Source organism: Streptomyces orinoci (genome assembly GCF_003121295.1).
In the GTDB taxonomy this organism is placed as follows: domain Bacteria; phylum Actinomycetota; class Actinomycetes; order Streptomycetales; family Streptomycetaceae; genus Streptomyces; species Streptomyces orinoci.
In genome coordinates, this window is sequence record NZ_PHNC01000008.1 from 1 (window position 1) to 57671 (window position 57671).

35 protein-coding genes and 1 pseudogene (1 of these 36 running past the window's edge) are annotated in these 57671 nt (G+C 70.2%); 14 read left to right on the top strand and 22 right to left on the bottom strand.

What is annotated here, in order from left to right:
* The 3 genes from CV755_RS05540 to fabG form a co-directional block, all read left to right on the top strand.
* A partial coding sequence (locus tag CV755_RS05540; RefSeq protein WP_109279033.1) for a glycoside hydrolase family 9 protein occupies window positions 1–1782 on the top strand: 1782 nt, incomplete at its 5' end.
* Window positions 1783–2214: 432 nt separating this feature from the next.
* Entirely contained in the window at window positions 2215–2616 is a 402-nt protein-coding gene (locus CV755_RS05545) for a GerW family sporulation protein (RefSeq protein WP_161968595.1), read from the top strand.
* A gap of 616 nt (window positions 2617–3232) precedes the next feature.
* Window positions 3233–3997 carry a 3-oxoacyl-ACP reductase FabG gene (gene fabG / locus CV755_RS05555; protein ID WP_109279035.1) on the top strand — a complete coding sequence of 255 codons (765 nt, stop codon included), beginning with the start codon at window positions 3233–3235 and terminating at the stop codon, window positions 3995–3997.
* Between the two features lie 227 nt (window positions 3998–4224).
* Here fabG and CV755_RS35275 read toward each other — a convergent pair.
* The 10 genes and pseudogenes from CV755_RS35275 to CV755_RS05605 form a co-directional block, all read right to left on the bottom strand.
* A pseudogene (locus tag CV755_RS35275) lies at window positions 4225–4413 on the bottom strand (IS701 family transposase); the annotation flags it as partial.
* A 122-nt stretch (window positions 4414–4535) separates the two neighbouring features.
* A complete protein-coding gene (locus CV755_RS05565; protein WP_109279037.1) occupies window positions 4536–4808 on the bottom strand; it encodes an acyl carrier protein in 273 nt (90 codons plus the stop codon).
* A 46-nt stretch (window positions 4809–4854) separates the two neighbouring features.
* Window positions 4855–5292 (bottom strand): 3-hydroxyacyl-ACP dehydratase FabZ family protein, encoded by a 438-nt coding sequence (locus CV755_RS05570; protein WP_153068580.1) that lies wholly within the window; start codon window positions 5290–5292, stop codon window positions 4855–4857.
* A gap of 10 nt (window positions 5293–5302) precedes the next feature.
* Window positions 5303–5704: an ApeI family dehydratase gene (locus CV755_RS05575; RefSeq protein ID WP_109279039.1), complete on the bottom strand. Its 402-nt coding sequence runs from the start codon at window positions 5702–5704 to the stop codon at window positions 5303–5305.
* A gap of 35 nt (window positions 5705–5739) precedes the next feature.
* Window positions 5740–7296, bottom strand: coding sequence for a phenylalanine aminomutase (D-beta-phenylalanine forming) (locus CV755_RS05580; protein WP_109279040.1), 1557 nt, complete (start codon window positions 7294–7296; stop codon window positions 5740–5742).
* Window positions 7293–8909: an AMP-binding protein gene (locus tag CV755_RS05585; protein WP_109279041.1), complete on the bottom strand. Its 1617-nt coding sequence runs from the start codon at window positions 8907–8909 to the stop codon at window positions 7293–7295. The genes CV755_RS05580 and CV755_RS05585 overlap by 4 nt, the downstream gene beginning before the upstream one ends.
* 39 nt (window positions 8910–8948) lie before the next feature.
* Window positions 8949–9938, bottom strand: coding sequence for a beta-ketoacyl synthase N-terminal-like domain-containing protein (locus tag CV755_RS05590; RefSeq protein WP_109279042.1), 990 nt, complete (start codon window positions 9936–9938; stop codon window positions 8949–8951).
* Window positions 9926–11131 carry a beta-ketoacyl-[acyl-carrier-protein] synthase family protein gene (locus tag CV755_RS05595; protein WP_109279242.1) on the bottom strand — a complete coding sequence of 402 codons (1206 nt, stop codon included), beginning with the start codon at window positions 11129–11131 and terminating at the stop codon, window positions 9926–9928. Before CV755_RS05595 ends, CV755_RS05590 begins: the two co-directional genes overlap by 13 nt.
* Window positions 11132–11136: 5 nt before the next feature.
* Window positions 11137–11379: an acyl carrier protein gene (locus CV755_RS05600; RefSeq protein ID WP_109279043.1), complete on the bottom strand. Its 243-nt coding sequence runs from the start codon at window positions 11377–11379 to the stop codon at window positions 11137–11139.
* 41 nt (window positions 11380–11420) lie between these two features.
* Window positions 11421–12722: an activator-dependent family glycosyltransferase gene (locus CV755_RS05605; protein WP_109279044.1), complete on the bottom strand. Its 1302-nt coding sequence runs from the start codon at window positions 12720–12722 to the stop codon at window positions 11421–11423.
* Between the two features lie 265 nt (window positions 12723–12987).
* Between CV755_RS05605 and CV755_RS05610 the strand changes: the two genes are divergently transcribed.
* Window positions 12988–14352 carry an NDP-hexose 2,3-dehydratase family protein gene (locus CV755_RS05610; protein WP_109279045.1) on the top strand — a complete coding sequence of 455 codons (1365 nt, stop codon included), beginning with the start codon at window positions 12988–12990 and terminating at the stop codon, window positions 14350–14352.
* Here CV755_RS05610 and CV755_RS05615 read toward each other — a convergent pair.
* On the bottom strand, window positions 14333–14770 hold the full coding sequence (locus tag CV755_RS05615) for a YidB family protein (protein WP_153068581.1): 438 nt from the start codon (window positions 14768–14770) through the stop codon (window positions 14333–14335). The two genes, CV755_RS05610 and CV755_RS05615, sit on opposite strands and share 20 nt — an antisense overlap.
* A 315-nt stretch (window positions 14771–15085) precedes the next feature.
* Here CV755_RS05615 and CV755_RS05620 point away from each other — a divergent pair, with 315 nt between their 5' ends.
* The 4 genes from CV755_RS05620 (at window position 15086) to CV755_RS05635 (ending at window position 25919) form a co-directional block, all read left to right on the top strand.
* Window positions 15086–16306: a cytochrome P450 gene (locus tag CV755_RS05620; protein WP_241560993.1), complete on the top strand. Its 1221-nt coding sequence runs from the start codon at window positions 15086–15088 to the stop codon at window positions 16304–16306.
* A 65-nt stretch (window positions 16307–16371) separates the two neighbouring features.
* Window positions 16372–24435, top strand: coding sequence for a non-ribosomal peptide synthetase (locus tag CV755_RS05625; protein ID WP_109279047.1), 8064 nt, complete (start codon window positions 16372–16374; stop codon window positions 24433–24435).
* A 126-nt stretch (window positions 24436–24561) separates the two neighbouring features.
* Window positions 24562–25107, top strand: coding sequence for a DUF1707 SHOCT-like domain-containing protein (locus tag CV755_RS05630; protein ID WP_109279048.1), 546 nt, complete (start codon window positions 24562–24564; stop codon window positions 25105–25107).
* A 38-nt stretch (window positions 25108–25145) separates the two neighbouring features.
* Complete coding sequence (locus CV755_RS05635) at window positions 25146–25919, top strand: NAD-dependent epimerase/dehydratase family protein (protein ID WP_109279049.1); 774 nt, start codon at window positions 25146–25148, stop codon at window positions 25917–25919.
* A gap of 88 nt (window positions 25920–26007) precedes the next feature.
* Here CV755_RS05635 and CV755_RS05640 read toward each other — a convergent pair whose 3' ends face one another.
* The 5 genes from CV755_RS05640 to CV755_RS05665 form a co-directional block, all read right to left on the bottom strand.
* Complete coding sequence (locus CV755_RS05640) at window positions 26008–26820, bottom strand: ABC transporter permease (protein WP_109279244.1); 813 nt, start codon at window positions 26818–26820, stop codon at window positions 26008–26010.
* Window positions 26821–26855: 35 nt separating this feature from the next.
* Window positions 26856–27842, bottom strand: coding sequence for an ATP-binding cassette domain-containing protein (locus CV755_RS05645; RefSeq protein ID WP_109279050.1), 987 nt, complete (start codon window positions 27840–27842; stop codon window positions 26856–26858).
* A gap of 116 nt (window positions 27843–27958) precedes the next feature.
* Window positions 27959–28087: a hypothetical protein gene (locus CV755_RS36630; RefSeq protein ID WP_277751782.1), complete on the bottom strand. Its 129-nt coding sequence runs from the start codon at window positions 28085–28087 to the stop codon at window positions 27959–27961.
* A 304-nt stretch (window positions 28088–28391) separates the two neighbouring features.
* Window positions 28392–29192 carry a thioesterase II family protein gene (locus tag CV755_RS05655; protein ID WP_109279052.1) on the bottom strand — a complete coding sequence of 267 codons (801 nt, stop codon included), beginning with the start codon at window positions 29190–29192 and terminating at the stop codon, window positions 28392–28394.
* Window positions 29193–30079: 887 nt separating this feature from the next.
* A complete protein-coding gene (locus tag CV755_RS05665) occupies window positions 30080–30340 on the bottom strand; it encodes a hypothetical protein (protein WP_153068582.1) in 261 nt (86 codons plus the stop codon).
* Between the two features lie 599 nt (window positions 30341–30939).
* Between CV755_RS05665 and CV755_RS05670 the strand changes: the two genes are divergently transcribed.
* Window positions 30940–31596, top strand: coding sequence for an LmbU family transcriptional regulator (locus CV755_RS05670; protein ID WP_193553357.1), 657 nt, complete (start codon window positions 30940–30942; stop codon window positions 31594–31596).
* A 98-nt stretch (window positions 31597–31694) separates the two neighbouring features.
* On the opposite strand, the gene rfbB is transcribed toward CV755_RS05670, so the two are convergent.
* A complete protein-coding gene (gene rfbB, locus CV755_RS05675; RefSeq protein WP_109279055.1) occupies window positions 31695–32675 on the bottom strand; it encodes a dTDP-glucose 4,6-dehydratase in 981 nt (326 codons plus the stop codon).
* A complete protein-coding gene (gene rfbA, locus CV755_RS05680; RefSeq protein WP_109279056.1) occupies window positions 32672–33580 on the bottom strand; it encodes a glucose-1-phosphate thymidylyltransferase RfbA in 909 nt (302 codons plus the stop codon). Before rfbA ends, rfbB begins: the two co-directional genes overlap by 4 nt.
* A 208-nt stretch (window positions 33581–33788) precedes the next feature.
* Between rfbA and CV755_RS05685 the strand changes: the two genes are divergently transcribed.
* Window positions 33789–35147, top strand: a complete 1359-nt coding sequence (locus tag CV755_RS05685) for an activator-dependent family glycosyltransferase (RefSeq protein WP_161968596.1) — start codon at window positions 33789–33791, stop codon at window positions 35145–35147.
* Window positions 35148–35211: 64 nt separating this feature from the next.
* On the opposite strand, the gene CV755_RS05690 is transcribed toward CV755_RS05685, so the two are convergent.
* Complete coding sequence (locus CV755_RS05690) at window positions 35212–35430, bottom strand: hypothetical protein (RefSeq protein WP_153068583.1); 219 nt, start codon at window positions 35428–35430, stop codon at window positions 35212–35214.
* A gap of 50 nt (window positions 35431–35480) precedes the next feature.
* The gene (locus CV755_RS05695) at window positions 35481–36227 is read right to left on the bottom strand and encodes an AfsR/SARP family transcriptional regulator (RefSeq protein ID WP_109279059.1); all 747 of its coding nucleotides are present in this window, start codon (window positions 36225–36227) and stop codon (window positions 35481–35483) included.
* A gap of 487 nt (window positions 36228–36714) precedes the next feature.
* Between CV755_RS05695 and CV755_RS05700 the strand changes: the two genes are divergently transcribed.
* Genes CV755_RS05700 through CV755_RS05715 form a run of 4 tightly spaced genes read left to right on the top strand, consistent with a single transcriptional unit; the run spans window position 36715 to window position 55866 of the window.
* On the top strand, window positions 36715–53031 hold the full coding sequence (locus CV755_RS05700) for a non-ribosomal peptide synthetase (protein WP_109279060.1): 16317 nt from the start codon (window positions 36715–36717) through the stop codon (window positions 53029–53031).
* Window positions 53032–53040: 9 nt separating this feature from the next.
* Window positions 53041–53253, top strand: a complete 213-nt coding sequence (locus CV755_RS05705; protein ID WP_109279061.1) for an MbtH family protein — start codon at window positions 53041–53043, stop codon at window positions 53251–53253.
* A gap of 40 nt (window positions 53254–53293) precedes the next feature.
* Window positions 53294–54505 (top strand): cytochrome P450, encoded by a 1212-nt coding sequence (locus CV755_RS05710; RefSeq protein ID WP_109279245.1) that lies wholly within the window; start codon window positions 53294–53296, stop codon window positions 54503–54505.
* Between the two features lie 59 nt (window positions 54506–54564).
* Window positions 54565–55866: an activator-dependent family glycosyltransferase gene (locus tag CV755_RS05715; RefSeq protein ID WP_161968597.1), complete on the top strand. Its 1302-nt coding sequence runs from the start codon at window positions 54565–54567 to the stop codon at window positions 55864–55866.
* Window positions 55867–55999: 133 nt separating this feature from the next.
* On the opposite strand, the gene CV755_RS05720 is transcribed toward CV755_RS05715, so the two are convergent.
* Entirely contained in the window at window positions 56000–57208 is a 1209-nt protein-coding gene (locus CV755_RS05720) for an alpha-hydroxy-acid oxidizing protein (protein WP_109279063.1), read from the bottom strand.
* Window positions 57205–57671, bottom strand: partial view of a type I polyketide synthase gene (locus CV755_RS05725; protein ID WP_109279064.1) — the 3' end only. 4588 nt of this gene lie beyond the right edge of the window; 467 of the gene's 5055 nt are visible here — the last part of the coding sequence; its start codon lies off the right edge, out of view; its stop codon occupies window positions 57205–57207. The genes CV755_RS05720 and CV755_RS05725 overlap by 4 nt, the downstream gene beginning before the upstream one ends.

A 57671-nucleotide genomic window follows, 5' to 3' on the forward strand; every position in this document is an offset into this window, starting at 1 on the left:
GTGGGCGAGGCCAAGCACGCCTTTGTGATGGGATCCGAGGACGCCCTGGACGGGGCCGGCTTCCGGCTGGTGGACGACCGAGGACACACCGTGCGCAGCGGAAGACTCGGCCCGTCGGCCGGACGCTGGAACAAGGCCTACCCCACGGTGCGCACCGTGGACATCTCGGATGTCAATGCCCCGGGCAGCTACCGCCTGGAGCTGACCGGCGCCGCCTCCGCCGCTTCGCCCCCCTTCCGGATCGCCCCGGCCCGGGAGCTGATGACCCCGCTGGTCGAGGACAATGTGCGGTTCTTCCAGGCCCAGCGCGACGGCTCCCGGGTGCTGCCCGGCACGCCGGCCCGTAAGCCGTCCCATCTGACCGACCGCACCGCGACCGTGTACGCCGCGCCGCGCTACGACGCCGACGGCAAAGAGCTCCTGGACGACCGGCTGACCCCGCTCGGCGGCCCGGTGGACGTCTCCGGCGGCTGGTTCGACGCGGGCGACTATCTGAAGTTCACCCACACCACCTCCTACTCGGTGGCCCAGCTCCTGCTGGCCCAGCGGAGCCTGCCCGCCGCCAAGGGACTGGACGCGGAGGCCCGGCATGGGCTGGAGTGGCTGGACAGGATGTGGGACGGCACCACCAAAACCCTCTATGCCCAGGTGGGCATCGGCCAGGGCAACGCCGAGACCACCGGCACCATCCGCTCCGACCATGACGTCTGGCGGCTGCCCGAGGCGGACGACGCCCTGGACGCGCCGCCCGGCCACCGCGACCACGCCATCAAATACCGGCCGGTCTTCAGGGCCAACGCCCCCGGCGCCCGGATCAGCCCCAACCTGGCCGGGCGGATGGCGGCGGTGTTCGCCCTCGCCGCCCAGCGGGAGGCCGGGCATGACCCCGCCGCGGCCAGGCAATGGCTGGCCAAGGCGGCTGCCGTCTATGACCGGGCCGACACCGGCGGGCCCGGCCGGCTGGTGACCGTCTTCCCCGCCGCCTTCTACCCGGAGGACGTCTGGCAGGACGACATGGAGTTCGGCGCCGCCGAACTCGCCCTGGCCGCCCGTGACTTGGGCGACGGCCGCGCCGGGGACTGGCGCGGACAGGCCGCCCGCTGGGCCCGCGCCTATCTGGACGAGGACGCCAAGGGCACGCTGGGCGTGGCCGATGTCAGCGCCCTGGCCCACGCCGATCTGCTGCGGCCGGCCGACGGCGGTTTCGGCGCGGCCGTCACCCGGGACGAGCTGCTGGGCGATCTGCGCCGCCAGCTGGACGAGGGCGTGGCCCGCGCCGCCAAGGACCCGTTCCGGGCCGGCGCCGTCTACACCGAGAGCGACTCCGCACCGCACACCTTCGGCCTGGTCGCCACCGCCCTGCTCTATGCCAGGTCCTCCGGCGACCACCGCTATGACGCCTTCGCCGCCGAACAGCGCGGCTGGGCCCTGGGTGCCAACTCCTGGGGCACCTCCTTCGTGATCGGGGCGGGCCGGACCTTCCCGCACTGCCCCTCGCACCAGGTCGCCAACCTCGCGGGCAGCCGCGACGGCAAGGGCGCCATCCTGCGCGGGGCCGTGGTCAACGGCCCCAATTCCGCCAGGGAACTGACACCGGGCAACCTCAACACCTTTGACACCATGCGGACTTGTGCCGCCCGGCCGCCCGGCGGCGGTTCCTGGCAGGACTTCGACGGCCATGGCGGCGGCTATCTGGACCATGCGGGCGCCTGGCAGACCTCCGAACCCGCCCTGGACTACACCGCGACGGCCCTGCTCGCCTTCGCCCTGACGGCGGGCTGAGACGGCCCGGTTGAGCGCTCCGAGCCCCCGGCCGCCGGTCAGATGTCGGGGGAGAGACCAGGGGCCCCGTGACAGGCCCCGTACGGTTTGTGCCGCTGTGGTCTGGGCTTGGGGACTGGCTGGCGCGTTTCGCTGCTGTGCGAGCCGCGCACAACGGTCGTCTGCGGCGGAAAGGCTTCCTCGTACTCGGTCGGCGGTACGTAGCCGAGCCCGGAGTGCAGACGTTCTTCGTTGTGCCACATGACCCACTGGAAGATCGCCCGCTCGCCCTGGTCCCGCACAGCTTGCGGGTGCCCGGACCTCGTCCCCGCCCCAAGCCGCGTGTATCGTCACCGCAGTGGACTGCTTCGCCTTAGCCAAGATTCAAGTGTCCTTTCCGCTCGCCGTCGGCCTGCTGAGCCCGGCCGGGCGGTCGGCCGAGAGCGGTGCCCGGTGACCGGCCCGGAGAACGCGCCGCTGGAAGCGGCGACGGCAGACGACGCCGCTGCCTTTCTGCTGGAAAAGTTGGCCGACAAGCTCGGCAGCCGGGCTCCGGGCACCCTCGTGTTCGGTGAGCCCGTCGTGAGCCGGGACGTCACCGTGATCCCCGTGGGGCGCATCGGGTTAGGTTTCGGCGGCAACGCCGCCGGTCAGGAGGCCGGTGAGGACGGGCTGGCCGGCGGCGGGGTCGAGGCGAAGCCGCTCGGCTTCATCGAGATCAAAGAGGGCAGGACCACATACAAGCCCATCCGCGATCCCTGGGTGAACGCCCTCGTACCACTGGCGGGTGGTCTCCTGGCCGGGGCGACCGGGACGGTGATCCTGCGTCACCTGGCGCGACGCAGGAGGCGCTGAAGCGCGGTCCCAGGTGGGCCCGGCCGTGGGCAGGGTGGCGAGGGCGGTGATCCGATGGGCGTGGGATCGACTCGATCATGCGGCGACGCCCCTGCCCGTCTCCTGAGGCCGCGGCAGGATCTGCCGGACCAAGTCGGGGCGCGGACCGAAGCGTTTCCCACCCGTGGATAGCCGAGGGCCACCTCCTCGAAGGGCACGCCGTCGTGGACGGTGCTACGCGGGATGTGTAGATGCCCGTACACGACGGCCCGTCCGTCGAAGCGGGTGTGCCAGTCGGTGGTGCGCACGTACCGCACCACTGCGCGGACTTCTGATGGGTCATCACTTCGGTGGGCCGCTGCACCAACGGCCAGTGGTTGATCAGGACAAGCGTCTGCTGCCCTGGCCCGGTGACCTCGGTCGGCCGCCGCTCGGTCTCCTCGACGCGCGCCGCGCACGCTTGGCGGTCCACAGTCCGAGATGTGCAGGTCACTGATTGCTCGAAGCGCGCCCTCGACCTCGGCCATACGATCAGCACAGGCGGCGCCACAGGCTCAATGTGCTCTTAAGTTCTCCGCTAGGTGCCGTATAGGAAAGCAGGCGACGCTCGTTCCTTCTCCCCCGGAGAGGAGCGGGCATGTCCAACGATTCGAGCGAGGCCGGCGCGGCGGCGAAGGCCAGCCCGGTGGCCCTGGTGACCGGCGGGTCACGGGGGATAGGACGGGCGGTCGCGATACGGCTGGCGCGCGATGGGTTCGACGTGGCGCTGTGCTACCACTCCGACGCGGCCGCGGCCGAAGTGACCGCCAAGGAGGTGCGCGATGCCGGGCGGCGGGTGCTGGCCCGGCGCGTCGACGTCGCCGACCGCGACGGGGTCCGCGGCTTCGTCGCCGATGTCGAGGCCGGGTTCGGGCCCGTCGCGGCGGCCGTGGCATCCGCCGGGATCACCCGGGACCGACCGCTCATGCTGATGTCCGACGACGAGTGGGACACGGTGCTGCGGACCAACCTCGACGGCACCGCCAACCTGCTGCGCGCGGTGGCCCGCCCGATGGCCCGGCGCAGAGCCGGGGCGATCGTCACCCTGTCGTCGGCCGCGGGCGTGGTCGGCAATGCCGGGCAGGCCAACTACTCGGCGTCCAAGGCCGGGATCATCGCGCTCACCCAGGCGATGGCGAAGGAGTTTGCGCGGCTCGGTGTGCGTGCCAATGCCGTGGCCCCCGGCTTCATCGACACCGACATGGTCGCCTCGGTGTCCAACAGCGCTGTCGTCGACCGCATACCGCTGCGCCGCTTCGGCACACCCGAGGAGGTGGCCGGGATGGTCTCCTATCTGCTCTCGCCCCAGGCCGGATATGTCACCGGCCAGGTGTTCCGCATCGACGGCGGCGTGGCACTGTGAGCGGAGCCTCCACCCTTACGACGGGTGGAGGCCGGACGGAGAGCCGCACGGCGGCCAATATTCCAGTTGCAGTTCGCAATTCCTGCTGGTCAGAGGATGCATGGGCCAGGTAGTAGGCGGTCTCGCCGGGCCGGGCGATGCTGTGGCGGGCCATCACCCACCGGCGGTGGGAGGGCTCGTCACCGTCGAAAAACGGGACAGGCGACAGCATCGCGGCCGCCCAGTCGTCCCTTCTTGAGGAAGCCCGTCTCGTCGATCACAAGGACGCCGCCGTCCTCGCCGAGCCGTTCGGCGAGTCCCTGCACATACGCGCGCATCCGCCGCCGCAGGTCGGCCCTGCCGAACCGGTGACCGACCCGCAGCAGCACCTCCTCCAGTTCCCTCGTCCAGACATCGGGCCGGACACCGTCTTGCATGGTCAGCACGACAGCGATCACGCACCGCCAGTCACGAACTCCGGCCACATGACGGAACGTCAGCTCGCTCCACCCGGAAACAGGCTCCTGGCCAGTAGGAACAGCGAACTGCAACTGGAGTTTCAGACGGCCGAGTCCGGGATCCGGGTTCCGTCCAGGAGCCTGACGAGCAGGCCCCGAAGGGCGTTGACGGAGCGTGCCTGTTGCAGCTCGTCCAAGGGCAGTTCCACCTGGTAGTGCTTCTCGAGCTGGGCGACGATCTCGATCAGGTTGAGGGAATCCGCCCGGTAGAAGTCGATGAAGTCCTGGTCGTCGTCGATCTCGTCCGGAGCCAGGTCCAAGGTGTCGGCGACGATCGATCGGATGCGTATGACCGGGTGGTCGACGTCCTGCATGATCCGTCCTTCGTTCGAGGTTGGTCGTGGGGCGCGAGGTGCGGTCTCACGTGGGGGAGGGGCCGGGCAGTGAAGCGACCAGCAGGGAGCCGACGTCGAGCACGGTGTCGCCGTTCACGTGGGACCGGCCCGTGAACTCGCAAGCCGTGCTGGAGCTGTGCACGAGCCGGACCTGGTGTTCCAGGACGTCCCCCGGAAAGGGCGACGAGTGGAACGCCAGGTCGCTCACTCCGACCAGCAAGGGGATGCGGTCCGGCGGACCGAGACCGGCCAGCGTCCACAGAAGTGAACACGCCTGACCGAACGACTCCACCAAGAGCGCCTGCGGGTATGCGAAGCCCGCGAGGGGCGTGCCGTCCGCGAGGTCCCGGTAACAGCCTTCGGAGCCGCTGATCGCCTTCGTGGCGACGAGCGAGGTCGGCGAGAACTCCCCGACGGTGTCGAGCAGGATCATCGGAGGGCGCTGCCGCAGCAGGCCGCGCACCTGGGCATGGTCAAGCATGAGCCCCCACCGGTCCGAAAGTGGCGTCGAGTTCGACGGCCGGCCGGCGATCCGAGCGCACTATCCGGGCGTTGGCGAAGACTCCCTCACCGTCCATGGCCTGATCGTCGGGTTCGCCGGGGCGCACGCGGATGGTGAGTTCCAGTACGTCTCCCGGGAACAGGGGCCGCACGAAGCGCGCTCGGTCGAGGCGGCGCATCCGCAGGCCGGCGCCGTGCAGGCTGTCGACAGCCTGCTGCACCCAGTCCATGATGACCACTCCCGGCAGAATCGGGTAGCCCGGGTAGTGGCCGGCCATGTGATCGGCGGCGAGATCCACGGGAAGTCGCAGGACGGCATGTGTGCCGTCGGGCGCCCGCTCGCTCCACGCCAGGGGCACGGGCAGGGCGGACATGGTCGCTTTCGGCGCTGAGGCGGGCACGGTGGTCCTCAGCCCAGGCTCGGTTGTGTCAGCAGCCGTTGGGCGAGCTCCTCCACGTACTCGGTGGTCGTGATGTCGTGGTCGAGGTACGGAATCACTTCCCGGGTCCGCTCGTACAGAGCGCGGGTGGCCGAGGACAGGCCGTCGGTACCGCGGATGTCGGCCGCCTGGCAGGCGCACAGGAGCTCGAACGCCACCACGTGGGCCACGTTGTCCAGCACCTCCCGGGCACGGCGTGCCGCGACGAAGCCGAACGAGACGATGTCCTGGAAGTCCGCGGTGGTGGTCAGGGACTGGATGGACATGGGCATCGCCATCGCCCGCGTCTCCGCGGTCAGCGACGCGGTCATGAACTGCCCGCCCATCAGGCCCAGCCGCAGGCCCGGGTCCTCCCGGCACAGGAAGGGAGGCAGTCCGTTGCTGTTGCTCTTGTCCAGGTACCGGTCGATCCGGCGGTTGGAGAGGTTCATCAGGGTCGTCAGGGCGATCACCAGGTGGTCCATCGCCATGGACACGTACTGCCCGTGGAAGTGACCGTTGTGGAAGACCTCCGCCTCATCGGGGTTGATGAGCGGATTGTCGTTGGAGGAGTTCAGCTCGTCCTCGACGGTCCGCTCGATCGTGCCCAGGCTGTCCAGAACCGGTCCGAGGATCTGCGGGGTGCACCGCACGGAGTAGGCGTCCTCGATCGGCTGGGACCCGGCCTTCGCGGTGTCCGCGATCTCGTCCGCGAGCAGCTGCTCGATGTCGAGTTCGTCGACCGCGAGTTTGGAGTCGCTCAGCGTCCGCCACAAGAAGTCCGCGACCTCCCGCTGTCCGCGGTGCGGCTTGAGCTCGTGTACCCGCGGGTCGAACGGCTTGGTCTTGCCCCCCAGCGCTTCCACGGAGAGCGCCGACACCAGCAGGTACGACTGCACGAGCCGACGGGCCCGCTGCACATTGAGGGAGCCCAGGCCGACCATCCCCGATGTGCCGTTGATGAGGGCGAGGCCCTCCTTGAAGCTGAGCTCCATCGGAGCGATGCCGGCCCGGCGCAGCGCCTCGGCGCCCGGCAGGACCTCGCCGTTGAACCGGGCCTTCCACTGGCCTATGCAGACCAGCGCGATGGCGGCGAGCGGGCCGAGGTCGCCACTGGTGCCGAGGGAGCCCTTCTCCGGTACCAGGGGCACGATCCCCGCGTTCACCACCGCGATGAACTTGTCCAGGTTGGCCGGGGAGATGGCCGAGTTGCCGCGGGAGAGCGACGCGATGCGGGACACCATGATCGCGCGGACGGTGACGTCGTCCAGGCGCTCCCCCACGTTGGTCGCCACCGCGTTGAGCAGGTTCTCCTGCAACTGGCGTGCCATGGAAGCAGGGACGAGCCAGTCGACGAACCCGCCCATGCTGGTGGTGACGCCGTAGATGATCCGGCCGTCCGCCACGAACTTCTCCAGTGTGCGCCGTGAGGCGTCGACCCGCTCGCGCACGGCACCGTCCACAGCCAGCCCAGAGCCCTGTGCGGCGGCGATCGACTCGATGTCCGCCAGCCGTACGCGGCGGTCCAGGGACAGGGTGTACGTCATGCGGGGCTCCTCGGTGTCGGATCGATGTCAGTGGGCCCGTCGCGAACAGCGGTGGTCACAAGGCGTGCGAGCAGCACCCGGTCGACCTTGCCGTTCTCGGTCAGGGGAAGGTCGGCCAAGGGCCGGATCCGGCGCGGCCTCATATAGGCGGACAACTCCTGGGCGCAGAAGTCGAGCGCCGCGTCCTCGTCGAACGGCGCCGCCGCGTCGTCCAGCACGACGCCCGCCATCAGTACGTGATCGCCGCCGCGCGGCACGATGGTGGCCGCGGCCGACGTCACAGCGGGCAGTTGGGCCAGAACGCTCTCCACATCGCCCAGTTCGACCCTGTTGCCCCGGATCTGCACCTGGGAGTCGGCGCGGCCGACGAAATACAGTTCGTTCCGCTCGTCCAGGTAGGCCAGATCGCCGGTGCGGAGGACCACCTGCCCGTGCCGCGGGTCGAGCGGGTCGGGGACCAGCACCTGGGCGGTGGCCTGGGGGTCGTCCCAGTAGCCGCTGAACAGCGAGGGGCTGCGCAGGTGGATCTCCCCGACCACCCCCGGCCGCGTCACCACGCGTCCGGACGTGTCCACCAGAGTCATCTCTGCGCCGGAGTGGGCGCGCCCGATCGACAGCGACCGCTGCTCCGCGGACAGCGGGTCGGGCACGTCGGTGAATGAGGCGGCCATCGACTCGGTCGCGCCGTAGCCGTTCACCAGGCGGGCGCCGGCCAGCATCTCCTGGAGCCGACGCAGTTCGGCGAGGGGGAAGCTCTCGCCGGCGAAGACCACCGAGCGCACCTTGTCAAGCCGCTTCAGCAGTTCCGGATCGTGGCGCAGCACCGGACGCCACAGCGAGGGCACCCCATGGACCTGGGTAACGCCGGCGTCACGAAGAAAGTTGACCATGCGCCGGGGCGAGTCGAGGTTCTCGCGTCCGACCGGCACCAGCGTCGCACCGCTCCCGAGAGCGACACCGATCCCGAAGAGCGCGAAGTCGAACTGGAGCGGGGAGGTACTGGCGACCCGGTCGGTGTCGCCGACCAGTCCGTCCGCGATCACTGCGCGCAGGAACGTGACGATCGCCCGATGGCTCATCACCACGCCCTTGGGGCGCCCGGTCGACCCGGAGGTGAAGATGATGTAGGCCGTGTCGACGGCGAGGACACGCCGACGCCGCCGCGTCCGGGGCGCCGGCGGGTGTTCCGTCGTCAACCCGCTCCGCCCAAAGCGCGCGGTATCACCGGCCCACGGCAGGTCACGCCGGTCGGCGCCGTCCGCCCGGGCGTGCAGCGCCGGCTCGACCGACCGCAGAATCGCAAGGAGACGGTTGTCGGGGGTCTGCGGACTGACCGGGACGAACGGCAGCCCCAGCTTCGAGCAGGCGAGCAGCATCGCCACCGCCGCCGCGGAACTGTGTGCTTCGACAACGACCCGGTCGCCGACATCGAGGCCGAGTGGTTCCAGGGCCCGGGTGTACTCGTCCACGAGCGCGGCGAGTTGCCGGTACGAGACCTCGGTGAGCGTCCCGGTCTCGTCGGGCTCCACCACGGCGGCCTTGTCCGGTGTACGAGCGGCGGGAGCCAGGAGGTACTGGCAGAGGTTGTCCGCCGTGGGGTCATGAAGTTCCACAGTGTCTCCCCGACCGGTGCCGTCCGTGCGATGTGCGGTTCACTCCGGGACGCCGTTCAGTACCGCGACCGACAGCAGGCCGTCCGGGTCCGCCGCGACGACGACGGCAGGCAGCGCCGCCTCGTCCAGGAGCCCTGCGAGCTGAAGCAGCGCGTGGGCGCTGTAGCAGTCCCCGATCCGCTTCTCGTCGGTGACCTGTGCCGCCCCGGGCAGCGCTCTGGCCAGTCCGCTGTGCTGAGCCTCGTCCACCTCGGCGACCCCCGTGTGGCGGAAGGCCACCGCCGACACGTCCGGCGCGGACACGCCCGCCCGTCCCAGCGTCCGGGCGACCGACTCGGCGAACTGCCCGGCGGAGAAGCCGGGCACCGCCCGCACGTCCACGGCGGCGACGGCCGCCAGCGCCTTTCGGCCGGCGGCCCGGGCCGACTCCCTGCCCTCCAGCACAAAAGCGGCCGCGCCCTCGCCCTGGACCTGCTCGCCGCGGGCCGTCCGGGCGAGCCATGAGGTCGGTCCGGTGAACTCCTCCGAGGCGCCTGCGAGCACCGCGTCGGCGTGCCCGGCCCGCAGTATGACCACGGCATGGCGCAGCACGGCAAGGCCGGTCGCCGGCCCGGAGGCGACCGTCGCGTTGGCGCCCCGTAGGCCGTATGTGATGGCCGCTGCCCCCGCCGGTGAACTGAGCACGCAATGGGAGGACTTGGCGGCGGCCACCATGTGCGGACGCGGCTGGGAGAAGGTGTCCATGCCGAACTCGACCATGCCGGTGACGCTGCCCGCCGCCGTGCCCAGCGTGACGCCGATCCGGTCACGGTTCTCGTCCGTCACCTCCAGGCCCGCGTCGTCGAGCGCCCTGCCGCAGGCGACCATGGCCAGTTGGGCACTCCGGTGGTTGTACTGGGCGGTTCTGCGGCCGAGCAGCGCCTCGCCGTCGAAGGAGCCGACGGTGAAGGCCGGTCCGGACGGCGGGGTGTGCGCCTGGGGGACGGGATCCGGCCAGACGGTTCCCCGGCCCGAGATCACGATGTGCATGGAGCACTCCCGAAAAGGACGATGGCGTTGTTGCCGCCGAAACCGAAGGCGTTGTTCTGGGCGACGCGAACGGTCGCCTCCCGCGTGGTGCCGGCGACGGGATCGATGCCGTCCAGTTCCGGATCCGGGTGGCGATGGTTGATGGTGGGCGGGATGAAGCCCCTGCTCACCGCCAGCGCGCAGGCGATGCTGCCGAAGCCGCTGGCTGCCCCCATGGTGTGCCCCAGCATGGACTTGAGGGAGCTGACCGATGGCGCCGCCTCCCCGTACACACTGCGGATGGCCTGTGCCTCCACCCGGTCGTTGAGCCGGGTGCCCGTGCCGTGCGCGCAGATGTAGTCCACCTCGTCCGGCGTCACACCGGAGCGCCGCAGTGCGGTGTCCATGGTCCGGGCGATGCTCTTCGGCTCCGGCGCCGAGGGATGGTAGGCGTCGCAGCTGACCGCGTATCCGAGAATCTCGGCGTAGATGCGGGCACCTCGTCCGACCGCGCTCTCCAGGGTTTCCAGGACCAGCGCCGCACCGCCCTCCGCCGTCAGCATGCCATCGCGGTCCCGGTCGAAGGGCCGGCAGGTGTCCTTCGCGAGGGCGCCGAGCCGGTTGAACGCGGCATGGGTGAACCGGCTCACCGCGTCGGCGCCGCCGGCCACGGCGACGGGGACCTCTCCGGAGCTGACGAGGTCGTACGCGTAGCCGATGGCGCAGTTGGCCGCCGCGCACGCAGCGGAGAAGGTCATCGTCTCGCCCGTGGCACCGATCTCCTGAGCGGCCGCCAGGGCCAGGCGTCCGGCGGGCAGTTGTGCGGCGAGCGCCGGATCGGGGGCCGCCGGACCGTTCAGGTGCCAGGACTCGGTCATCGCCACGACGTTGGGAATCTCGCCCGATGTCGTCCCCATGAGGACGGCGGTGTCGTCGCCGAAGTCCTGGAGGCCGGCGTCGTCCGCCGCCAGGCGGGCGGCGGACGCGGCGAAGAGCGAGGCCCGTCCCCAGTCGGCGACGTTCAGCCGGGTGACCAGTTCCGCGGCGTCGAAGTCCGCCACCTCGCCCGCCATCTGGTGCTCGAACCCTGACACATCAAAAGAGGAGATCCGCGAGATCCCGCTCTTGCCCATCCGCACGGCGTGGGAGAAGCCGTCCGCTCCGATGCCGATGCTCGATACCGGACCGAGGCCGGTGATGACCACTCGGTGCACCGCGACTACCATCCCGCCGCGTCGGCCACGACCTTGTACGTGGAACGGAGATCTGTCATCTTCTCCAGGTCGCTCGCCTCGATCATGACGCCGTACCGCTGCTCGATCCGGCTCAGCAGTTCGACGGCCAGCAGCGAGTCGGCGCCCAGGTCTTCGGCGAAGCTGCCGGCCCGCTCTACTTCTTCGGGTTCCACGGTGAAGATGTCCGCTGCCATGTCCCGCAGCTCCGCCATTCGATCTGACAGCATGGTGTGTTCCTCCTTGGTGCCGAGAGCAGGACGCATCCGGTTCAGCGGGAGCGATAGCGGGCCGCGAGCTTCTCCAGTTCGGGGACCAGTTCGCTGGGCGTCGGCTGCGTGGCCTGTTCCCTGCGCAGCCTGTCGGCGCCCTCCCGGAACGCCGGCTCCTCCAGCAGCCGCACCAGGCACTCCCGGACCCGCTCCCCGGTCAGGTGCGGCCTTGATATGTAGAGGCCGCCCTGGGCCTTTTCCAGGAGCGGGGCACGCAGATCGATGTCACCGACAACCCGGCCGACCATCAACTGCGGAACGCCGTTGGCGATCGAATCCAGGAATGCGGGAATCCCGCCGTGATGGATCACAGCTGAGCACGTGGGGATCACCGCGTGCAAGGGGACGAACTCCGTCAGCAGCGTATTCGAGGGAACCCGCTTCAGATTTCTCCGGACCTTTTCCGGCGCTGTCACCACCAGTTCGATATCCAGATCGGCCACGGAGTCGAGTATCTGCTGCAACTGCCTGACGGAAACGGCCTGGTATTCCCGTCCCCTGTTCTGGCTGACCCCGAAGGTGGCCAGAACGCGCCGCTTCTTCGGGGTGTGGCGGGCCCATTGGGGAACGACGGCGGGCCCGTGGTAGGAGACATAGCGCAGGGGTATGTGCGGCACATCCGATTCAAGCCGCATGGAACCCAGCATGTGCTCGATGGCGAAGTGCCCGGTCACCATCTCCTCGGAGTACGACTTCCCGAACTTCTCCGCCCAACGCCCCAGCCAGTCCGCCAGCGCGTCCTCCCGCTCCTCGGGTGGCTGCTGTTCGCGCAGCTTGAGGAAGGCGCGCCGGGACCAGAGGTCGACGTCGATCTCGGAGCGAATGCGCGCGCTGGCCGCGCCGGTCGCGCGGGCCGCGATCGCGCCCGCGTGGCTCATCCACTCCCATACCACCAGGTCCGGCTTCCACCAGCGGCAGTAGTCGACCAACTCCTCGACCATCGTGTCATTCACGCCCTTGAGGATCTCCGTGAAGTACCGCGTTCTCAGGCGCAGCCGGTCCCAGGTCAGCGCCTCCTCGGTGTTCAAGGCGAAATCGAAGAAGAAATCGTCCCGTGAGCCGAGCTGCTCCAGGGTCCGCACGAGCTCTATCTGTTCCTCGGTGAACTGCTCGCGCATCGTCTTCACGACATCGGGGCGCCCGACCGGAACTGTCATCAGGCCCGACGAGGTCAGGGACTCGATCAGGTCCGGGCTGCTCGAGACACGCACCTCGTGCCCCGCGGCCTGCAATGCCCAGCCCAGCGGGACCATCGGTTGGAAGTGAGTCCTCCAGGGCCAGGACACGATGAGGACGCGCACAGCACCAACTCCTCCATCGACAGCGGGATGTCGAGAACACTCGGCGGAGTGTCTAAAGCGGGCCTTGGGCCGCTCTTGCCCGGCCGCCGGGGTCCGCCGATCTCCGGCTCCGCAAGGGCGGGCCTAGATCGGCCCAAGCCGTACCGCCCACACTCGCCGCAGGGCAGACCGATGCCGACGGCATCATCGACCTGGTGAGGAGCAGGCGTTGCAGAGTGCGAAGGACAGTCAGGTTCGGCCGCAGCTCACGGATCGCCAGGATCCCGTGCTGCCCGAGCGCATCGCGCGGTCCGCGGCCGAACTGCGCGGCGAGTCCGTGGAGGACATCACCGCGTGGGTGCAACGGCGCCGCAAGGAGGTCGGCTTCAAGGTGCGGCGCATCCCGTTCGAGGAGCTCGACGGCTGGTCCTTCTCGCCGGAGACCGGCAACCTCGTGCACCGCAGCGGGCGGTTCTTCACCGTTCAGGGGCTACGCGTCAGCGTGGGTGAGCAGCCCGACCGCACGAGCTGGCACCAGCCCGTCATCGCCCAGCCCGAGGTCGGCATCCTGGGTGTTCTCGCGCGGGAGTTCGACGGGGTTCTGCACTTTCTCATGCAGGCCAAGATGGAGCCGGGCAATCCCGGGCTGGTGCAGATCTCGCCCACCGTGCAGGCCACATACAGCAACTACACCAAGATCCACAAGGGCGCGGACGTACGCTACCTGGAATACTTCACCGACCCGTCCCGCGGCCGCATCCTGTCGGACGTGCTGCAGAGCGAGCACGGCTCGTGGTTCCGCCGCAAGCGCAACCGCAACATGGTCGTGGAGGTGACGGAGCCGGTCCCCGAGCACGAGGACTTCCGCTGGCTCACCCTGGGGCAGATCCATGAACTGCTGGGCCACGACAACACGGTGAACTTCGACGCCCGCTCGGCCCTGGCCGGCCTGTACGGGGCCGGTGCCTCCTTCGCCCTGCACTCCGACACGGAACTGCTGTCGTGGCTCGCCGCGTGGCGGTCGCTCACCCCGATCACCGGGGCGCCGGTCTCGCTCGCCGACATCCCGGGCTGGACGCGCGACGAGTACTCCATCCACCGTGACGACGAACGGTACTTCCGCGTCATGGCCGTGTCGGTGCGGGCAGGCAACCGAGAGGTGCGCGAGTGGACCCAGCCGCTCCTCGAACCGAACGGCCTGGGTGTCGTCGCGTTCCTGACCCGCACCTTCGGCGGCGTGCCGCATGTCCTGGTCAGTGCTCGCGCGGAGGCCGGCTTCTCCGACGCCGAGTTCGGTCCCACCGTGCAGTGTGTGCCGCGCAACCACGGCCACCTGCCCGCGGGGGAGCGGCCGCCCTTCCTGGACCTGGTGAGGTCCGCCGCGCCGGCGCGGATCCGCTACTCGGCGCTGCACTCGGAGGAGGGAGGCCGCTTCCTCAACGCGGTGAGCCGGTACCTCGTCATCGAGGCCACAGAGAGTGAGGCGCCCCTGAAGGAACCGCCCGGGTTCCGCTGGGTCTCCCGCGACCAGCTCGCCGCGTTCACCCGGTACAGCCACTACGTCAGCGCACAGGCTCGTACTCTGCTGTTGTGCCTGAACACGCTCGAGGTGCAGCGGGCGGGCTGTGGTGCTACTCGGAGATCTTCGTGAGGAGGATCTTCGCGATTCCCAGACCGACCGTCGGCGGGTTCTCGGGATCGACGATCAGAGTGCCTCGCGGAGAAGCGCTGTCCACCAGTGCCGGCAGCTTCTCGATCGCCTCGGCGACGATGTCGTCGACCGGAATTCCCGAGGCCTCTGCGAGGGCTTGGAGGTTGTCCAGGCCGATGCCGTTTACCACGTCCTGCCGCAGGAGCGGCGTGTTGGGGCCGGTTGAAACCCAGGACTTGGCTTGGTACACCTGTGAGAGCGGAATCATGAGCCCCTGGGATTCGGCTCGGGAGAACGCTTCTTCACTCGTCTCCGTGCTGCCCGGTTCGGGTATCACGGCGACGCAGTAATAGCCGTCGAGGTTTTCGGATGCGCCTTCTTCGCTCTGCCCGGCAGGGGTTGACAGATTCTCGGTCACGTAGACTCCATGGAGTTTGGAATGGGCGGTTCGGAGAAATCGGCCAGCCCATCGTCGGGCGGTGAACCGCCCGACGATGGTCCCACTGAGGGTCTTGTCGGGCAAGGCTGATGTTGCAGCCCCTTGCGTACGCCCCGGAGGAATTCCGCGATACACAGGACTGTCCTGGCGACCGGACACCGGGGGAGCGGGGCGGATCCGGGCCAATGGGTTCGGGGCCGACTGCATTACAGTCCGCGTAGCTGTCGCGCACAGTTGACGAATCCCGGAATCCGTTGTGATTTCCCAGTGCCAGGAAAAGGCGGGAGAACAATCGTGACCACCCTGACTGTTGAGTGCGCCGACCTTACCGACCCGCATACCTTCCTTGCGCCCGATGCCGAACTCGTGGAGATGTGGCGCGGATTCCGGTCGGCGAGTCCGGTCCACTGGCACGAGGTGGAGGGCCGTGCCGTGCCCGGCTTCTGGGTGCTTTCGCGCCACCGTGACGTGATGGAGGTCTACCGGGACAACAAGCGCTTCACCTCCGAGTCCGGCAATGTGCTGGCGACCCTGCTGGAGGGCGGGGACTCGGCCGCGGGCAGGATGCTCGCCGTCACGGACGGCCAACGCCACTCCGAACTGCGCAACTTGATGCTGAAGGCGTTCGCGCCCCGGATGCTCGAACCGGTCGTCGCCGGAGTGCGGGAGCGCACGGACCGGCTGGTGCGGAGCGCTGTCGAGGCCGGGGACTGCGACTTCGCCAGGGACGTCGCGGAGCACATACCGATGGCCACCATCGCCGACCTGCTGGGGGTGCCGGCCGGCGACCGCGACGAGCTGCTGGACCTGACGAAGAAGGCGCTCAGCGCCGAGGACGAGGGCAGCTGCGCGGACGAGGCGATCGTCGCCCGCAACGAACTGCTCTTCTACTTCGCGGAGTTGGCCGCGGTGCGGCGCAAGGACCCGCGCGACGACGTGCTGAGCGTCCTCACGACCAGCACGATCAACGGCGAGCCGCTCACTGAGCAGGAGATCATTTTCAACTGCTACAGCATCATCATCGGCGGCGACGAGACCAGCAGGCTCTCGATGATCAGCGGCATGCGCGCGTTGATGGAGCACCCGGAGCAGTGGCGGCGGCTCAAGTCCGGGGAGGTCACCGTGGAAAAGGCCGTGGAAGAGGTGCTGCGCTGGGTCAGTCCCGCCATGCACTTCGGTCGGCGGGTCCGCGAGGACGTCGAGATCGGGGGCCGGCTCCTGCGTGCCGGTGACGTCGTCACGCTCTGGAACAGTTCGGCCAACTACGACGAGGACCTCTTCGCCGACCCCAGCTCCTTCGACCTGGGCCGCACTCCCAACAGACATGTGGCGTTCGGCTACGGGCCGCACTTCTGCCCCGGCGCCTACCTGGGCCGGGCCGAGATCGCCGCCATGCTCTCCGCCCTGCGCACCCATGTCGCCGAGGCCGTGCCGAACGGCCCGGCCAGGCCCATCCACTCCAACTTCCTGCACGGATACAGCAGTCTGCCGGTCTCCTTGAGCTCAGCCGGGTAGCCCCCGATTCCCTTTGTCCAGGCAGCCCTCGATCCCCTTTATCGTCCCGAGACTCTGGAGAATTCGTGAGCGACCCACGAGGATCGTCCGCTGACGTGCCGTTCGCCGGGACGGTTGTTCCTCCGGCCACCTTCACCGAGCTGTTCGAGGCACGGGTACGGGAGGTGCCGCTGAACCCGGCTGTCGAGTGCGCCGACACGGTCTGGACATACCGGGAGCTGAACGCGTCGGCGAACAGGTTCGCACACTGGCTGATCGGCCGAGGCATCGGCCCGGAGCAGACGGTGGCCCTGGCGATGCCGCGCTCGGTCGAGCAGATCGCGGCGCTGCTCGGCATCATGAAGGCCGGCGCGGCCTATCTGCCCTGGGATCTGGGCCATCCGCAGAAGCGCATCGCGTACATGGCGGCCGATGCCGCTCCGGCGGCCGTGCTCACCACACGAGCCGCCGCCGCGGGGCTGCCCGCGAGGCTCGACGCGGACGTACTGGTCGTGGACGCGCCGGAGACCGTGGCGGCTCGGCGTGGTGCGCCGGAGTCGGACCCGGTCGACCGGGACCGGGTCGCGCCGCTGAGCGTGGCCGACGCCGCGTACGTCATCTACACCTCGGGTTCCACGGGCCGGCCCAAGGGGGTGACGGTGACGCACCTGGGGCTCGCTGCACTGCGGGCCGAGGCCGTGCGCGTCGGTGAACTCGACGCGGGTGCGGGCGCCCGAGTGCTGCAGTACGCGGCGCTCAGCTTCGACATGTCGGTGTGGGACCTGGTGACGGCACTGACCACGGGGGCCCTGCTCGTCGTCCCGGCGCAGGAGCAACTGGTGGGTGAGGAGCTGGCCGCGCTCCTGGCGGAGCGCGAGGTGACGCATGCGACGCTGCCCCCGAGCGTCCTGGCCACGCTGCCCGCAGGCACCGCGGCAGTCCTGGACCACCTGCGGGTCCTGGTGGTCGGAGGGGAGGCGAGCACCCCCGCCCTGGTGGGCGAATGGGGCGTCGGTCGGCGGCTGTTCAACGCGTACGGTCCGACCGAGGCCACCGTGTGGGCCACGTTCGGCGGACCGCTCCGCGACGGGGCGGTGCCGATCGGCACGGCGATGACGGACGCCCGTGCGTACCTGCTCGGCGAGGGACTCGCGCCGGTCGCCGATGGGCAGGCCGGTGACCTGTACCTGGCGGGCCCGGGGCTGGCCCGCGGATACCTGGGACGTCCGGCCCAGACCGCGACCCGGTTCCTGGCCGACCCGCTGGGCCCCGCGGGCGGACGGATGTACCGCACCGGCGACGTGGCCCGGGTCGGCGCCGACGGGCAGTTGGAGTATCTGGGCCGCAGCGACGACCAGGTGAAGCTGCGGGGACAGCGGATCGAACTCGGCGAGGTGGAGGCGGTCCTCGCGAGGCATCCGAGGGTCCGTCAGGCAGCCGTCGTGCTCCATGACAGCGGCACCGGGGGCAAGCAGCTGGTCGGCTTCGTGGTGCCGGCGGCCGACACCGGGACCCAGCGGTCCGAGCCCGTCGGCGGGGCCGGCCAGCTCAGCCTGGGGCCGGGACTCGGCGCGGCCGAGCTCCGCGCGTTCCTGGCCCGGCGGCTGCCGGAGGGCATGGTGCCCGGAACGATCATGGTCGTCGACGAGATGCCGCTGACGCCCAACGGCAAGGCGGACCGGGCGGCGCTGCCCCGGCCGCAGTTCCGCAGGGCGGACTACCGCGCGCCCCGCTCCCCGGTCGAGGAGGTGCTCACCGACTCCTTCGCCGAGGTGCTTTGCCTCGCCCGGGTCGGCATCGACGACGACTTCCTGTCGCTGGGCGGAGACAGCATCCAGGCCATGCGGGTTGCCACACAGGCACGGGCACGGGGAGTGGAGGTCTCCTTCCGGCAGATCTTCGAGTCCCGCACGGTGGCCGCCCTCGCCGACGCGATCGGCGCGGCGGAACCCGGCCCTGCCACGGAACCAACCGACGGGGGAGCGGGGCGGCTGCCGCACCTCCCGGCGACCCACCTCCTGCACGAGCTCGGGCTCGATGCCGCGCGACACTGCCAGGCGATGCTCCTGAACCTTCCCGACGGCATGGACCGGACCGGGCTGGCCGCCGCCCTGGCCGCGCTGATCGACCATCACGACATGCTCCGCGTCCGCCTGACGGAAACCGACGGAGGCGGGCTCGTCGTGGCCCCGCCGGGCTCGGTGACCGCGGACTCCCTGATCCACCGCGTCGCCGCGGACGCCCCGTGGGAGGCCGCTGCGGGCACCGAGCGGGCCGATGAGTGGAATCGCCTGCTGTGGACCGAACTCAAGGCCGCCGCCGCGCGGTTGGACCCGGCGGCCGGCTCGGTGGCGCGGTTCACCTGGTTCGACGCGGGCAGCCGCGGCGCGGGGCGACTGCTGATCGTCCTGCACCACCTCCTGGTGGACGCCCACTCCTGGCGTGTCCTCCTCGCCGACCTCTTCGCCGCAGGGGAACAGCTCCGGACCGGCCGGGACCCCGAACTGCCCCCGGTCTCCGCACCGTTGCAGTCAGTCGCCCGTGCCCTGACCGAGGAGGCGCACCGGCCCGCACGCGTGGCCGAGCTGGACGCGTGGCTCGCCGGCGCCGACGGGCCCGACCCCGCCGTAGGTGCGCGCCGCCCCGGCCCTGCCGACGGCGCGGCCCCCGCACCGGTCGGCGCTCGGCTCCTGCTCCCGGCCTCCGTCACCGACACCCTCCTGACCGCTCTCCCGTCCGCCTTCCGCTGCGGGGCCGAGGACGGTCTGCTGACGGCGCTCGCGCTGGCCCTGGCGAAGCGGCGGGCGGCATCCGGCGCCGACGCGTCGTCCGTGCTGATCCGCCTGGACGAGTACGGCCGGGCGGCGGCCGAGGTGGTCGGGGTCGATCCGTCCCGGACCGTCGGCCGGCTGACCGGTACCACCCCGGTACGCCTGGACGTGACCGGAATCGACCTGGAAGAGGCGTTCGCTGGCGGACCCGCCGCGGGCACCGCCGTCAAGGCCGTGAAGGAGCAGCTGCGTGCCCTGCCCGACCAGGGGATCGGCTACGGCCTTCTGCGCCACCTCAACTCCGGGACCGCTGCCGTCCTGGAGCGGTCCGCGAGCGGCCGGATCTCCTTCGCCCACCTGGGCCGCTTCCCGGCCCCCGCCGCGGACCTGCCCGGTGGGTTCACTGCGGCCGAGGGATGGACCGTGCCCGCGGCACCGGACGCCGGCGCGGATGTCGACCTCGCGGTCCGGACCGCCGTGGTCGAAACCCCCGAAGGGCCGCGCCTCGAAGCCGTGTTCACCGGCTCCGGAACCGTCCTCACCGCCGCGGAGACGCAGGAGCTGACGGACCTGTGGGGCCTGGCGCTCAACGCGATATCCGGGCATGCCGTCCGGACCGGCGCGGGCGGCCTGACACCGTCGGACGTGCTCCTGTCCGGCGTCACCCAGCAGGAACTCGACGACTGGCAGCAGCACTATCCCGGCCTGTCCGACGTCTGGCCTCTCGCGCCGCTTCCGCAGGGGCTGCTGGTGCACTCGCTGATGGAGCACGAGACATCCGCCGAGGTCGACACCTACCAGGTCCAGTACACCTTTCGCCTGTCCGGGCCGGTCGACCCCGCACAGCTGCGCGCCGCCGCACAGGCCCTGCTCGACCGGCACCCCGGCCTGCGGGCCGCCTACGCGCCGGGCCCCGACGGCACCCTCGTCCAGTTCGTCGTGGACGGCGTTGAGCTGCCCTGGCAGTACCTCGATCTGAGCAGCCTCGGCGACGCCATGCGCGACAGCGCCTACCGGCAGTTCCTGTCGAGCGATCTGACGGTCCGCTTCGACCTTGCGGTGCCACCCGTGCTGCGTATGTCGCTGCTGACGCTGGCCGAGGACCGCCATGCGCTGATCCTGTCGGGCCACCATGCCACCCTGGACGGCTGGTGCCTGCCCCTGCTGGCGCAGGACCTGATGCGGCTCTACGCCGACCGGGGCGCCGCCGCGCTGCCTCCGGCCCCCAGCTACCGCGACTACCTCGCCTGGCTGGGCCGGCAGGACACGCAGGAGGCGGCCCGGGCCTGGGCAGGGGAGCTGGCGGGCCTGACGGAGCCGTCGCTGCTCACGGCCGGCACCGTCCCCGCCGGTTCGGCGGCGGGCATCGACCGTGTCGATGTCCCGCTCTCGACGGCCGCGGCCCTGGCGCTGCCGGACCGGGCCGCCGGAATCGGGGTCACCCTCAACACCCTGGTGCAGGGGGCCTGGGCCGTCGTTCTCGGCCATCTGACCGGCCGCCGGGACGTGGTGTTCGGCGCCGCGGTGGCGGGGCGGCCCGCTGAGCTGCCCGATGCGGACCGCATGGTCGGAACCTTCATCAACACCGTGCCGGTACGGGTCACCTGCGACCCGCGGGAGACCGCTGCACAGCTGCTGGAGCAGCTGCAGCAGCGGCAGGGTACCCTGCTGGGCCGCCCTCCGTGCGGTCTCGGTGAGATCCAGAGCGCCACCGGGCTGCCGACGCTGTTCGACACCGTCATCGGCTTCGAGTCCTTCCCGCTGGACAGGGAGGCCGCGGCCGAGGCGGCCGACGCGGCGGGCTTCGCCGTCACCGGCATCGGCCTGCACTCCCTCAGCCACTTCCCCGTGACCGTGTTCGCCCACCCCGACGGTGACCGGCTGCGGCTGAACATGCAGTACCAGCGGCAACTGCTCGACCGGGAGTACGCGCAGGAGGTCGCCGCACTGTACGGGCGGGTTCTCGAACGGCTCGCCGCAGACGTACGGACGCCGCTCGGCGACCTGGTCGTCGAGGAGCCCGCAGGAGAGCTGACGGCCGACGGGGACGCCGGGCGCCCCGTCCGGAGCCGGGACCTCGACCCCGTCCTCGGCGACCGGGTCCGCAGGTGTGCGCAGCAGCTCCGGACCGACCCGGCGGCGCTCTTCCACGCGGGCTGGGCCCTGGCGGTCTCGATGTTCAGCGGGCGCGCGGACGTGAGCTTCCGCAGCACCGCGGTCGGCGAGGACCGGCCCGTGCGGGTCGAGCTGACCGGGATGGGCGTGCGGGACCTGGTGCACACCATGGACCGGGAACTGCGCGGGTCCGACCGCCCCGCTCACCCCCTGCGGTTCGACGCGATCCTCGAATTCCGGGGCCCGCACGCGAACTGGAGCGCCGTGGACGACGAGCGCGCCCAACCCGTGGAAGCGGCGATCAGCGACCGCCACGGACGCTTTGCCGTCGAGGGGCGGGCCGGCCTGCCCTACGACCCGGGGTCCGTCATCGACTACCTCGAGACCTCGGTGGCGCGACTCGCCGATGCCCTCGAATCCGACCGGACCGCGCAGCGCCCCGCTCTCGAACTGCCCGTCCTGAGCGACGACGTACGCCGCCAGGTCCTGGCGGAGCGGAACGAGGCGCCGGCGGCGGAAGGGCCGGACCGGTGCGTCCACGAATGGTTCGAGGAAGTGGCCGCCGCCACCCCGGACGCGGTCGCTGTCACCGCCGGGGACCGCAGACTGTCGTATCGGGAGCTGAACGCACGCGCCAACCGCCTGGCCCGCCATTTGCGGGACCTGGGCGTCGGGCCGGAGGTCCTGGTCGCACTGCGCCTGGACCGGACCGAGCACCTGGTGGTCGCCGTGCTCGCCGTGCTCAAGGCCGGCGGCGCGTACGTACCGATCGACCCCGCGTCCCCCGCCGACCGGACGGCCCTCGTCCTGCGCGACAGCGCGCCGCGCCTCCTGCTGACCGACGCCCCTTCGGATTCGGACCAGGACCCCGCCGCAGCGCCGATCCCGGTCGTCGACGTACGCGCGGACACCGACCGGTGGAGCGGGCTGTCGGCCGAGGACCTGCCGGGCACCGGTGTCCGGCCCGCCCATGCGGCCTACGTCATCTACACGTCGGGTTCGACGGGCACCCCGAAGGGCGTCAAGGTCGAACACCGCAACGTGGTAAGGCTGTTCACCACCACGCGGGAGTACTTCGGTTTCGACGGGCAGGACGTGTGGGCGTTGCTCCACTCGTCCGCCTTCGACTTCTCGGTGTGGGAGATGTGGGGTGCGCTGCTGCATGGCGGCACTCTGGTCGTGGTGCCGCGGGAGGTCGCCCGCAGCCCGAAGGACCTGCACCGGCTGCTGTGCTCCGAGCGTGTGACGGTGCTGAACCAGACGCCGACGGCCTTCCACCAGCTGATCGCGGCCCAGGGCGAGGACGGCGTGGAACACGCCGTGCGGGTCGTGGTGTTCGGTGGTGAGGCACTGAACCCCAAGCTGCTCAGACCGTGGATGCGGCGCGCGGTCAACCGGGACACCCGGCTGGTGAACATGTACGGCATCACCGAGACCACGGTGCACACCACCTGCCACCTCCTGACCGGCGCCGACGCGGACCGGGTCGTCAGCCCGGTCGGCCGGCGCCTGCCGGACATGCGTACCTATGTGCTCGACCGGTACCTGCGGCCCACGCCGGTCGGCGTCGTCGGTGAGCTGTACGTCGGCGGCGCGGGTGTGGCGCGCGGGTACCTGAACCGGCCGGGACTGTCCGCCCAGCGCTTCCTCGCGGACCCGTTCGCCGGGGAGCCGGGCGCACGGATGTACCGGTCCGGGGACCTGGTCCGGTGGCAGTGTGACGGAACCCTCGAATACGTGGGGCGCAACGACGACCAGGTGAAGGTCCGCGGGTTCCGGATCGAGCTGGGGGAGATCGAGGCCCGGCTCACCGAACACCCGGCGGTGCAGGACGCGCGGGTCGTGGTGCGCGACCACGGTGACGGGGACAAGCGCCTGGTGGCCTACGTCGTCCCCGCGGCGGACCGCGCACCGGCGGTGCGCGAACTGCTCCGTCTGGAACGCTCCGCGGGTGACACCCACCCGCCGCTCCGCGAACTGCCCAACGGCATGACGGTGTTCCACCACAACAAGAGCGAAACGGACTTCGTCTACGACGAGATATTCACACGCGAGGAGTACCTGCGCGGCGGCATCACCATCGACAACGGCGACACGATCGTCGACGTCGGCGCCAACATCGGCCTGTTCACCCTGTTCGCGTCGAGCCGCAACCCGGACGGCCGCCTCTACGCCTTCGAACCGCTCCCCCCGCTGCATGACTCGCTGCGCCGCAACGTCGAGCTCCACGGCCTCAATGCCAAGCTGTTCGACTGCGGGCTGGGGTCGAAGGCGCAGGAGGAGATCTTCACCTTCTATCCGCACAACACCGTCAACTCCACCCGTGCCAGGACCGCGCCCGAGGCGCGCGATCTGGTGCGCGCCTTCCTGCGCAACAAGGCGAAGCCGGCGGACGGCGCGCGGCCCGGTGCCGCTGCGGAGGACCTCATCGACGAGGTCGTCGAGTCCCGCCTGGAGAGCCGGGCGTTCACCTGCCGTGTGCGCACCTTCTCGGAGATCATCGAGCAGGAAGCCCTTGACCGGATCGACCTGATGAAGATCGACGTGGAGGGTGCCGAGCACGAGGTCCTCAAGGGCATCCGCCCGGAGCATTGGCCGAGGATCCGACAGCTCGCCATCGAACTCCACGACATCGACGGCAGGTTGGCGGAGGTCGAGGCGCTCCTGAAGGACCACGGCTTCGAGGTCGTGTGCGAACAGGCCGACAGCTTGCTGCACAACACGGTCCTCTACAACGTCTATGCCCGGCGCGATGACGGCCGCAGCGCGGACCCGGGTCCCGGAGCCGCGGCGGCGCCGGTCCCGCAACGGTGGTCCGGCCGGGAGGCACTGCTCGACGACGTGCGGACCGGGTTGCGGGAGGTTCTGCCGGAGTACATGCTGCCGTCCGCCTACACCCTGCTCGAGGCGCTGCCGCTCAATCAGAACGGCAAGCTGGACCGGAACGCGCTGCCCGAACCCGGGCGCCCGCGCGGCGACTTCACGCCCGCGCGCACCTGGGCGGAGCGGGAGCTGTGTGCCTTGATCGCGGATGTCCTGCAGATCGACCAGGTAGGTGCCGACGACAATTTCTTCGATCTGGGCGGTGATTCACTGCTGGCATCCGGCCTCACCGGCCGGATCAGTAGAAAGCTGGGGGTCAGGGTGCTCATCAACGAGGTGTACGGGGCCCCCGACGTCGCGGCGCTGGCGCGCATCGTCGAGAATGCTCCGAAGGCCCGTTCGCCGCTGTTGCGCCGGAGGAGCACGGAGAGCGGGGCCTGACTGGTCCGCCTGACTGGTCCGATCGTACGGCCCGGGCCCGAGTCGGCCCGGTGAGGTCTTGTTGTGAGAGTCTGCTCTTTGGAAGAGGTGCGGATAATTCACTTACACAACATCGGAGTTGACGGTATGGCTTCCCGGCCGAAGGACCCGAACGCACTCATCGACGAAGATGACCGAGACCGGGCCGCACAGTTACTGAAGAACGCGTATGCGAAGGGACAGCTCACGCACCAGCAGCTGGACCAGTGCCTGGAACAGGTACTGAGCTCCCAAACGCGGGGCCAGCTCGATGTGGCCGTGGCCGGGCTTCCGGTACAGAACCCGGATGACCGGTTCACGATCGCCACGGTGAGCGGAGTGATCTTCCGGCGCGGTCGCTGGCGGGTGCCCGAGGAACTCACGGTCGCCTCGCCGCTCGCCAGGGTGTACGTGGACCTGTCCCGGGCGATCATCGAGCATCCGGTCGTAGACCTCGAGGTCCTGGTCGGCGTGGGAAGCGTCCGGATCATCGTGCCGCGGCGCTCGGTCGTGGACCTCAAGGACATGGAGACCGGATGGAAGGGCCTGTCCTACAAGCCCGGAAGGTTCTCCGGTTCCGGTGGGCCGCGGATCCGGATCCATGGGACCGTCGGCATGCGGAAATTGACGGTCCGTCACGCGTTGCTCCGCTGATCCGCCTCATGGGTTCCTAGCCGAAGGGTTGGAGTAACGTGCACATCATCGGCAACGGCTTTCTCGCCCGGTGTCTGTCGGAAGCCTTCACGGAGCGGTTGCCCGAAGTCGCCGCGATCGCAGCCGGCGTCTCCAGCCATGCGACCGTCGCACCCGAGGAGTTCGTCCGGGAGGCCCGGCTGGTGCATGAGGTGCTGCGCGAGTGCAGGGACCGGCGTCGGACGGTGCTGTTCTTCTCCTCGGCCTCCTTCGCCGTGTACGGGTCCACCGGCGCCCTGTGTGCCGAAGAAGACCATCTGGTGGCTCCGCCTTCGGGCTACGGCAGAAACAAGTTGGCGCTCGAGTCGGTGATCCGCGAGTCGGGAGTCCCCTACCTGATCCTGCGGCTGAGTCATGTGGTGGGCCGGCACCAACGAGCCCACCAGCTGCTGCCCGGACTGATGCGGCAGGTACGGGCTGGTGCCGTGCGAGTGCAGAAGGGCGCTCACCGGGACCTGCTGGACGTGGACGACCTTGTCGATGCCATCGGGCGACTGTTCGACCAAGGCGTGCGGGACGAGGTTCTGAACATGGCGTCCGGGGCGCCGCAGCATGTCGAGGCGATCTTGGACGGCATCGAGAAGCGGCTGGGCACGAGCGCGGTCCGGACGTGCATTCCTGGCGACACGGCGGTCACCCGCATCTCGATCCGCCGGCTCCGGGGTTACGTTCCGGACTTCCGCCCCGGGCTGTGGAGCGCGCAGAGCTATCTGGACGACCTCCTGGACACCTATGTGCCCTACTACGCGCAGCGGCCGATTGGGGACGGATGACTCCGCGCCAACGACGAGAGTGAGGCGAGGGACGGATCCGCGGATCCGTCCCTCGCCTCACTCTCGTCGTTGGCGCGATGCCGGTCCGTCAGGATGTGGCGGTGCGCCGGTACTTCCGCACGGCCAAGGTGCGAAATACGACGATGATGACGATCGAATAGATCAGCGACGCCCCGATCGGGTGCTGCATCGGCCATGCGTCCCGTGCACCGGTACCCGGATTGCCGAACAATGTGCGGGCGGCCTGCACGGTGGCGCTGAACGGATTCCATTCGGCCATGTACCGCACGGGGGTCGACATCCGAGTGGGGTCCACGAAGGCGTTGGAGATGAACGACGCCGGCAGGAGCCACAGCATGGGAGCCGACGACGCCGTCTCCGGGGAGCGTGCGGCCAGTCCGGTCAGTGCGCCGACCCAGGTGAAGGCGTAGCCCAGCAGGAACATCAGCGCGAAGCCGGCCAGCATTTTGGGAATGCCCTCGTGGAAGCGCCAGCCGACGGCCGCTCCGACGCAGCCCAGCACCACCAGGGTGAGAGCGAGCGCCACCGCGTCGGACAGGGTGCGGCCGGTGAGCACCGCGCCGCGTGCCATCGGCAGCGAGCGGAACCGGTCTACGAGTCCCTTGCGCATGTCGTCGGCGATGCCCGCGGCGGTCGCGATGACGGAGAAGATGACGGTCTGGGCCATGATGCCGACCACGTTGAACTCACGGAAGCCCGCACGGTCCGTGGTGCCGCCGATGTTGACCGAGCCGGCGAACACGAAGGTGAACATCACGATGAAGATCGTCGGCTGGATCAGCAAGAACAAGATCATGCCCGGCGCACGCTTGACCCTGATCAGTCCGCTCTTGGCGATGATGAACGAGTCGCGGACGGATTGGCCGATGGCGCCCGCCATGGGCGGCCGGACGGCGGGCGGCGGGGACAGGACGGTCACTTGACGGACTCCTTCACTCGAACGTCCTCAGTTGCCTCGTCGGTCTCGGCGGAGCGACCGGTGAGGGCGATGAATACGTCGTCCAGGGTCGGACGGCGCAGGGCGATGTCGTCGAAGGGGACGCCCAGTTCGTCCAGCCTGCGGATGATGCCGCCCAGCGAGCGGGCACCGTCCGAGACCGGGACGATCAGTTTGCGGGCCTGCTCCTCGATGGACACGTCGCCCTGGCCCTCCGAGGCCATCACCAGGCCGGCGCCGGTGAGGTCCTCCCCCTCGGGGAGGACCAGCTCGACCCGCTCGTTCCCGACGCGCGCCTTGAGTTCGTCACTCGTGCCGTAGGCGAGCACACGGCCGTGGTCGATAACGCAGATCGAGTCGGCGAGCTGGTCGGCCTCTTCCAGGTACTGCGTGGTCAGCAGCAGCGTCGTACCGTCGGCGACCATCGCGCGGATGACGTCCCACAGCACCCGGCGGCTCGTGGGGTCCAGGCCCGAGGTCGGCTCGTCGAGGACCATCACCGCCGGCTTCATGAGCATGGCCGCCGCGAGGTCGAGACGGCGCCGCATGCCGCCGGAGTAGGTCTTGGCGGTCCGGTCGGCGGCGTCGGTGAGGTCGAACAGCGACAGCAGCTCCTCGGCGCGGGCGACCGCGTCGCGCTTCCTCAACTGATAGAGCCGGCCGATCAGTTGCAGATTCTCCCGCCCCGTGAGGAACTCGTCGACCGCGGCGAACTGCCCCGCCATGCCGAGCGAGCGGCGCACTGTGTCCGGGTCCTTGACGACATCCGCTCCGAGCACGGTCGCGTGCCCGGCGTCAGGCGTGAGCAGGGTGGTCAGGATCCGTACGGTGGTGCTTTTGCCGGCACCGTTGGGGCCGAGCAGCCCGAGCACGGTTCCCTGGGGGACGTCCAGGTCGACACCGTCCACCGCCCGTACGTCGCCGAAGTGTTTCACCAGGCCCTCGGCATGGATGGCTTCCGGCATAGAGCACTCCTGTGGTCAAAGGGTTGGGGACATGTGTGGGCACTCGGCGGCACAGGGCGGACAGATACCTGCGGTCGGACCCTACGCACGGACTGTGGCACGCGATATAACGTGTGTCAATCATCGAGATATGTCTTGAATTTGCCGAAGCTCTCCGGGTGTCCGACGGTCGGCGCGCGCGCCGGAGGGGTGGTATGTATGTCGGTGCCCGATTCGCCTTTGCGGTTGCTCAGCGAGGTCGGCACCTGGCGAGGCTGCGAGCGAGCAGAGAGGCGACGGTTCCCGCCAGGAGGCCGGCGAGCGGTACGGCGACTTTCACCCAGGGGGCCCGGAGGGGCCTGTAGGCGGCGGTGCCGTCCTTGATCTCGATGTACCCGCGGGGAAGGGCGCCGACTCCGCCCGCCGCCTTCGCCGGTGCGGGCCAAGCCGATCCGGCGACCGGAATGACGGTGATTCCGTCACTGGTGACGGGTTCGCCGAAGACGGCCGACACTTGCGGGACAGGCTGGTCCGGTGTCTCTGAGCTGGTCATCGGATACCTCCGCCCGCTCAGGCGAGGGGGTGTCGCGCCAGGCGTCGCGAGACGAAGGCGGACAGGTCCCGCAGAATGCTCCGGGCCACGTCCTGCACCTGGTCCTCGATGTAGAAATGGCCGCCCTCGAAGACCTGGACGGTGAATTCAGCCTTCGTGTGCTCGGCCCAGCGGAGGAAGCCGTCGTGAGGCACATGCGGATCGTGGTCGCCCACGTAGCCGCTGATGGGGCACTCAACCGAGCTTCCCTCCGGGTGGCGATACGTCTCCAGCGCCGTGAAGTCGGCCCGCAGGGCGGGGGCGATGGTGGCCAGGAGCTCCTTGTCCGCCAGCACGGCCGGCGGCGTGCCGGCGAGGTCCGACATCCATGTCATGAGCTCCTCGTCGTTCATCAGATGGACACCCTGGTCCCGCTGGACCGACGGTGCCATGTTGCCCGAGACTACGAGCCCGGCCGGACCGGGCCCCGGGCCCCGCTCCAGTCGCCGTGCGACCTCGTAGGCCACGACGGACCCCATGCTGTGCCCGAACAACGTCAATGGGCGGCCTGTCCAGGGCGCGAGAGCCGCGACGACCCCGTCCGCCAGCTCTCCCAGATCCTTCAGCGCGGGCTCGTCCAGGCGGTCCTGCCGTCCGGGGTACTGCACGATCAGCGCCTCGGCTCCCTCGGAGAGGGCGGCCGACAGGGCGAAGTACGCCGATGCGGAACCTCCGGCGTGCGGGAAGCAGACGAGGGTCGGGGCATCGCCCCTCGGGTGGTGGTACTGGCGTATCCAACCGCCGCGGGAGGCGGCGCCTCGGCTGCGCGTGTTCGTCACTCCATGCTCCTTCTCCGGTCGATGGATGCGGGCCAGTGCGCAGTTCTCAACATCACGTGATCGGGCCCCACTTGGCCTTCCGGCACCAGAGGGTCGGCTCCAGCGCGTCGATCAGGGGAATGAGCCAGCCGTCCAGCAGCCTGCGGACGGTGACACGTCCGGCACCCGGCACTCGCGAAGACGCTCGCGAAGCTCTTCGGGGCTTTCGGTGGTGCTGGGGTACTTGCTCGCGAAGCAGCTTACGCAGGATCAGCCAGGGCGGCTGCAAGTTCCGTGTGCTGATGTGCGCGGCTGCGGTGGTGGCGGGAGCGAGCCAAGAGCAGCGACGAACTCGCCGAGTGGGGCTCACGCGCCTCATCCACGCGGCTGGTGACCCCCGGCATCCGCCGTCATCCGCTGCAGCGTGATGGCCGGCGACGGCAGGGCACTCCAGGGCACACCTGGTCAAGGCGAACATTGCCCGGCTGGTCGAGACCAAGAAGGCGCACTCCATCGCCGTGATCAAGACCAACCGGACCACCGCCCACCACCGGCTCGCCGCCCTGCCCCGGCGGGACATTCCCGTCCAGCACACTGCCTCAAGCACCGAAACGGCCGCCGGGAGTCCCGCTCGATCAAGACCTGCGCCGTCGGCGACCACCCCGGCGGCATCGCTATTGTCCACGCGAAGCCCGCCATCCGGGTCCACCGCCGTCACAAGGAAACCGGCCGACGCGAGACCCGCGAAAGCGTCTACGAGCCCTGAGGGTCAGCCCGGAGTGGATCACGGATGTGCCGCACATGAGGCGCTGTCCTGGCGACTGGACAGCCATAGGGGGCCCCGGTATGCGGCCGCATGGGCTTCACTCGCCGACCGGGAATCCTGGTGGACGTTCCACCTCGATTCGTCAATGCGTTTCGGTCGCTGATCGGTCCGACGGTTTACCCGTCATATCCTCTGGTTGAGGGCGGGTCGTCGCGGGACACTGCGGCTGCGCCGGGTCCCACGGGCCCGGAGACTGCGGGGCGTCGAGGAACTGGATCTGCCGTCGGCCGGTCTTCTGCTCGAAGAGGGTCGGCTTCTTCAGCTGCCGCTGGGAGGGGCGGAGCCGGCGGACGATCAGCCGCATCCCTTCCGGCCGGCCGTTCAGGGTGTTCGCATCGCTCAACTCGGCGACATGGTAACGCGCTTGGAGTGCGCCGCCCTGTGTCGGTGAGGTCTCCCATGCGCTCTTGGGAAGCTGAGCGATCGCGGCCTCGTCCTCGTCGGTTCGCGCAACAGCCGGCCGGCGGATGGAACCCGAACGTGCCCTTGAAGGTGCCCGCAGCGGCCCTTCAAGCGCCGTCCGGCAACGGTGAGGTGGGGAATGCCGCCCGGCCTCAGGCGCAGCAGCGTCCACACATGGCGACGTAGCCGCCGTCCCGCCGGCCGCTCGCCAGGCCCCGCGTGAGCCCGACCCGGCCCGCGAGCTTCCGCAGCAGCACCGCTCCCGCGTGCCCCACCATGGCGCTTCGGTGCGACGGCCGGCGTCAGGACAGGTGGTACAAGTCATGCTGGTGGGGCTCCTGTTGCGCCCGCCCGGGCCGACCGATCAAGCGGGAACGTCTCGCTTGGCGATGTCAGACGAGCCCTTGCCCGGTACACATCACATGGGCTCTACTTGTCCAGGTCACAAAGGCGTCGCGCCAGGCTGGAGCCACTTTGATTAGGTCGTTCCAGCGCGGCCTGACTCGCACGTGACGTGCAAACGTTCTTAGGGGGAAGGACATGGCACTACCGCGATCCGATACACGAACCGCATTACGCCGCCAGAATGATGTAGAGGAAGTCGTGGGGCAGCAGCGGGGGCCCGCCGACAGTCCGCATCGCAGCCAGGTACTCACGACGAATGTCGGCCTTCAGATCCCCGCCGGACTGACCTTCGAGAACTGGGAGAACACCGGAAGAAAGCTTTCGGGAATCATAAATTCCTCTTCCTGGTGGCTCGGTGACTGGCTGATATACGGGAAGGACCACTATAGCGATCGTTACGAGCGGGGAATTCGCGCTGTGGGTCTTCGGTATCAGACACTGCGCAACTACGCCTGGGTGTCCCGTCGTTTCGCCATAGACCGCCGTCGGGCCTCTCTCAGCTTTCAGCACCATGCCGAGGTGGCCTCGCTGTCGATAGCGGAGCAGGAGCACTGGCTCGACCAGTGCGAGGCACACGAGTGGAGCACCAAGCAATTACGCAAGGCCGTACGTCTTGCACAGGAGAACGAAATCGCGGGCGAGGACCAGGACACCGAACCGACTCAGCGGCTCGCCGTTCCGATCGGCCGCATGCGGCGGTGGCACAGTGCCGCATCGCACGCGGGGATCGATCTCGAGGAGTGGGTGCTCGTCACGCTGGACAGCGCGGCCGAGGAGATCCTGGCGAGGTAGGCGCCGCACCGACGGGGCCCGTGGTCATCGAGGATGTCTACGCGGGCAGACCGCCGCGAGGCCTTGTGACCGCCGCCCCGTCCTTCCCGCTCGTACTCTCACGCATTCTGCCGACGCTTGATCGGTTCCCACCAGTCCCGGTTGTCGCGGTACCAGGCGAAGGTCTCGGCCAGCCCGGACTCGAAGTCGTGGCGCGGGCTGTAGCCCAGTTCGGTGCGCAGCCTGGTGCAGTCGATCGAGTAGCGCCTGTCGTGGCCCTTGCGGTCCGGGACATGGCGCACCCGTGTCCAGTCCGCGCCGCAGGCGGTGAGCAGCCGTTCGGTCAGTTCACGGTTGCTCAGTTCGATGCCGCCGCTGATGTTGTAGACACGGCCCGCGACGCCGCCGGCCCGGACCAGCTCGATGGCCGCGCAGTGGTCCTCGACGTGCAGCCAGTCGCGCCGGTTCAGGCCGTCGCCGTATAGCGGTACGTCACCGCCGTCGAGCAGACTCGTGAGGAACAGCGGGATGATCTTCTCGGGGAACTGCCGCGGCCCGTAGTTGTTGCTGCACCGGGTGACCCGCACGTCCAGGCCGTGAGTGCGGTGGTACGACAGGGCCAGCAGGTCCGAGGCCGCTTTGGAGGCGGCGTAGGGCGAATTGGGGTCGAGGGGGTCCTGCTCGGTGCGCGCGCCGCTCTCCACCGAGCCGTAGACCTCGTCCGTGGACACGTGCACGAAGCGGTCGACGTCGTATCGCAGCGCGGCGTCCAGCAGGGTCTGGGTGCCCGTGACATTGGTGCGGACGAAGGCATCGGCGGAGGCGATCGAGCGGTCCACGTGCGACTCGGCGGCGAAGTGCACCACCTGGTCGGCCTGACCCATCAGCTTGTCGACGAGGGGGGCGTCGCAGATATCGCCCCGGACGAACGTCAGCCGGTGATCGCCGAGGTCGAGATTGTCCAGGCTGCCGGCGTACGTCAGGCTGTCCAGCACCGTGATCCGGAACCCCCCGGAGTCCTGCGCCGCGCCGGGCGCGAGCAGCATCCGTACATAAGCGGAGCCGATGAAACCGGCAGCGCCGGTGACCAGGAGATTCACAGCGCCTCCGAAGGAAGCGGGGGCAGCATGCCCGCACGGCAGAGGCGGGCGCGCTCCATGACGTACTCGCCGTAGGGCGAGTTGCACATGCTCGCCCCCAGCGCTTGGCAGTCGTCCGGGTCGATGTACCCCATGTGCATGGCGATCTCCTCGATGCAGCCCAGCCGGGTGCCCTGCCGGCGCTGCGTGTCCCTTACAAATGTGCCTGCTTCGAGCAGGGATTCATGGGTGCCGGTGTCCAGCCAGGTGACGCCCCTGCCCAGCCACACCAACTCGGCGGTGCCCCTCTTCAGATAGACGCGCAGCAAGTCTGTGATTTCCAGCTCGCCCCGGGGGGATGGCTCCAGGTCTCTGGCGATGTCCGTGACCTGGGCGTCGAAAAAGTAGATCCCCGGGATGGCGAGGTTCGAGCGCGGCCGCTGCGGCTTCTCCTCGATGGAGACGAGTTCGCCCCGCGAGTCGATCTCGGCGACGCCGAACCGCTCAGGGTCGGCGACCTCGTGGCCGAACAGCACGCAGCCACCCATCTTCAGCGCGGTGCGCCGCAGCAGGGTGGGCAGGTTGGCGCCGTGGAAGAGGTTGTCCCCGAGGATCAGCGCGCACTGCTCGCCGCGGATGTGGTCCTCCCCCACGAGGAAGGCGTCAGCGATGCCGCGCGGCTCGTCCTGTGTGGCGTAGTCGATGGACAGCCCCAGCTGCCGACCGTCGCCCAGCAGGGCTTGGAAGGCGGGGAGGTCGGTCGCACGCGTGATGATGAGGATGTCCTGGATGCCCGCCAGCATGAGCACGGAGAGCGGGTAGTAGATCATCGGCTTGTCGTAGACCGGCGCGAGCTGTTTGGAACCCGCGAAGGTGAGGGGCTGCAGGCGGGTGCCGTTGCCGCCCGCGAGAATGATGCCTTTCATTCGCTCTTCAAGCCCCCTCGTGATCGGTGTGCTCGCATCTTCGGGGGACCGTCCTAAGCCGACCTAGTGCGCATCTTGGAAGGGCTGACGCCATGAGGAGCGCGGTGGGCACCGGGAGTCGGGCGGCGGGGCCCGCGTAGGGGATCTGGAGCGTGCCGCCCGGATCCGGGACACCAAGCGCGGGCCAAGACCGGCCCAAGGTGGCCGGGTGAGGGTCTCCCGTGTCCGGCTGGGTGCGGAGTTCCTGAAGGGGCTGATCGGCTTGAGAATCCTGTTCACCTGTATTCCTTGGCGGACCCACTTCCAGGCCCTGGTGCCGCTGGCCTGGGCCTTGCAGGCGGCGGGGCACGAGGTCCGCGTCGCGAGCGGCCCGGAGCTGACGGACGCCGTCACCGCCTCAGGTCTGCCGGCGGTACCCGTCGGCTCCGACGAGCCGGTCGTGGAGAAACTTGACGCGCTTCTGGTTCCGGAGGTGATGGCGAAGGTCCAGGAACTCGCGGAGCGGGGCGATCTTCTGACCGACCTGTCGGAGAACCGCGAGGAGGAGCTCACCTGGGAGCGCCTGCGGTGGGGCTACCAGATGACGCAGCGGACCCAGGCGGCCATGAACGATGCGATGGTCGAGGAGCTGGTGGAGTACTGCCGTTGGTGGCAGCCGGACCTGGTGCTCTGGGACTGGCTGAGCCACGCGGGCGCCATCGCGGCCACGGCGGTCGGAGCGCCGCACGGGCGCATGCTGCTCGAACTCGACGTGGTGGGCCGGATGCGGCGGCATTACCTGCGGGTGCGGGCGGAGCAGGCGCCCGAGAAGCGAGAGGACCCGTTGGGGGACTGGTTGGGGGAGTGGGCGGAGAAGTTCGGTGCCGAGTTCTCCGAGGAGATGGTGACCGGGCAGTTCGCGGTCGAGCAGATGGTCGGTTCGATGCGGCTGGAGTCGCCGTTGCCGCATCTTCCGTTGCGGTATATCCCCTACAACGGGCCGTCGGTCGTGCCTCACTGGGCCCGGCGCGACCCGGCCAGGCGGCGCGTGCTCGCCACCTTCGGACTCAGTCTGGAGCAGGCGGAGAGGCATCAGGCCATTTCCATGGAGCAGATGCAGGGGATGCTGGATGCGCTGGCCGATCTGGACATCGAGCTGGTGGTGACGCTGCCCGAGCGGTTCCAGCGGGAACTGGAGCGGGTGCCGGACAACACCAGGATGGTGGAGTTCGTTCCGCTGCACGCCATCGTCCCGTCGTGCTCGGCCGTGATCCACCACGGCGGCGTGCCCGGGTTCCTGGAGGCGATCGCCCATGGGGTGCCACAGCTGGCACTCGGCAGCGCCTGTCCCGACATGGGGGAGCGTGGTCCGCGGCTGGTGCGGTCCGGGGCCGGCCTGTGGATCCGGGGGGACGCCCCGGAGGACCTGGACGGGGAGCGGGTACGGGAGCGGCTGGTGCGGCTGCTGGAGGAGCCGTCGTTCCGGGAGGCCGCCGGGCGGCTCGGCGAGGAACTGGCGGCGCAGCCGTCGCCCGCCGAGGTCGTCCGGGACCTGGAGCGGATCGTGGACCGCTCCGGCTCGCGCTGAGTGCGTCCCGTAAACGGTCTTCGCTGGGTTGGTGACGCGGGTGCCCGTCGGACATGCCGGCAGCTCAGCCCGTGAGGGCGACGTTGTGCCGGCGTGCGATGCCGGGCATCGCGTGGCGGTGCGGCATTGCCGGGCCGGTGCCGGGGTGGGCGCCGGCCACGATGGCGAAGAGCGGCGCGAGCCGGCGCAGCGTCAAGTTGGTGCGCCGGCACGCCGCGACCGGCGTCCGGGACGGCTCCGACACCGTGAGCACACCAGCCGTAGCAGGAATTACCTCGCCCACGACCAGGTGCTACGGGGCATCCCTTGGCCGGCACGGCCGTCCGGAGGCGGTCAGCGGCCGTTGTCCATCAGGATCGAACGCTGGATGTCCTTCAGCGCCGGCCCGGGTTCGACGCCCAGCTGTTCCCGCAGAGTCCGCCAGGCCTGGTGGTAAGCCAGCAGGGCGTCGCCCCGGCAGTCGCTTCGATGGAGCGCCAGCATGAGTTGCCGGTGGAACACCTCCCGCAGCGGGTGCTCGGTACTGAGGAGGTAGAGGTCGCTGACGAGCTCACGGTGGTGCCCGAGGGCCATGTGCGCCTCCATCTGGCCCTCCCGGCACTCCAGTTGGATCTCGTCGAACCAGGCCTGGAACCCCCGCAGGATCGGGCCGCGTGCCGCGGTGGGCAGCGGTCCCCGGCACAGCGCGAGCGCCTCCTCGAAACTGCGGACCGCGCCCTCGTGCTCACCGTTCCTGAGCTGGACCCGGCCTTCCTTCACCAGGCGGGTGAGGTCGTGGAGGTCGAATTCGCCCGGGCCCAGCGTCAGCATGTATCCGGAGGGACTGGTGACAACGGGGCTCGCCGTCGATCCGGGCTCGCGCAGAAGTTTGCGGACCTGGGAGACATACACGTACAGGCTCCCTATCGCGCTGCGCGGCGGTTCGTCGCCCCAGATCTCGGTGATGAGCTGGTCGACGCTGACCACCTGACCGGAGCGGATGGCGAGAGTCGCCAGCAGAATCTCTACCTTCTGCGCCCCTATAGCCTTGATGGTATTTCCGTTAGCGACACGGACCGGTCCTAAGATCTCAAGCCGCATGCTGTGAACTCCTATTTCTTGAAACGGTGAAAGGAGTATAAAGATTGGTGGAAGGCGGTGCGGCAGAATGCGCTGGGGATGTGCCTGAACATACCTCACATCCCCGGGCGGTGAGTCAACGGAAACCGGTCTGCGGTGTCCTGTTGGCGGGACACCTTCGTTGCCCAGCGGCCGGTCCAACCATGGTTGACACGTTATTAGGTCGACATGGTTACCTAATGTGTGTTCCATTGCCCGGGAGATCAATTGCGGGCGAGCGGGTGAGTGCCGAAGATTTTTCCGAAGAGGTCGGGTCGAACGAGGCCTGCGGATGGTAAAGACGCAACCTCGAACCCTTCTCTGAGCCGCTGTTGATGCAGTCATGAGCCGGCCGCCGCTCGGTCATCCTGGCCTGAACGGGAATCCGAGCGGCCGCAGAAGATATTTGCATGCGCAATCAGCGATGAGTCGATCAGTCCGTGGGCAACGTAAACAGGAGTGCTGAGTGATGATTCCCTTGTCTTTCGCACAGCGGCGCCTGTGGTTCATCGACAGGATCGAGGGGCCGTCGGCGATATACACCGTGCCGTTCCTCATCCGGCTCACGGGGAAGGTCGACACCGCGGCGCTCACCGCTGCGGTGCGCGATGTGGTGGCCCGCCACGAGAGTCTGCGGACCCTGATCGTGGAGAGCGCCGAAGGCGTCCCTGCCCAGCAGGTGGTGCCGGCCGAGGAAGTGCGGCTGGACATCGCGCTGGTCGAGGTCGCTCCGGACGCGTTGGACATGGCGGTGCGCGAGGCCTCCGCGGCCACGATCACACCGTTCGAGGAGATCCCGGTACGCGCCGTTCTCTTCCGCACGGGCGCCGAGGAACATCAGCTGCTGTTGCTGATCCACCACATGGCCTGCGACGGCGAGTCCATCGCCCCGCTCGTCCGGGACCTGAGCGCCGCCTACACCGCACGCATCGAGGGCGGTACCCCGGACTGGCCCGAACTCGCCGTCCAGTACGCCGACTACACGCTCTGGCAGCGCGAACTGCTCGGTGACGAGAACGACCCGGACAGCCTCATCGCCACCCAACTCGACTACTGGCGCGACGCGCTGGCGGGTCTGGCGCAGCCGACGCGGCTGCCCATGGACCGACCGCGCGGCCCGCTGCCGAGCCGCCGCGGCGATGTCGTCGAAGGCACCGTTGACGAGGAGTTGCTGGCCAGGGCGGAGGCGGCCGCCAAGCGCACCGGGTCATCTGTGCCGATGGTGTTCCAGACGGCCCTTGCGGTACTGCTGCACCAGCTGGGCGCGGGTGAGGACATCGCGCTCGGTTCCACCGTCGCCGGCCGCCAGGACCCGGAACTGGCCGACCTGGTGGGCTTCTTCGCCAACACCTGGGTGCTGCGCACCGATCTGTCGGGCCGGCCGACCTTCGACCAACTCCTCGCGCAGGTGCGGCACAAGGCACTGACGGCGTACGACAACCAGGACGCGCCGTTCGAGCGCGTGGTGGAGGCCCTCAACCCGGAGCGCTCCAGCGCCTACCACCCGCTGTTCCAGGTGATGTTCACCTGGTCGACCGGTGCCCGCGTGGAGTTCGGCCTGCCGGGTGGCGTGCAGGCGCGCATCGCTCCGCTGTGGACATCGATGGCCAAGTTCGACCTGGAGTTCAGTTTCTTCAACGAGCCCGACACACCGGGCCTGTCCATCTATCTCGAGTACGCGACAGACCACTTCGACCGGGCCACGGCGCAGGGTTTCGTGGATCGCCTGGTGCGCCTGGTCGGTGACCTGCTCGACGCGCCGTCCCGCGCCGTCGCGCTGACGGACGTACTGACCGAGGGCGAACGGGAGTGGGCGCTGCGTGCCTTCGAGGGCGCGGCCGCCGACACCCCCGAGCTGACCGCCGCTGGACTGATTGAGCGTCAGGTGGCGGCTACCCCGGACGCGACGGCCGTGGTCGACGGCGCGGAAGAGCTGAGCTTCGCCGAGCTGGATGCGCGGGCCGAGCGCCTGGCACGGGAGCTGACCGCCCGCGGAGTCGGACCGGAGCGCCTGGTGGGCCTGGCGCTGCCGCGCTCGGCCTCGCTGATCGTGAGCATGCTCGCGATCTGGAAGTCCGGTGCCGCCTACCTGCCGATCGACCCCCGGTACCCCGGTGCGCGGCTGGGCCACATCCTGTCCGACGCGGGCCCGGACCTGGTGCTGACCGACACCGCCAACGCGAAGGTGCTCCCGGCGGTGGACATCCCCCGCCTGTGCGTCGACGACGTGGACTTCGACGCGGCCGGCCCGGCGGCGGAACCGGCCGCCGGCCTGCCCGCACACGCCGCATACGTGATGTACACCTCGGGTTCGACCGGCACGCCGAAGGGCGTGGTCATCACCCATCGGGATGTCGTCAACGGCGTGCTGCGGCTCGCCGACATCACCGGTATCGGCGCGGGCACGCGCGTTCTCGCCGGTACGTCCGTCAACTTCGACGTGTCCGTCTTCGAGACCGTCACCACCCTGTCGCACGGCGGCGTCCTCGAGGTGGTCCGCGACGTCCTTGTCATCGGCGAGCGGGGCGGCTGGACCGGCGGCGTCATCAGCACGGTCCCCTCGGTCTTCACCGAACTCCTCGACCAGGCAGGGGGGATGATCCGGGCCGAGACCGTGGTGTTCGCCGGCGAGGCCCTCCCCACCGCGCTGGTGAAGCGGGTCCAGGCCGCCATCCCGGGCGTGCGGGTGATCAACGCCTACGGGCAGACGGAGTCGTTCTACGCCACCGCCTTCACCGCCGGCGAGGCGTGGCCGGCGACGGCGGCCACGGCACCCATCGGCGTCCCGCTCGCCAACATGGGCGCGTATGTTCTCGGCCCCGGCCTCCAGCCGCTCGCCCCCGGCGTCATCGGTGAGCTGTACGTGGCGGGGAACGTGGCGCGTGGCTACCTCGGCAGGGCCCGGCTGACCGCCGAACGGTTCGTCGCCGATCCCTTCGGCCCGGCCGGCGCGCGCATGTACCGCACCGGTGATCTCGCCCGCTGGGGGGCCGACGGCCAACTGGAATGCGTCGGCCGTGACGACGAGCAGGTCAAGGTGCGCGGCTTCCGTATCGAGCCGGGCGAGGTGGAGTCCGCGCTGACCGCCCACCCTGCGGTGGCGCAGGCCCTGGTGACCACATGCCGGCACGAGGGCCGCGACCACCTGGTGGGCTATGTGGTGCCAACCGCCGGGCGGGAGCCGGGGCAGTCGGCGGTGGAGAGCCTGGGAGACCTCGACATCGACCTCACGGCCACCGTCTCACCCCGCGACCTGCGCACGTTCGTGTCGGCCAGGCTTCCCGAGTTCATGGTGCCGTCGGTCTTCGTCATGCTGGACCGGCTGCCGCTGGCCCCCAACGGCAAGCTGGACCGCAAGGCGCTGCCGGAACCGGAGTTCACAGGCTCGGCCTATCGCGCCCCCGGCACGCCGGGTGAGGAGGTACTCGCCCGTGTCTACGCCGATGTGGTCGGCGTGGACCGGGTCGGCGTGGACGACGACTTCTTCGCGCTCGGCGGCGACAGCATCCGGTCCATCCAGGTCGTCGCGCGGGCCAGGGCCCAGGGCGTCGAGGTCACTCCCCGGCAGATCTTCGAGTGCCGCACCGTGGCGGAACTCGCCCGCGTCGCCGCGAGTGGGGGCCGGACCGAGCCCGGACTGGAGGAGCTGCCGGGCGGCGGCGTGGGCTTCGTGCCCCTGCCGCCCGTCGGCCACTACCTGGAGGAACTGGGCGGGAACCCCGACCGGTTCACCATGACGATGACGGTGGACCTCCCGACGGGGATGGACCGGGGCGGCTTGGTGCGCACGCTGTCGGCGGCCTTCGACCGGCACGACATCCTGCGCTCCCGGCGGGCCGCCGGCGGGGAGGCGGGGCTGGAGGTGGCCGCGCCCGGTACCACCGACGTGCAGCCGCTCGTCCACAGGGTGGCGAGCGACGGCACATGGGACGACGCCTGGCGGCAGCGGGCCCGGAGCGAACTCGACGCTGCGGCGGGCCGGCTGGACTCCGCGAACGGGGTGATGGCGCAGTTCGTGTGGTTCGACGCGGGCACCGGGACCCCGGGACGCCTCACCATCCTGCTGCACCACCTCGTGGTGGACGGCGTGTCCTGGCGCATCCTGCTGCCCGACCTCGCCACGGCCTGGCGGCAGATCCGCGACGGCGGCACCCCGCAGCTGCCCGCGACCGCCACCTCGGTCCGCCGCTGGACGCATGCGCTCGCCGAGGCCGCGACCGGAGAGCGGGCGGCGGAACTCGGACTGTGGCGCCGGACGGTCTCCGGGCCCGACCCGAGTCTCGGCGCCAGGCCGTTCGACCCGGCCGTCGACACCATCGCCACGGTTGAGCGAGTCCGGCTGGACCTGCCGATCGAGATCACCCAGGCCCTGCTGACCAGCGTGCCCGCCGCCTACCGCGGCGGCGTCAACGACGGCCTGCTGACAGGGCTGGCCCTCGCCGTCGCCGTCTGGCGCAGGCGGCGCGGCCTCGACGAGCCCTCGACACTGGTCCGCCTGGAGGGCCACGGGCGCGAGGAGCACATCGTGCCCGGCGCCGACCTCTCCCGCACCATGGGGTGGTTCACCAGCATGTACCCCGTCCGCCTCGACGTGTCCGGGGTCGACCTGGACGAGGCGCTCACCGGCGGCGCGGCGACGGGCGCCGCGCTCAAGGCCGTCAAGGAGCAGCTGCTCGCCGTCCCGGACAAGGGCATCGGCTACGGCATGCTGCGCTACCTGAACGCCGAGACCGGCGCGGTCCTGGAGCAGTACGGATGCGGGCAGATCGTCTTCAACTACCTGGGCCGGTACACCGGTTCGGCCAACATGCCCCAGGACCTGCGCGGTCTGGGCTTCACCCAGGTCGAGGACACCGTCACGCTGACGCCCGCGCTGGACGAGGACATGTCCGCCCTCGCCTCCCTGGCCGTCAACGCGCATGTCGTCGACACCGAGCAGGGCCCGCGGCTGGAGGCGAGCCTGGACTACCCGTCCGGGCTGCTCGCCGAGGCGGACGTGCGGGAGCTCGCCGATCTGTGGCGGACCGCCCTGACCGGCGTGGCCCGGTATGCCGGGCAGCCGGATGCCGGCGGCCTCACGCCTTCGGACGTCCCCCTGGTCACAGTGGGCCAGGCCGAGCTGGACCGCTGGCAGGAGCAGTACCGGGGCATGGCCGACGTATGGCCCGTGACCGCGATGCAGGACGGGCTGCTCTTCCACGCGGAACTCGCCGGCACGGCCGTCGACGTCTACCAGATGCAGTTCGCCTTCCACCTGACGGGCGAGGTCGAACCGCAAAGGATGCGGGCGGCCGGACAGGCGTTGCTCGACCGCTATCCCAACCTGCGGACGGCGTTTGTCACCGACAGAGCCGGCGACCGGGTCCAGATCGTCCAGAACGGAGTCGAACTGCCCTGGCAGGAGCTGGACCTGGCCTCCCTGCCCGAGCCGCGACAGGAGGAGCAGCGCAGACGCTTCCTCGCCGCGGAGCACAGCACCCACTTCGACCCGGCCCGGGCGCCGCTGATGCGGTTCTCGCTCGTCAAGCTGGCAGCCGACCGCTGGGACCTGGTCCTCACCGCCCACCACGTCCTGTTCGACGGCTGGTCAGTCCCCCTCCTGATGCTGGACCTGCTGCGTCTGTACCGTTCGAACGGCGACGACGTCGAGCTGGGCAGGGCGCCCGCCTACCGCGACTTCCTGACATGGCTCTCCCACCAGGACCGTACGGCGACAGCCCGAGCCTGGGAGCGGGAGCTGGCGGGCGTTGACGAGCCCACGCTGCTCGTACCCGACGCTCCCGCCGGGAAGGGCGAATCCGTCGGGGTCGGCCAGCTGGACGTGCCGCTCACCCCGGAGCAGTCCGACCGGCTCGCCCGCCGCGCCGGTGAGCTGGGCCTGACCCTCAACACGTTGGTCCAGGGCGCCTGGGGCATGCTCCTGTCCGGCCTGACCGGACAGCGGGACGTGACCTTCGGCGCCACGGTCTCGGGTCGTCCGCCGCAGGTCGAGGGTGTCTCCGAGATGGTCGGCACATTCATCAACACCCTTGCCGTCCGCATGGACTGTGCCCCCGGCGACTCCCTGCGCACCCTCCTGACCGGACTCCAGGAACGGCAGAGCGCGCTCCTGGACCACCACCACTTCGGCCTCCTGGAAATGCACCAGCTCACCGGCGTGCGCACGCTCTTCGACACCCTGGTGGTCTACGAGTCGTACCCCATCGACAGCGCGGCACTGGACGACGCCTGCGCGGCTGCCGGGATCCGGGTGACCGGGCTGAGCCCGCTCAGCAGCACCCACTACCCGCTCGTGGTGATGGCGTCCGCCGAGCCGCGTCTGGCCATCGCCCTCCAGTACCAGCACCACCTCGTGGCCCCGGAGCAGGCCGCTGTCATCGCCCGGCGCCTGGGGCGCGTCCTCGTCCGGCTGGCCGAGGACCCGGAGCTGCCGTTCAGCAGCGTGGACATGCTGGAGCCCGCCGAGCGCGACCGCATCCTCGTGGACGTCAACCGGACCGCCGCCGAGACTCCCGATGCGACCATCCCCGACCTGTACGAGCGACAGGCCGCGACGACACCGGACCGGCCCGCGGTGAGCTGCGGCGACGTCACGCTGACCTATGCGGAGCTGAACGCCCGCGCCGACCGTCTCGCGAGCGCGCTGGCCGCACGCGGTGTCGGACCGGAGACCGTCGTCGGCCTGGCGATGCCTCGCTCGGCCGACCTCGTCACCGCCATGCTCGGCGTCTGGAAGGCCGGCGGCGCGTATCTGCCCATCGACCCGGAGAACCCCAGGTCCCGGGTGGACCACATGCTGAGCGTCGCCCGGCCCCAACTGCTGCTCACCGAGGCCGGCACCGTCAACGGGCTGCCGGGCACCGACGTCCCGACCCTGCTTCTCGACGACGTCGATCTCGTCGCCGGCCCGGTCGCGGGGCGGGCGAGGGGACTGCGGCCGCAGCACGCCGCCTATGTGATGTTCACCTCCGGCTCCACGGGCCTGCCCAAGGGAGTGGTGGTCAGCCACGGCAACGTCGTCAACGGGGTCACGCGGCTCGCCGAGCGGGTGGGGGTGGACGCGGACACCCATATGCTCGCGGGCGCCTCGGTCAACTTCGACGTGTCCGTCTTCGAGACCGTTACCACGCTGGTCCACGGCGGCCGTGTCGAGGTCGCCGGCGACGCCCTCGTGCTCGCCGAGCGCGAGACGATGACGGCGAACGTGATCAGCACGGTGCCGTCGGTCTTCGCCGCGCTGGGCGGCCGGATACCCGCCCTCCCGGACCGGGCGACGCTGGTCTTCGCAGGGGAGAAGCTGCCGACCGGGCTGGTCGACCGCATCCGGCAGGAACGCCCCGGGGTACGCATCGTCAACGCCTACGGGCAGACCGAGTCGTTCTACGCCACGACGTTCACCGTCCCGGCACAGCAGCCCGGGGCGGACACCGGCAGCGTCCCGATCGGGACGCCGATCGGCAACCTCCGCACCTACGTCCTCGGGCCCGGTCTCGCGCCCGTACCGCCCGGCGTGACGGGCGAGTTGTACGTCGCCGGGGACATCGCGCGCGGCTACCTCGGCCGGGCCGCCCTGACCGCCGAGCGCTTCGTCGCCGACCTCCACGGCCCCGCGGGCGCGCGGATGTACCGCACCGGAGACCTGGCCCGCTGGACGGCCGACGGACAGCTCGAGTACGTCGGCCGCGACGACAACCAGGTCAAGATCCGTGGTGTCCGCGTCGAACCCGCCGAGATCGAGCGCGCGTTGGCCACCCACCCGGATGTCGCGCAGGCCGTGGTCATCGCCCGCACGGCCGAGGAGGGGGACCAGCAGCTCGTCGCCTATGTCGTGCCCGCCGCCCCGCGCGCCGACGACACGGACCTGGCCGGCACCCTGCGCGGCCATCTGCGCGAGCGGCTGCCCGCACACCTGGTGCCCACCGCCGTCGTCCCCCTCGACTCGGTTCCGCTGACGGTCAACGGCAAGCTGGACCGGCAGGCGCTGCCCGCACCGCACTTCGCCGCGGCGGCCGTGGGCGGTGAGCCGCGCACTCCTCAGGAGGAGCTGCTGTGCGAGCTGTTCGCCGAGGTCCTGCATGTCGACCGGGTGGGTGTCGACGACGACTTCTTCGCTCTCGGCGGCCACTCGATCATGGCCATCAAGCTCGTCAACCGCATCCGGTCAGTGCTGCGCACCGAAGTGGAGCTGCGTACCCTCTTCACCGCTCCGACCGTGGCCGAGCTCGTCCCGCATCTGGACCGGGCCGGTGCGGCCCGCGCACCGCTGGCCCCTCCCGCACAGGTGCCCGAGCGGCTCCCGCTGTCCTTCTCCCAGCAACGGCTTTGGTTCCTGCACAAGTTCGAGGGCCGCGCGGCGACCTACAACATGCCGATCGTCCTGCGGCTCTACGGGGATCTGAACGTGCGGGCCCTGGAGGAGACGGTCAATGACCTCGTGACCAGGCACGAGATCCTGCGCACCGTCTACCGCGAGGTCGATGGGCGGCCCTACCAGCACATCCTCGGGCCGGAGGAGGCCCGCATCGCCCTGCCCGTGCGCCCGGTCGCCGACGCGGACGATCTGCCCGGGGCCATCGCCGCGGTCGCCCGCCACCCCTTCGACATCGCCGCCGAGATCCCGGTCAAGGCCGCGCTGTTCGGCACCGGCCCGGACGAGTTCGCCTTGGTCCTCGTGATCCACCACATCGCGGCCGACGGCTGGTCCGCGACACCCCTCGCCAAGGACCTGACCACCGCCTACGAGGCCCGCACCCGGGGCGAGGCCCCCCGGTGGACACCGCTGCCGCTGCAGTACGCGCACTACGCCCTGTGGCAGCGGGAGCTCCTGGGAGGCGACGACGACCCGGACAGTCTGTTCAGCCGACAGTGCCTCTACTGGTCCCGGCAGTTGGCTGGGCTGCCCGAAACGGTTACCTTCCCGACGGACCGGCCGCGCCCCGCGGAGCTCGACCGCAGCGGCGATCTGCTCGAGTTCACCCTGGACGCCACGCTCCACGAGGGCATCGCCTCGCTCGCCCGCGCCACCGGAACCACCCCCTTCATGGTGCTCCAGGCGACCATGGCCGCCCTGTTCACCCGCCTCGGCGCGGGCACCGACATCGCGCTCGGCAGCGGCATCGCGGGCCGGATCGACCAGAATCTGAACGACCTGATCGGCCTCTTTGTCAACGTGCAGGTCATGCGCATCGACACCTCGGGCGACCCGACCTTCGCGGAACTGCTCGACCAGACGCGCCGGACGAGCCTGGCCGCGTACACCCACCAGGACATCCCCTTCGAGGCCCTGGTGGAGAAGCTCAACCCGCAGCGCTCGGCATCGGTCAACCCGCTCTTCCAGGTCGCCCTGATCCTGCAGAACACCGAGGACGCGGACTTCGAACTGCCCGGTGTGCGGGTCACGAGCGAGGGCACGGGCACCGGCACGTCCCGCTACGACGTGACATTCAGCCTGACCGAGAAGTTCCACGACCGCACCACGCCGGCCGGCATCCACATCGCCGTTGAGTACTCCACGGAGCTCTTCGACGCCTCGACGATCGAGAGGGTGATCGGCCACTGGGAATGGCTGCTCGCCGCCGCCGTCCTGGACCCCACCCAGCACATCGGCGCGGGTGAGCCCACCGCTGAGGAGCGCGGTACCCTGCTCGCGGCCGAGCAGCGGACCGGGCCGGAAGTGGCAGCGGCCACCTTCCCGGACCTGTTCCGCGAACAGCTGCTGCGGGCCCCGCAGGCACCGGCCGTGGAGTTCGGCGGTGGGGCATGGTCGTACCGGGAACTGAACGAGCGGGCCAACCGGGCCGCGCACTGGCTGATCGCGCGGGGCGTCGGCCCCGAGCAGTCGGTCGGCGTCGCCATGCCGCGCGGCGCCGACCAGGTCGCCGTGGTTCTGGGCATCTTCAAGACGGGTGCGGCGTATCTGCCGGTCGATCCCGACTATCCGTCCGATCGCATCCGGTTCATGCTCGACGCCGCCGCCCCCGCCGTCCTGCTGGCCACGGCGGGCATCGCGGAGCGGCTGCCGGCGAGCCCGGGCACCGAAGTCGTGGCCGTCGATGCCCCCGAAGTGGCGAAGGCCTGGCAGGACGGCCCGGCCACGGACCCGGACGTCGCCCTGACCCCCGCGCATCCCGCGTACCTCATCTTCACCTCCGGCTCGACCGGACGGCCCAAGGGCGTCGTCGTCACCCACGCCGGTATCGCGGCCCTCAGCCGCACCACACAGGACCGCCTCGCGGTCACCCCGGACTCCCGCGTCATCCAGGTCGCGGCGCCCAGCTTCGACGCCGCCCTCTGGGAGTACATACAGACCCTCACGACCGGCGCCACCCTGGTGGTCCCGCGTGAACAGCGCCTCGTCGGCGACGACCTGGCCCGCAACCTGGCCTGCCTCGACATCACCCACGTCATGCTGCCGCCCAGCGTGCTCGCCGCGCTCCCGGCCGACGCGCCGCGCACCCTGACCGGGCTGCGGACCGTCACCGTCGGCGGCGAGGCGTGCTCACCGGCGCTGGCCGCCGCCTGGGCGCCGGGACGCCGTTTTGTGAACGCCTACGGTCCCGCCGAGACCACCGTGTGCGGCACGGTCAGCGCCCCGCTCAGCACCGGCCACACACCCATTGGCACCGCGGTGGACGGAAACCGGTTGCGGGTGCTCGACGAGCGGCTCGTCCCCGTCGAACCGGGCGTCCCCGGCGAGCTGTACATCGCGGGGCCCAGCCTGGCCCGCGGCTACCTGAACCGCCCCGATCTCACCGCCGAGCGCTTCGTCTCCGACCCGTTCGGACCCGCCGGCACCCGCATGTACCGGACCGGGGACATCGTGCGCCAGGGCGCGGACGGGCAGCTCGACTACCTCGGCCGCAGTGACGACCAGGTCAAGATCAACGGCCTGCGCATCGAACCCGGCGAGATCACCGCGGCCATGGAACAGCACCCGGGCGTCGGACAGGCTGTGGTGACGGCCCATCGGGGCAAGGACGGCCGGCAGCGCCTGGTGGGGTACGCGGTCCCCGTCCCGGCGGGGAGCCCCGGTCCGGACGCCGACGAGCTGCGCGCCTTCCTGTCCGACAGGCTGCCGGAGTTCATGGTGCCCGCCGTGTTCCTGCCGCTCGACAGCCTGCCGTTGACCGCCAACGGCAAGCTCGACAAGGCCGCCCTGCCCGCGCCGCCGACCACGGCGGAGAGCAGCTACCGGGCTCCCGGGACCGAGGCGGAGACAAAGCTCGCCGCGATCTTTGCCGAGGTCCTGGGGCACGACCGGGTCGGCATCGACGACGACTTCTTCGCGGTCGGGGGCGACAGCATCCGCTCCATCCAGGTCGTCTCGCGGGCCCGCGAGCGTGGCGTGGCGATCACGCCGCGGCTGATGTTCAAGCACCGGACCGTGGCTGCCCTCGCCGAGGCCGCCAAGGCCGGCGGGCAGCCCCGCACGGACCGCCGGGAGCCCGCCGGAGGCGGACTCGGCTGGATGCCGCTGCTCCCCGTGATGCGGCAGATACGTGAACACGTCGGACACCACGATGGATTCACCATGTCGACGGTGGTGGAGCTGCCGACGGGCATCGACGAGACCGCACTGGTCACGACGCTTGCCGTGGTCGTCGATCATCACGACATGCTGCGCTCCCGCCTCCGGGTCCACGGCGGGGAGGAGGGCCTCGACGCGGCCGCGCCCGGCACTCTCGACGCGGCGTCGCTCATCCGCCGCAGGCCCTGCGCCGGCGACTGGTCCGACCCCGCCTGGCGGCAGGAGACGCGGGCCGAGGTCACCGCCGCCGCCGGTGAACTGGACGCGGAGGCAGGCCGGATGGCCCGCTTCATCTGGTGCGACGCGGGCCCGGACACGCCCGGGCAGCTGATCGTTGTCCTGCACCACCTGGTGACCGACGGTGTCTCCTGGCACATCCTGCTGTCCGACCTCGCTCAGGTCTGGGACGCCGTGCGACAGGGCCGCCCGCCGCAGCTGCCGGCGGTGCCCACCACGATGCGCAGCTGGTCGTACGGTCTGGTGCAGGCGGCCGAGGCACCTGAGCGGGTCGCCGAACTCGACCACTGGCGGGGCGTGCTGGACCGGCCCGAGCCGCTGCTCGGTTCCCGGGCGCTCGACCCGGCCGTCGATGTGCGCGCGACCGTGGACACGGTGCGGGTCACGCTGGACCAACAGACCACCGAGGCGCTGCTGACCGCACTGCCCGCCGCCTTCCACAGCGGTGCCGACGACGGCCTGCTCACCGCGCTCGCACTGGCCCTGGCCGGGTGGTACCGGGCACGGGGCATCGACGAACGCTCGGCGCTGATCCGCCTCGAAGGACACGGCCGCGAGGAGGCGGCGGTACCCGGCGCCGACCTCACCCGCACCATCGGCTGGTTCACCAGCGTCTATCCCGTCCGGCTCGACGTCGGCGGCATCGACCTGGAGGACGCCGTCGCGGGCGGCCGCACCGCCGGATACGCCGTGAAGGCGGTCAAGGAGCAGCTCCACGCGATCCCGGACAAGGGCATCGGCTACGGCCTGCTGCGCCACCTCAACCCGAAGACCGCCGAGATCCTCAAGGCGTACCGCGACGGTCAGGTCGCCTTCAACTACCTCGGCCGGCTCGGCTCGGTCGCGTCCGCGCAGGAGGACAGCGCCGCGGGCTGGACGATGTCCGGCGACCTGGACGACCTCGCTCCCGCACCGAGCGCACCGGCTCTGGCCGCCGTGGACATCACCGCCTTCGCCGCCGAGACCGCGCAGGGCCCGCAGCTGACCGCCGACTTCGCCTTCCCCACCGGGCTGCTGACCCGGGAGGAGGTGCGGGAGCTCGCCGACCTGTGGCGCACGGCCCTGGAGGGCCTGGCCCGGCACGCCACCGCTCCGGGGGCGGGCGGCCTGACGCCGTCGGACGTGCCGCTGGTCCGGGTGCGCCAGCGGGACCTGGAGGTCTGGGAGGAGCGCTACCCGGACATGGTCGACGTATGGCCGTTGACCTCGCTGCAGTCCGGTCTGCTGTTCCAGAGTCAGCTGGAGGGCGCCGAGTTCGACGCCTACCAGGTGCAGCTGGTCTTCCATCTGACCGGACGGGTGGACCCGGAGCGGATGAGGGTGGCCGGCCAGGCCCTGCTCGACCGCTACGACAGCCTGCGCACCGCATTCGTGGCCACCGCCGCCGGCGAACCCGTACAGGTGCTCCTCGACCGTGTCGAGCTGCCCTGGCAGGCCATGGACTGGAGCGGCCTGCCCGAGCGGGAGCAGGAGGAGAGACTGCGGGAGCTGCGCGACCGGGACCGGGCCACGCCCTTCGACCCGGCCGCCCCGCCGCTGCTGCGCCTGACCCTCGTACAGCGATCGGCCGAGCACCACGAGCTGGTGATGACCGTCCATCACATCGTGTACGACGGCTGGTCGTCGCCGCTCGTGCTGCAGAGCCTGCTGCACCTGTACGCCACCCTCGGGGACGCCGGACGACTGAACCGGGTGCGCCCGTACCGCGACTTCCTCGACTGGCTGTCGCAGCAGGACAAGGAGGGTGCGGCACAGGCGTGGCGGACCGAGCTGGACGGGCTGGACGAGCCGACGCTGGTGGCTCCCCGCAGCCAGCAGCAGGAGGGAGGCGGACACCGCAGGACGCCGGTCGAGCTGGACCGCGGCACGGCGCGCCGTCTGTCGCAGCGCGCGGCCGAACTCGGCATCACGCTCAACACCCTGGTGCAGGGCGCCTGGGCACTACTCATCGCGAGCCACACGGGCCGCCAGGACGTGGTGTTCGGCGCCACGGTCTCGGGGCGGCCGCCGCAGGTGGCGGGCATGGACGAGATGGTGGGCCTGTTCATCAACACCCTCCCGGTCAGGGTGCGGACGGCGGCCGAACAGAGCGCGGCCGAGCTGCTGCTCGATCTCCAGGAGCGGCAGGCCGCGCTGATGGACCACCATTTCCTCGGCCTCGCCGAGATCCACCGGGCCGTCGATCTCCCCGTGCTCTTCGACTCGGTGGTGGTCTTCGAGTCCTACCCGGCCGGCGGGGACGACCTCGACGAGACGTTGAGCGCAGCCGGCATCGCGATCACCGGCATGGACTGGGAAGCGGCGGTGCACTACCCGCTCGCCCTGTTCGCCACCGCCGACCCGGATCTCCAGCTGATGCTGGGCCACCGTGACCACGCCTTCGACACCGAGACCGTAGAGCGCCTCGCGCACCGCCTGACCCGGATCCTCGGTGCCATCGCGGCGGACCCCGGCACTCCGGTGAGCGGCATCGATCCCATGGCATCGGACGAGCGCGAGCTCGTGGTGACCGGGTTCAACGACACCGCCGCCGAGGTCCCCTGGGCCACCGTGGCCGCACTGTTCGAGCAGCGGGCCGCCCACCGTCCCGACGCGGACGCCGTGCTGTGCGGTGACACCACCCTCACCTACCGGGAGCTCGACGAGCGAGCCAACCGGCTCGCGCGGGTGCTGGCGAAGAGCGGTGTGGGCCAGGAGTCGCCGGTCGGGCTCGCCCTCCCGCGCTCGCCGGAGTACATCGTCGCCGTGCTGGCCATCGCGAAGGCGGGCGGCGTGTATCTTCCCCTCGACCCGGCCTATCCGGCCGAGCGGATCGCCTTCATGCTGAGCGACGCAAAACCCGCTCTCCTGGTGACCGATACGCGGACCTCGGCCGAACTGCCCGAGAGCGACTGCCCGCACCTGGTCATCGACGGACCCGAGGCCGCCCGGGAGATCGCGGCGGCCCCGGCGCAGCCGCTCGGAGCGGGCTCGGACGGGCATCCGGAGCAGCTCTGCTACGTGGTGTACACCTCCGGCTCCACGGGCCGGCCCAAGGCGGTGGGCATCTCCCACCGGGCGCTGGCGGTCCTGTCGGCGGACCGGGGCTACGACGAGAGCCGCCTGGAGCGCGTTCTCATGCACCACACACAGGCCTTCGACACCTTCACCTACGAGCTGTGGGCCGGCCTGCTTCGCGGCGGCGCGGTCGTCATCCTTCCGGACGGCCGACTGGATCCGGCGGCACTCACGCGGATGATCGCCGAACAGGGTGTCACCGGACTCATCATGCCGGCGGGCCAGTTCATGGCCTTCGCCGACGAGGCGCCCGAGGCGTTTCGCGGCGCCCGTGAGGTGTGGACGGTCGGCGACGTGGTGACCCCGGCCGCCCTGGAGCGGGTGCTGCGCGCATGCGACGGCCTGACCATCGTGAACGGGTACGGCCCGACCGAGACCACCGCGGCCACCACCATGCATGTCATCACCGGCACGGACGGCCTCGGCGAGGCTGTACCGATCGGGCGCCCCATGGACAACACCCGCCTGTATGTGCTCGACGCGGCGCTGCGACCGGCGCCCATTGGCGTCGTCGGGGACCTGTACGTGGCCGGCGAACGGCTGGCCCGCGGATATCTGGACCGGTACGGCCTCACCGCCGAGCGCTTCGTGGCCTGCCCCTTCGGCGGGCCGGGCGAGCGGATGTACCGCACAGGCGACCTGGCGGCCTGGACGCCGGAGGGCCGCCTCCTGTTCCGGGGCCGCGTCGACAACCAGGTCAAGGTCCGGGGTTTCCGGATCGAACTCGGCGAGGTGGAGGCGGTGCTCGCCGGCCATCCGCAGGTCGCGCAGGCCGTAGTGATCACCCGGGACCAGCCGGGTATCGGCAGGCACCTCGTCGCCTACGTCACGCCGGCCGAGGGGGAGCGGCCCGACCCGGACGCCTTGCGGTCCTTCACCGGGCAGCGGCTGCCGGAGCACATGGTGCCCTCCGCGGTCCTGGTCATGGAGAGTCTGCCGCTGGCCGTGACCGGGAAGGTCGATCGCGGGCTGCTGCCCGCGCCCGAGTTCCTCAGCCACACCGCCTACCGGGCTCCCCGCAACGCCCAGGAGGAACTGCTGGCAAGCGTGTTCGCGCAGGTTCTCGGAGTGGAACGGGTTGGTGTCGACGACGACTTCTTCGCTCTCGGCGGCCACTCCCTCCTCGCCACCAGGCTCATCAGCCGGATCCGCACGGTGCTGAGCGCGGAGGTCCCGATCCGCACGGTGTTCCAGGCGCCGACCGTCGCCGAACTGGTGGAGCACCTGACCGGGGGCCTTGGGGATCCCGGCGACGGCGGCCCCTTCGACACCCTGCTGCCGTTGCGGACCGGCGGGAGCGGAACGCCCTTGTGGCTCTTCCACCCGGGATTCGGCTTGTGCTGGTCCTACCTGGGGATGGCCACCCAGGTGGGGGACCGCCCGGTGTACGGCATCCAGGCGCGCGGCTTCGACGGCGCGCCGCTGCCGGCCGGCTTCACGGCCATGGTCACCGACTACGCGGAGCAGATCCTCGCCGTGCAGCCGCAAGGTCCGTTCCAGCTGGCCGGACATTCGCTGGGCGGCTCCCTGGCCCACGCCGTCGGTGCCGAACTCCAGCGGCGCGGCTGCGAGGTGTCCCTGGTGGTGCTCCTCGACGCCGTTCCGGGCAGCGGGTTCGCGCAGCTGGCGGAGGCCCACCTCACCCGGTCGGAGGCACGCGACTTCCTGGACGACTACTTGCCGGGCGACGCCGGTGACGACGACCGCCGGAGCATCGTCGAGAACGGTGCCACGGTCATCGTCGAGCACTCCCGGATGGTCGCGGAGTTCGCTCAGCCCACCTACCGCGGCACCGTGCTGTTTTTCAGCGCGACGCAGAGCCCCGAGGCGCGGCCCGACTCCTGGGAGCCGTACGTCGACGGCGAACTGCACACCTTCGACATCGACGCCACGCACTTCGGCCTGACCGAGCCGAAGCCCGCGGCCGAGATCTGCGCCATCGTCAACCGCTACCTGTGTGACTGAGGAGACCGCGTGACCACGAACCCCTTCGACGACGAGAACGGCACGTTCTACGTCCTGGTGAACGATGAGGAACAGCACTCCCTGTGGCCGTCATTCGCGCACGTTCCGGACGGCTGGCGGATCGCCTTCGGTCCGGAGGACCGGCCGAAGTGCCTTGCCCACATAGAGGTGAACTGGACCGATCTACGGCCCAAGAGCCTGCGCCACGCCATGGGCGAGTAGGACCTGCGCCCGTGCACAACGAGAAACAGGAGGGATGGAGATGACACAGCTCGCCGATCGCTGGGGAGTGAACCCGGAGTTCTTCTGGATGTGGGGTCACCGACCGGAGGGGCCCGTCAAGGTGGATGAGAGCGGGGTGGTCCATGTCTACGGTCACGCCGAGATCCTGGAGGTCTACGGCGACCCGCGGGTGTACTCGTCCAATGTGGAGGCCCTGCTGTTCGGGGCGCCCGAGGGCGAGACCCTCAGCGAGGGCGCGTTGAGCGCGGCCGACCCGCCCAAGCACACAAAACTGCGCAAGATCGTCAGCCGCGCGTTCACCCCGAAACTGGTGGCCGGTCTGGAACCGCGGATCGCCGAGGTCACCGGTCAACTCCTCGACGAGGCGGCGGGCAAGGGGCGCCTGGAACTGGTCGGGGACCTGGCGTATCCGATGCCGGTGATGGTGATAGCCGACATGCTCGGCGTGCCGCGCAGTGACCGGGACCTCTTCAAGCAGTGGGTGGACACCATCCTCACTGCCGCGGGAGAAGTCAACGTGGAGGACGCGGTCAAGGACAGCCCGGACACGCGGCGCGAGGACGAGGATGTTGCGGCCGCCATGGGGCAAGTGCCCGAGCTGATGGAGTATCTGCGCGCGCATGCGGCGGAACGGCGCACCAAGCCGCGCGAGGATCTGCTCACCAAGCTGGTCGAGGCGGAGGTCGACGGCGAGCGCCTGAGTGACAGCCAGGTGGTGAATTTCTCCAGGGAACTCCTTGTCGCAGGACACCTCACCACCAGCGCGACGATCGCCAATATGCTGCTGTGCCTGGATGCCCACCCGGAGCAGTTCGCCCGGGTGCGGGCGAATCCGGGCCTCATCCCGGGGGCTGCCGAGGAAACCCTGCGGTTCCTCGGTCCGCTCGCGGCCTCCGTCCGCGCGACGGCCGAAGACACCGAGCTGGCCGGCGTCAAGGTGCCGAAGAAGAGCCTCGTCCGGCTCTGGCTCGGCGCCGGCAGCCGGGACGAGCGGGTATTCGAGCGGCCCGGCGAGTTCGATCCAGGCCGGGATCCCAATCCGCACCTGGGGTTCGGCCGTGGAATCCACTTCTGCATCGGCGCGCCACTCGCCCGCCTCGAGAGCAGCGTCTGCTTGCGGATGCTCCTGGACCGGTATCCCGGCTTGCGGGCGGACCCGGATGAGCGGCCGGAATTCCTGGGGCTGGACGACCTGCTGGCAGTGTCGAAACTCGAGATGCTCACCAATTGAGGCCGTTGCGGCGCAGGCTGCGAACCATGGATGGGTTCGCTCCGAAGGAGGAAAGCGCAATGCGCGTCCTGTTCGTAGTTTTTCCCTGGCGAACCCATCTGCAGCACATGGTGCCCCTGGCCTGGGCGCTGCAGTCGGCAGGGCACGAGGTCCGCGTCGCGAGCGGCCCGGAGCTGACGGACGCCGTCACCGCCTCGGGTCTGCCGGTGGTACCCGTCGGCTCCGACGAGCCTGTCATCGCGAAGGTCGAACGCGAGCAGGGGGAGATGTACCAAAAGCTCGTCGAAGCCCATGGCGAGCAGAACGACATCCTCGTCGACGTATGCGAGGACCGCGAGGAGGTACTCACCTGGGAGCGCCTGCGGTGGGGGAGCCGGTTCCTGGCCGCCACCTCCCGGGCCTCCAATGACGCGATGGTCGAGGAGCTGGTGGAGTACTGCCGTTGGTGGCAGCCGGATCTGGTGCTCTGGGACTGGCTGAGCCATGCGGGGGCGATCGCGGCCACGGCGGTCGGAGTACCGCATGGCCGCATGCGCACCGAGTTGGCCGTCGAGGACCGGGCCCGTCGGCTCTTTCTGCGGATGCGGCAGGAACAGGCGCCCGCCGACCGCGAGGACCCGTTGGGGGACTGGTTGGGGGAGTGGGCGGAGAAGTTCGGTGCCGAGTTCTCCGAGGAGATGGTGACCGGACAGTTCACGATCGAGCAGATGGTCGGTTCGATGCGGCTGGAGTCGCAGTCGCCGCATCTTCCGCTGCGCTACGTCTCCTACAACGGGCCGTCCGTCGTGCCTCATTGGGCCCGGCGCGACCCGGCCAGGCGGCGCGTCCTGGCCACCTTCGGACTCAGCCTGGCAATGGATCCGGCGACGGCCGCGTCCTCCCTGCAGCAGTTGCAGGGGATGCTGGACGCACTGGCTGATCTGGACATCGAGCTGGTGATGACGCTGCCCGAGCGGTTCCAGCGGGAACTGGAGCGGGTGCCGGACAACACCAGGATGGTGGAGTTCGTTCCGCTGCACGCCATCGTCCCGTCGTGCTCGGCCGTGATCCACCATGGCGGCGTGCCCGGGTTCCTGGAGGCGATCGCCCATGGGGTGCCGCAGCTGGTGATCGGCCGTGCCATGACGGATATCGGGGAGCGCGGCCCGCGGTTGGAGCGGTCCGGGGCCGGTCTGTGGATCCGGGGCGACGCCCCGGAGGACCTGGACGGGGAACGGGTGCGGGAGCAGCTGGTGCGGTTGCTGGAGGAGCCGTCGTTCCGGGAGGCCGCCGGGCGGCTCGGCGAGGAACTGGCGGCGCAGCCGTCGCCCGCCGAGGTCGTCCGGGACCTGGAGCGGATCGTCGACCGCCGGCGATCCTGACGTGCTGTCGGCTGCGGCCCGCTGTTGGACGACTCTCTGTATGAGCACGTAGCCGGGGAGGCGGCGGCACACGACACCGTGACCACGAGGACCCCGGCGGCCTGGCGGCCTCCGGGGTCTTTGTCGGAGTCGCTCAACACCCGCCCAGGGGTCCCGCCGGAGCGAGCAGCTCCGGGCCGAGGGACCTGACGCTGCCGCAGCCGATCTGCGTCAGCGTCAGGTCGAGCTCGGCGAGCAGGCACTGCAGGACGTGCCGCACGCCGGGACGTCCATCGAGCGCCAGTCCGTACAGATAGGGCCTGCCGAGGAGGACGGCATCCGCGCCGAGGGCCAGAGCCTTGGCGACGTCGGTGCCGGTGCGGACACCGGAGTCCATCAGCACCGGGAAGGTGTTTCCGACCGCGGTGCGCACTGCGGGCAGGCAGTCGAGGGCAGCCGCCGCGCCGTCCAGCTGGCGTCCCCCGTGATTGGAAACGATCACGCCGTCCGCCCCGTTGGCCACTGCGAGGAGCGCGTCGTCGGGGTGCAGGACCCCCTTGACGAGAAGGGGAAGCCCGGTCCATTCGCGCAGCCGGTTCAATCGGTCCCAAGTCAGCGACGGGTTGCCATTGACCTGGGCCCATTGCCTGACGACCGCCTCGGGGCCGGCATTCGGCGGCAGCGCCGCCCGGAACACGGGATCACTCGTGTAGTTGGCGAGCCCGGTGCCGCGTATCAGCGGAAGGTAGCCGTGATCGAGGTCCGCGGGCCGATAGCCGACGGAGGGATTGTCGACGGTGAGGACCAGCGCCGTGTAGCCGCTTGCCTCGGCCCGGCGGACCAGGGACGCGGCCAGTTCGTCGTCCGAGGGCCAGTACAGCTGGAACCAGCGGGGCCCCGGCCCGGCAGCCGCGGCGACCTCCTCGAGGCTGTGTGAGGAGTAGGAGGACAGCACAAACGGCAGCCCGACGTCGGCCGCGCCCCGGACAGTGGCGATCTCACCCTCGTGGTGCACGGCGGTCTGCGCGGAGATCGGTGCCAACAGGACTGGTGCGGGGAGGCGGTGGCCGAGGAGGTCCAACGTCAGGTCGCGCCGTGTGAAGCCGTGGAGTGCCCGAGGCAGCAGGCGCCACTGGTCGAAAGCGTCCCGGTTGGCGCGCCCCGTGGCTCCGGTTCCGGAGCCGCCGGCCACGAAGCCGAACACCGCGGGCGGGAGGACCGCGCGGACCGCGTCCTCCAACGCCGTGAGATCAGTGGTGAGTTGACCCTCGCGGCCGTCGGGGCCCGCCAGATATATCTCTCGCACCAGGTCGGACGCGCTCGTCGGTCCGGCCGGGGCGGCGGTGCGGATGTGCTCGGTCATGGCGTCTGGGTTCCGTTTCCGTTCTCGGTGCTGGTCCGTCCGTCGGATGGCGGCTCCTGACCGAGGACGTCGGCCAGGAGCCGGGGGGTCGGCCAGTCGAAGACGAAGGTGGCCGGAAGGCGCAGCCCCATGGTGGCCATCAGCCGGTTGCGCAGCTCCACCGCTCCCAGCGAGTCCATTCCGACGTGGTCGAAGGCGACGTCCGGGTCGATCGCGTCGGCTGAGGCGTGGCCGAGAACTCCGGCGACCTCGGCGAGGAGCCGCTCCAGCACGGTGTCGTCACCTTCCGCGGCAGCTGTGTCCCCGTTGTCGTGCGGCAGCGTGGCCGAAGGCGGATACTCCCCTCTCCCCGGCTTCCCGGCGTCGGCGGGCAGGAGGGACTCCAGGAGTCGCGGGAGGGTGCCGCCGCGGTGCTGTGCGGCCAGGGCGTCGCGATCCCAGCGTCCCGCCACGGCCACCGGCC

Excerpts from the sequence above, each read along its gene's own strand:
- CV755_RS05700 (WP_109279060.1), top strand. The coding sequence starts at position 36,715 with ATGATTCCCTTGTCTTTCGCACAGCGGCGCCTGTGGTTCATCGACAGG.
- CV755_RS05600 (WP_109279043.1), bottom strand. The coding sequence starts at position 11,379 with ATGCTGTCAGATCGAATGGCGGAGCTGCGGGACATGGCAGCGGACATC.
- CV755_RS05565 (WP_109279037.1), bottom strand. The coding sequence starts at position 4,808 with ATGCAGGACGTCGACCACCCGGTCATACGCATCCGATCGATCGTCGCC.
- rfbA (WP_109279056.1), bottom strand. The coding sequence starts at position 33,580 with ATGAAAGGCATCATTCTCGCGGGCGGCAACGGCACCCGCCTGCAGCCC.
- CV755_RS05695 (WP_109279059.1), bottom strand. The coding sequence starts at position 36,227 with ATGCGGCTTGAGATCTTAGGACCGGTCCGTGTCGCTAACGGAAATACC.
- CV755_RS05710 (WP_109279245.1), top strand. The coding sequence starts at position 53,294 with ATGACACAGCTCGCCGATCGCTGGGGAGTGAACCCGGAGTTCTTCTGG.
- CV755_RS05630 (WP_109279048.1), top strand. The coding sequence starts at position 24,562 with ATGGCTTCCCGGCCGAAGGACCCGAACGCACTCATCGACGAAGATGAC.
- CV755_RS05645 (WP_109279050.1), bottom strand. The coding sequence starts at position 27,842 with ATGCCGGAAGCCATCCATGCCGAGGGCCTGGTGAAACACTTCGGCGAC.
- CV755_RS05580 (WP_109279040.1), bottom strand. The coding sequence starts at position 7,296 with ATGACGTACACCCTGTCCCTGGACCGCCGCGTACGGCTGGCGGACATC.
- CV755_RS05575 (WP_109279039.1), bottom strand. The coding sequence starts at position 5,704 with ATGTCCGCCCTGCCCGTGCCCCTGGCGTGGAGCGAGCGGGCGCCCGAC.
- CV755_RS05670 (WP_193553357.1), top strand. The coding sequence starts at position 30,940 with ATGGCACTACCGCGATCCGATACACGAACCGCATTACGCCGCCAGAAT.
- fabG (WP_109279035.1), top strand. The coding sequence starts at position 3,233 with ATGTCCAACGATTCGAGCGAGGCCGGCGCGGCGGCGAAGGCCAGCCCG.
- CV755_RS05590 (WP_109279042.1), bottom strand. The coding sequence starts at position 9,938 with ATGCACATCGTGATCTCGGGCCGGGGAACCGTCTGGCCGGATCCCGTC.
- CV755_RS05715 (WP_161968597.1), top strand. The coding sequence starts at position 54,565 with ATGCGCGTCCTGTTCGTAGTTTTTCCCTGGCGAACCCATCTGCAGCAC.
- CV755_RS05640 (WP_109279244.1), bottom strand. The coding sequence starts at position 26,820 with ATGGCGGGCGCCATCGGCCAATCCGTCCGCGACTCGTTCATCATCGCC.
- CV755_RS05720 (WP_109279063.1), bottom strand. The coding sequence starts at position 57,208 with ATGACCGAGCACATCCGCACCGCCGCCCCGGCCGGACCGACGAGCGCG.